This window comes from Bartonella sp. CM31XJBT, assembly GCF_028618555.1.
Lineage (GTDB): Bacteria > Pseudomonadota > Alphaproteobacteria > Rhizobiales > Rhizobiaceae > Bartonella.
Genome location: NZ_JAQITD010000013.1, coordinates 1 through 57,671 on the forward strand (window position 1 = coordinate 1; position 57,671 = coordinate 57,671).

Sequence of the window (57,671 nt, forward strand, 5' to 3'; positions counted from 1 at the left end):
ATGGACCACGTATTAGAATACGCGGCACCTATGGAACGCAAGAGTTTGTTGATAACTACAAAAGCGCACTTGCCGAGTTACAAGGACTCATACTTCCTAAATCAAAAACCGGTAAACTTGTTGAAGGTTCATTTGCATGGCTGCTTAAACAATACTTTAACAGCTCTAATTGGCATAGCTACTCTAATACTACAAAGAAACAAAAAGAATACATTCTTATGAAGATATGCGACTCCATAGGAAATATTCCATACCAAGCAATTGAAAAGAAACATATTATAGCCGGTGTTGAACGGCGTAAAGAAACACCAGCAATGGCTAGAAACTTTCTGAAAGCCCTTAATGGACTTTTTAATTGGGCAATTGATCAAGGTCTTTTGGAAAATAATCCAACTTTAGGCGTCAAAAAACCTCCTCTTAAAAATAAAAGCGGCTTTCCTGTTTGGACAGAAGAAGATGTTGAGAAATATTATCACAAATGGCATCATGGTACCCATGAACGTGTCTGGATTGATGTTCTTTTATATACGGGCTTGCGTCGTGGTGATGCGGTACGAATTGGCTGGAAAGATGTCAAAGACAATATTATTCATCTCAAGACAGAGAAAAGTAAATTCCAAACAGATGTCTTTCTACCTATTTTACCGGAATTAGCCAAAACGCTTGAAGCTGGTCCTATTGGAGTAGAAACATTCATCTGTAGTAAAACTAATCAAAAACTCTCCAAAGAAAGCTTTGGCGATACATTTAGAGACGCTTGTAATGCTGCTGGAATTAAAAAATCGGCGCATGGATTAAGAAAATTAGCAGCAACACGCGCAGCTAACTCTGGTGCAACAGTATCACAATTGAAAGCACTCTTTGGCTGGACAAATGATGCTATGGCATCTCTTTACACAAAGAGCGCAGACCGTAAAAGGTTAGCTATAGAGGCGATAAAAAAGCTTCAAAAAGATGAGGGATAGAGGCAAAAAAACTCAATAGAATCAAGATTCACCTATTCCCCCATATTAGACATAACTATTTTACTTGCTTTTTATATACCATTCACGAGCGCCAGCATGAAGTGAGCTTTAAGAGATATCTCTTAAAACAAAGCCTGTAAAATGGCATTCTCCTCACACTGTATTCCTATTGAAATAATGATCACCTTGAACCGTGTGAGTTTAGATCTTCAGATCTCATCTGCATAACATTTTAATGTGATTGTTATCCAATATTAAAATACTTCTAACATGATGTACAAACTATAAAGAAATAAGAAAAAACATTTGAAAATGTAAATATGAAATCTAAAAATTTAACTCTAAGATACAATCTATCTTCATTCATATAAATACACAGTATACATTCTTAAACCTATAAGACTAAGAAAACCTAAACATTGATGCAACCTATAACCCTACCTGAGAAAAAGTGACAATCATGTTAAATCAAATTGTCCGCAAGTGTCTCTCATTGAAAAAAACAATATCTTATCTGGACGGCACATATAACATCTTTTTATACGAAAAAACTATAAAGAAGTAATTCGTTATGAATCACAGCTTCCAAGACAAGAAGATATTCCCTACCTCTTGTGCCGTCTGTAAATTCTCATCATAAACAGTTCTAAATCGAATCCATCATGCCTTGTATCTAATCAAAATCGATCTTACCAAAGATCATGTTGAAAAACGTAATAATATTATTCATAAAAAATAAAAAAAATCACAATAGATGTTTTTTGGCAATTTCACCAGCATTAGCCGCAATGCTTAAATCTAATCTAAGAAATAAAATATTCATTTTCAAGAAGATGAAAATAAGCTCGTAAAAAAGAGTTTTTGCAATCTGTTTCCTAAAGCATGTGATATAGTAGCAACACGCGGCAAGAATATGCAATGCTAAAGTTTCAGCAATCAAAAGCAATTTTTACTGAAAAAAGAGAAAACAGCATCATTTTATACTAAAACAGTCAACAGAAAACGTTTAGCAACAAAATCAACCAAAAAACATCAAAAAGGTTCGGGAGTTTACAGAAAAATAAGCTAATAGAATAAAAGGAAAACTCTCTAACTTTTTATAGCCTATTAATATCATTTAAACATGGTGATCCCGACAGGATTCGAACCTGTGACCCACGGCTTAGAAGGCCGTTGCTCTATCCAGCTGAGCTACGGGACCCAACTGATTATTTTCTCAATTCAAAATAGCATCTTTAATTCAATGTGTCCAAGAATGCTGCCGATCACTGCGAAAATTATCAGAATAAGAAATAGCACGTCGAATCGACGTATGTTTCTTTTCTACACGGTAAGAGATAGCATTCTTACGCGCAAAAGCAATCGCTTCTTCCTTCCTATTAAATCGGATTCTTACCTGATTATTCATATCAGACGTTGCCGTGTACCCCATAAGAGGTTCAAGCATTTTCGCTTTCACCGGCTCATACTCTAGAATCCAAAAACCTGTATTCCCCTTACCTGACTGCATAGCTGTCTTAGCAGGACTATAAATACGTGCGATCATGCCTTTTTCCTTCAGATTACACAACGCTTGAATGATAGTTTCTCACCACACGTACCCAATTGGGTCATTCTCACACACTCAATCAAATATGGTCGGAGCGATAGGATTCGAACCTACGACCCCCTGATCCCAAATCAGGTGCGCTACCAGGCTGCGCTACGCTCCGCCATTTACATTTACTTGATGCACATTTCCTAAAATTTTCACAACAGAAGTGCAAGAGAAAAACACACTTTTTTTTAATTTTGTTGCATTTCTTTACAAAAAAGCACATTTTTAAATCTTTTTCCCTATTCAATAACAGATTTATTAACAAGTAGTAGAAAATAACCTCCGTAGAAAATCCAATCTATATTAAAAAAGAATGAATTTCTCTATAAGGACTTCATAATTCTTGTCCTGTTTTAAGCAAGCTCTCACTGTATCAAAACGCATTCCACAGATACAATTTTAGAAAAAAACGACTTAAATATCATAGAAAAACTTTCCCAAAGAGCACATAAGCCAAAAAATTAAGCTGTATTAAGCTTTTTCCTCTCTTTTTCTATCTTCCCAAAGACGCTTTTATTAAAAATTCTAGAATCTTCTACAATCCAAATCCATAAACAATAAACATTTTTTCAAAGCACAAAGATTTTATTATAAATAAAATAAAGCGCTCTTTTTAGAAAAATTTTCAAATGCGAAGATGGAAAGAATTCAACATCATACAATAAAATCTCAAAGCTATTTAAAATAAACACATGATAAAAGTAAAAAATATTATTTTTTACTTTTATATAGATATCCAAAAAGGAGAAAATTTAAATGACTTGTCTTTCCACGTATTGAAACGATAGTAGAAGGACAGAATAAGTAAGCCATGATAAGGAGTATTTACGGATTTCTTCTATTCAAAACTTCAGCAATAACAGAACGTGTTATTTTTCTTTTTCTTTGTAATGCCAACTGATCAACAGAATCAATAACACGCTTCAATGAAAATAAAGAACGTTCACAACGACTTACAAGATAATAAACCGTATCTGGATGTACAATAAGTTGCCTATCTGAAAAAAGCTTAAATGCAACAGCTGTTAACAATGCATCATCAGGCTGATTAATTTCAACGAACATTACCGAATTAAGACGACTTTTTAGATCATTTAACATTAAATTCCAAGCGGAAGGAAGTGTTCGTGCCGTCATCAATAAAGTAGCTTGTCGTGCATCAAGATTTGCTTGCTTAATACTGTTAATTAAATGAAAAAGTTCTGTCTCATTGATTTCACCTGCATCAATATCCTCTATTAAAAATGATCTGCCTAAAGAAGCCATAGTAATAGCCTGATCAATTTCATTGTGCTGAATCCTGAAAGCATCTGCTTTTTGGAGCCATATATTAGAAAAGTGCGTTTTTCCAGAGCCTTCTTTACCAACCAAAACTGCAATAGGTAAGCTCCAATTGGGCCAGTGATCAATAAGCTGAAAAGCCATACGATTGCTTTCCGTTACCACTAAATCCTCAAATTGAAAAATCGGATCATAGGGAAAATTTAAAGATAATTGCGTTTCACGCCCATTCATTTTAGCGGCTCCGAATTTCCGCTTCTCGAATACATCTGAGAACTCAGATAAGTATGAAGAGCAAAACGAACTAAAACGCCAACAGCCGCTGCCGCAGGAATAGCAACAAGCATACCAGTAAAACCAAAGAGTGAAGAAAAAGCAAAAAGTGAAAACATCAACCATACGGGATGTAATCCCACTGATGAACCTACAAGCTTGGGTTGAAGGATATAACCTTCAATAAACTGACCAATTAAAAAAAGTGCCATCACAACGATGATTCCCCCCCAATTATTGGGATAAAACTGAACCCATGCAATACCAACAGAAAGGACCAAGCCACTCATTGTGCCGATATAAGGAACAAAGCTAATAAGACCAATAAACATACCAATCAAAAGACTAAAATTGAGTCCTGCAATCGTTAAACCAATAGCATAATAGCCTCCCAATATGAGACAAACTGTTCCTTGTCCACGAACAAAGCCTGCAATAGCTCTATCCATTTCATGAAAAATACTACGAACAGTTTCAAGATGATCACGCGGTATTAACGAATCGATTGCTGTTACCATACGTGGCCAATCTAATAACATATAAAATGCCACCACAGGTGCCACAACAAATAGGCTAACGATATTAACGATTGATTTTCCTGACTTTAAAAGTGAATTCAAAAGAGACGTAATAAAATCCGAACCTTCTCCCAAAAATCCTTTAATATTATTCCGTAATTCATTTGGATCACTTCCAAAATAGCGCCTTAACCAATCAAAATCATGCTCAACAAAAAAGGTTTGAATACGATTAATGTAAACAGGTAAACCATCACTCATAAATTGCTGTATTTGCCAACTAATAACAGGAATCAAAATAATTAAAGCAGCAACAAAGGTAATAACAATAAATAGGGTGATAAGGACAGTCCCAAACACACGACGAATACCAAATTTTTCAAGTAATTGAACAATGGGATTGAGAAAATAAGCCAACACAATCCCTGCCACAAAAGGAAGCAAAATTGATCCAAAAACAAACATAAAAAAAATGAAAAAAATCAGCGTACCAAGCCAAAAAAAGATTTGCCTTTTCATATTATTCGGCAAAGGTAATTGAGTATACGCTGGCACATAAGTCTTATAACGATCACGAGATGTATTCTCACTCACTTTCTTTCTCATAAGCTGCCAAGAGGACTGTCCGTGATTATCTGATATCTTGCTCATAAAATATCCTAAAAAATTCTTCACAAAAAATTATAAACAACTTCAAAATAAGGTACAAGAAAAGTTGCTTATTTTCTTATCAATATCTCTTGCAGAGAGAACTCTATCATGGCATTGCATAATATCAAAACCTGATTTTCCATTAAAGGAAGGCTCCAATGAGCAATCAAGATCTTACAAATAATAAATCCAAGGCTGGGGATAAATCCAAAGCTGGTCTTACCTACGCAAAAGCCGGTGTAAACATCGATATGGGTAATGCCATGGTAGAAAAAATTAAACCCTTTATACGCGCAACAAAACGAGCCGGAACAGATGCAGAAATTGGCGGTTTTGGTGGACTTTTTGATTTAAAAGCAGCAGGCTTTACGGATCCTATCCTAGTAGCAGCCAATGATGGTGTGGGAACAAAATTAAAAATTGCCATTGAAGTAGGTCACCATAACACTGTAGGTATTGATCTTGTAGCTATGTGTGTCAATGATTTACTCGTACAAGGGGCTGAACCTCTCTTTTTTCTGGATTATTTTGCAACTGGAAAGCTTGACCCTGAACAAGGAGCTGCGATTGTTTCCGGTATTGCAGAAGGATGTAAACAAGCCGGTGCTGCTCTTATTGGAGGAGAAACTGCAGAAATGCCAGGAATGTATGCAGAGGGAGATTATGATCTAGCTGGTTTTGCTGTTGGAGCATGCGAACGTAGCAAGTTACTCCCTTCAAAAGATTTGACAGAAGGTGATATTATATTAGGTCTAAGCGCCTCTGGAATTCATTCCAATGGCTTTTCGCTTGTTCGACGAATCATCCAGCAAAATTATCTCAAATGGAATGACCCTGCCCCTTTTTCCCCCGAAAGCAGCCTTGGTATAGCACTTCTTACACCAACACGCATTTATGTAAAATCGCTTCTTCCCATCATGAGAAAATATGAAGGGATTAAAGCTCTTGCTCATATTACGGGTGGAGGTTTTCCTGAAAATATTCCACGTGTCCTTCCATCCTCTCTCTGCGCTGAAGTTAATCTTTCTAACATCAATGTTCCAGCAGTATTTTCATGGATTGCCAAACAAGGTAAAATAGAAGAAACAGAAATGTTAAGAACATTTAATTGTGGTATTGGCATGATCATTATCGTAGCACAGCATGCAGCTGAAACAATTACACAAGCTCTTGAAAGAAAAGGAGAGACTGTAACTCCCCTTGGCATTTTAACAAAATGCCAAGATCAAAATAAAGGAATACTTTATAAAGGGGTACTGCATTTATGAAAAAACAAATCGTCGTTTTCATTTCTGGTAATGGATCCAATATGGTCGCCCTTGCTCAAGCTAGTCAACAAACGGCATATCCTGCTGAAATCGTTGCGGTTATTTGCGATAATCCGCGTGCCAACGGTATTGAAAAAGCGCAAAACCATAACTTACCTATTCATATTGTTGATCGTAAAATTTACAAAACAAAAGAAGAGCATGAAGAAAATATTTTTACAATTTTAAATCAATATAAACCGGATTTTCTCTGCTTTGCAGGGTATATGCGCCTTATCTCACCACGTTTTGTAAAACTTTATGAAGGACGAATTTTAAACATTCATCCTTCTCTTTTGCCTTCATTTAAAGGCTTAAACACACATGAAAAAGCTTTACAAGCAGGTGTAAAAATCACGGGTTGCACTGTTCACCTTGTTACAGAAGACATGGATGCAGGAAAAATCCTTGCCCAAGCAGCCGTTCCAGTCTATCCCCATGATACTGCTGAGTGCTTAGCACAAAGAGTTCTTAAAGCAGAGCATAAACTCTATCCCGAAGCCTTAAAAGCATTTATTGAAGGGAAGAGCAAAATAGTCGATACGCAACAACAGCTTTTATCTTTTTGAGTGTATCAACAATCTATTAATCAGCATATTTCAATGCTTTACACATAGTTTTTGCTCAGTATCTACAATTGAAAATCTCTATGAAATATTGACATAATAGAGTCCATCTCTTCATAAATTTTTGTTTATGACGAAAGTGTTTCTTTAACTGTTACAGCTAACTGTTTGAGTGTAAAAGGCTTAGATAAAAAACCAAAAACAGCATCTTGTGGAAGATTTTTAGCAAAGGCATCTTTTGCATATCCAGAAACGAAAAGAAATTTGATATCAGGATAGTTTTTACGGACTTCCTTCAATAAAGTGGGCCCATCCATTTCTGGCATCACCACATCGGAAACAATAATATCAACTTCTCCTTTTTGTTCCTCAAGAATAGAGAGTGCTTCCACCCCACTTGCTGCCTCTAAAACCGTATATCCTCTCATTTGAAGAGCTCTTACCCCCCCCATTCTGACCGCATCTTCATCTTCAACCAATAAAACAGTCGCAGATCCTGTTAAGTCTATATTTTTATCTTTCTCTTCATCTTTTTCAATCTTTTGAGAAATTTCTCCTTTTATATTGGGGATATAACGGGGAAGAAAAATATGAAATGTTGCTCCTTCACCTTCTTTACTTTCACAATAAATGTACCCACCGCTCTGCTTGATAATTCCATAAACCATTGATAAACCAAGTCCTGTTCCTTTTCCAACTTCTTTTGTTGTAAAAAATGGCTCAAACATTTTTTCTTGTATAGCAGCAGATATACCAGCCCCTGTATCTGAAATAGTCAATTGCACATACTCGCCAATTGCTAAACCAAGATGATTAAATTCAGCACTTTGTTGCTTTGTAATATTGTTTGTCGCAATCGTAACAATACCTCCATCTAACATGGCATCACGCGCATTAATAACCAAATTCATAATAACACGCTGGAAAGATGCTTGATCAACTTCAACGCTCCACAAATCTCTTCCATGGATAATTTTTAACTGAATATTATTCCCCAAAAGTGGTAAAATAAGATTGCGGATATCTGATAAAAATTCAGTAAAATCAACTTCTTCAGGTCGAAGTGTTTGCTTTCTAGAAAAAGCTAATAATTGCTGTACAAGAGCAGCTGCTCGATTAGCATTATTTTTAATATTGATCAGATCAGCATGAGCAGGATCAGAACTACGATGCGTATTTAAAAGAAGATCACACGACATTAAAATTGCTGTTAAAACATTATTAAAATCATGAGCAATGCCGCCAGCCAATTGTCCTACAGCTTGCATCTTCTGACTTTGCATCATTTTGTCTTCAAGTGTTTTTTGTTCGGTTGTTTCAATGACAGAGATAATAAGCAAATCTTGCAATGCATCACCATGATAAGGCGGTACAGACATAATATGGAGTCGTAAATGGCATTCTTCATTTTTTTCTAAAACAGTTTCTAGAGAAACAAAATAATTTTTATTTGTCGCAATTCTCTGAAAAGAACGCTCTAACTGCACACAATCACGACGAGAAATAACATCATAAAAATTGACAGCTTTGTCCATACATCCCGTGAGTGATGAAAAAGCTTTATTCATATGAATCAATTGCCCTGCATGATCCACCACGGCTATTGCAAAAGGACTCGCATCAAAATATTCTCCTAATATACTGGGTAATTTTAATTGATCGTCCTCTTCTTTTTGTATTTGTTGTGGAATGATCACAATACGATAAATGGCCTCCTCTTCTAAGAGAGAAGAAACAGATATAAGACAATGGAATATTTTCTCACAAGTCGTGTGTGAATTTAAACATAACGAAAACCTATAAGGTAAAGAGTAACCTGAACTTTGATATCTGTTGGTTTGCAAACAGATATCACTCCATGAGCTCTTAGCGCCAACGCTATCAAATAACGAATCAAAATTATATTGACCAATTGAGAAATTCGCTAAATCAATTGAAAACCATTCGGCAAAAATCGCATTGGCATAAAGAATAGTTCCTTGTCTATTAACGGATACAAAACCAATAGGGGCTTGATCCAAGTGATTGATAGCCTCTTGAAGGTTCGAGAAAAAAACTTCTCGCGTTTGTTGTAAATGCGAAATATCAGTAATACGCCAAAATAAAAGCTTTTTTTTCTGTTTTGTGATAGGCTGCACGGAAATATTATACCAAACAGATTTTTTTGGTGTAGAATCGGTAAAAATTGGTTGTTCTACTCTCAATTCCTCTTGCGCTGCAAGATTATTACAGGCAGCAACCTTTAAGCGATACGAGAGTGCATCTGCTCCTGGAAGATCAGCAATAACCATATAACAAGACACTTCAGGCTTATAGGTCAGAATTTTTTGATAGTTTTGATTAGAATAATAAACAAAACCAGAAAGATCAGAGATTACAATTGCATCATCGCTCCTATTAAAGATGCTAAAATCAAAATCTTCATGCGACCACACATGATATCTTAAAATGCCCATTCCACACAAAACGAGTGTTGCAACACCGATAATTGCTAGAATCAAAAAAGATATTGATATCGCCTTTTGCAAATAGCTTTGTGGATAAAAAAAACCTAAAATACCCACAATGAAAAGAAAAACTAATATAAAAACAACACCAAAAATCACAACTCTTCGATGAACAGAAGACACTGATCTTTTATTATTATCAAAACCTTTATCCATCTCTCATTGCCTTAGATTTAGCTGTTTCTTATATCACAAAACTTCCTTTATATTCATTGTTATAAAGTATATACTATGATATTATCTTTCTAAGAAAGCTCACTTAATGTTAAAAAATTTATTTCTTGTATTTAAGTGAGCCTTTTAAGGGTGTATTTATAAATTTATCTCGATAAAAAACGATATTTTCACACAAAAATGGGAGAAAATCTATGTATATCTGGTTATCAGAGCAAATAGGTGTATCTGCTGCGAAAATAACGATAAGCTCTTTGTTTTTTATAATAACAATCACAGCTATTACCATAATTATCTTGTTTTTACGTCGTTTAAGTACGAGAAGATTCAGCATTAATAGAAAAAAAAGTCTATCACGATTAGCATTATGTGAAGTAATTTCTATAGATCGAGCACGCCGCCTTGTTTTAGTCCGTTGCGATAATAAAGAACATTTGCTCCTTATTGGCGGATTAACAGATGTGGTTGTAGAATCCGATATTACAGGTACATCTAAAATACAAAAGAGAGAAACACACACACATCTAAATTCCGCCCCTACAGAAAGAAACAACATATCGGATAAAAATCCCTCTCCTTTTACGAATCAAGCGGTAAAAGATTCAGCAATCACCGCCGAAATTGAGGGGCGGCAAGAACCATCTTTATTCATTCCTACTCCTCAAAAATAAAAATACACAATTTTATCACCACGAATTTCGTTTTTTATCATTTCAATGACCTTAATCATCGCGATAAACTCTTTCACGTCGTTCGTGACGTTCTTGCGCTTCCAATGACAAAACGGCTATCGGCCGAGCCTCAAGACGCTTTATACTAATGGGCTCGCCGGTTTCTTCACAAAAACCGTATGTCCCATTATCAATGCGCTCTAAAGCAGCATCTATTTTTGAAATAAGTTTCCTCTGACGATCACGAGCACGTAATTCGATTGTACGATCAGTTTCACAAGAAGCCCGATCAGTCAAATCGGGTTGACCAACATTCTCTTCCTGCAAATTTTCCAAAGTCTCACGAGCTTCTTTTAATATATCATTCTTCCAAGAAACCAGTTTAGCACGAAAATACGCCTTTTGCCGCTCATTCATAAAAGGCTCATCTTCACTAGGGCGATATTGACCATCAATCTCTTCGCTCATACAATAAAAAACCTCCACATATGCTATGTGCGGTCTATATATTGTGCAATACCCATCAACACAAGAGTAAAATGTCTTTTCATAACAATTGACGAATATGTCTAAATGCACTGTTTAGGTTTAATCGCTTTTTATGTAGATTGGATTCTTGATCAAATCTCATCCAGAATCATTTTTCTCGCTTATTGAAAAACTTTAAAAAGAAGGAAATCTAATATCAGATATCAGAGCCATCCCTCCCCTACTCTCTCATTCATTGTTTAAAGTCTAAATGAAGCAACAATAAATCATTTCATCAATGCAAAAAAATAAAATCTTTATAAAGGCAAAGTGTGATATTCACGTTTCAAATACATCAAAGCATCTTTTTCTTGATTACAGTTAATTGCAACAACCTCACCAATCAAAACACAATGGGTTGCGTGCTCATGCCAACAAATCAAACGACAATCAAACGATGCTAGAGCGTCTGAAAGACTAGGCGCCCCCGTTTGCAAAGCTCCCCATTGAGCAACATCAAAACGCTCATTTTGTGTAGAATTGCAACGCCTCGAAAAAACATCCGCTAATGAACGATGCTTTCCTGCCAAGCTATTAACACAAAAATTTCCATTCTCCATAAACACCTGATTCTTTAAATTATGGCGCATGAGACAAACAAGAAGGGTTGGAGGATCATCAGATAAAGAACAACACGCCGAAACAGTCACCCCGCGTCTTCCCTTAATACCATTTGTTGTCACAATATGCACAGCTCCTGCAAAAAGACTCATGGCATCTCGATATTCTTGGGAAGAAACCGCGATAGTATGTTTATGTTGAAGTTCAGGCATCAAATATGTTTTATGATTCGACATATCTTTCACTTATAAAGCTTTAAAATTTCAAGCGATCTTTCCATAAAAAGATCTATAATACATATTCTTTCTTTTCCGTCATAACACAAAAGATATTTGTGTATACACAGCGATATGATAAAAACTGCCAATCAAGGAGATTTTAATGCCCCATTCTCATCTCATTTCGCCTTCTCTCTTGGCTTCTGATTTTTCTAAACTTGGACAAGAAATGTTAGATGTTGTTGATGCTGGTGCAGATTGGCTTCATCTTGATATTATGGATGGGCACTTTGTTCCTAACATCACCTTTGGTCCTGAAATAGTCAAGGCTCTACGCCCATTAACAAAAGCAATATTTGATGTCCACCTGATGATCGCACCAGTAGACCCTTATTTGGAAGCTTTTGCAAAAGCGGGTTCAGATATTATAACCATTCATGCTGAAGCAAGTCCACATCTTCATCGTTCATTACAAACAATCAAAAAAATGGGAAAAAAAGCAGGAATCGCACTCAATCCAAGCACCCCTGAACATGTACTTGAATATTTGCTTGATCAATTAGATCTCATTCTCATCATGACAGTCAATCCCGGTTTTGGTGGACAAAGTTTTATTCCAGAAATAAAAGATAAAATTAAGCGCGTTAAAAGCATGATTGCAAACCGCCCTATTGATCTTGAAGTTGATGGTGGTATCACCGTTGATACAATTGGGATAGCAGCAAAAGCTGGTGCAAATGTATTTGTCGCAGGCTCTGCAATTTATAAAGATGGAAATAAAGAGCTTTACAGAACACGTATTAATGCATTGCGCCAAGCCGCAATCCTCTCACAACAAGGAAAAAAATGATGATCGCACGTTATTCCCGCCCTGCAATGGTAACAATTTGGTCTCCCGAAACAAAATATCGTATTTGGTTTGAAATTGAAGCCCATGCCTGTGATGCCCTTGCTCACTTAGGGATTATTCCGAAAGAAGCCGCCAAAGTCATTTGGGAAAAAGGGGCAGCAGCTAAATTTGATGTCAATCGCATTGATGAAATTGAAGCAATTACCAAACATGATGTTATCGCATTTCTAACCCACCTAGCTGAATTCATTGGACCAGAGGCACGTTTTATCCACCAAGGCATGACATCATCTGATGTTCTCGATACAACGCTGAACATTCAATTGATGCGTGCGAGTGATATTTTGCTAGAGGATATAGATCAACTTCTTGAAGCATTAAAAAGACGTGCTTTTGAGCATAAAGAGACAATCACCATTGGGCGGAGTCATGGCATTCATGCTGAACCGACAACATTTGGAATCAAGTTTGCTCTTGCATACGCTGAATTTTCCCGTTGTCGCAAACGTCTTCTTGCAGCACGAGAAGAAATTTCTACTTGCGCGATTTCAGGAGCCGTAGGAACTTTTGCAAATATCGATCCACGCGTTGAAGAACATGTAGCAAAAGCCTTGAGGATGCGTGCTGAACCAGTTTCCACCCAAGTAATACCAAGAGATCGTCATGCTATGTTTTTTGCAACACTTGGTGTTATTGCTTCCTCTATTGAAAGGCTAGCGATAGAAATACGCCATTTACAACGAACAGAAGTTCTTGAAGCAGAGGAACATTTCTCACCTGGGCAAAAAGGTTCATCGGCAATGCCTCATAAACGTAATCCAGTTTTAACAGAAAATTTAACTGGATTAGCCCGTATGGTACGTGCATTTGCACTCCCAGCCATGGAAAATGTAGCACTTTGGCATGAACGTGATATTTCCCATTCATCTGTTGAGCGTTATATTGCTCCAGATGCGACTATTACACTTGATTTTGCTCTTTCTCGCCTCACATCTGTCATTAAAAATCTCATTGTCTATCCAGAAAATATGCAAAAAAATCTCAATAAATTCCGCGGTCTTGTTCACTCACAACGGGTTCTTTTAGCCCTCACACAAGCAGGGATTAGTCGTGAAGATTCTTATCGAATTGTACAACGAAATGCGATGAAAGTTTGGGAACAAGGAAAAGATTTTTTAGAAGAACTCCTCAACGACAAAGATGTTACTAAAGCTTTAAGTGAAGAAGAACTTCGCGAAAAATTTGATCTTTCTTACCACACCAAACATATCAATACGATTTTTAAACGTGTTTTTGAAGAACAATAAAGCGACATAGAAAACCAAAATCCATTCCACCTATGATCAAAAATCTGTTGTAACAAAGAAAACAATTCATGAAAGCAAATCAACTCGATATTCTTATTGTTCCTGGCTACAAAGGATCTGGTCCAGATCATTGGCAAACACGCTGGGAAAAAAAATTGTCGACAGCCCGCCGCATTGAACAACTCCATTGGTCAAAGCCTGTTTGTGAAGAGTGGGTTAACAAAGTTAAAACCGCCATCGCAAAAGCTCAAAGGCCTGTTATGCTTATTGCTCATTCATTAGGAGTTCCCAGTGTTATTCATGCAACTGTACAAAATACAGAAAAAATTTGTGGCGCATTCTTTGTTGCACCTCCAGATGTCGCCAATGAAAAAATACGTCCCAAACATTTAATGACATTTGGCCCCTATCATCGCCAAAAGCTTCCTTTTCCTTCTATTGTCATAGCCAGTCGCAACGATGAGTTTTGTCAATTTTCAGTAGCAGAAAAAATTGCCAATGATTGGGGATCACTCTTTGTTGATGCTGGGTATTCTGGCCATATTAACGCAGAATCCGGACACGGACCTTGGCCTGAAGGGCTTATGGTCCTCTCTCACTTTCTTGCAAAAATTTGATCCAAAAGAGGTGATCTTCTTTCTCATCGCTTATGTATCTTCACCTTTGGGTAAACGTGTAATGATAAAAATTATAAAAGTATCATAGCAATATCATTGAGAAATTCTATCAATTAGGATAGTATCATTTATCAATGTTATTAAAAACCTCTCAAGATAAATAGAGAATCATGATGAATCGTCGCCACCGTATTTATGAAGGCAAGGCTAAAATTTTATATGAAGGACCTGAACCAGGGACTTATATTCAATTTTTTAAAGATGATGCAACTGCCTTTAATGCAAAAAAACATGAAATTATCGACGGAAAGGGGGTTTTGAACAACCGAATTTCGGAACATATTTTTAGCCATCTTGGACGTTTGGGCATCCCAACACATTTTATCAAACGTATAAACATGCGCGAACAGCTTATTAAAGCGGTGGAAATCATTCCGTTGGAAGTTGTTGTTCGCAATGTTGCTGCTGGCTCTCTTGCTAAGCGTTTAGGACTGGAAGAAGGAACCCCGCTTCCGCAATCCATCATTGAATTCTACTATAAAAATGATTCTCTCGATGATCCTATGGTAACGGAAGAACATATCACAGCTTTTGGGTGGGCTGTCCCACAAGAGATAGAAGATATCATGCAACTTTCAATTCGTATTAATGATTTTCTTTCTGGGCTTTTTGCCGGTGTTAACATCCAATTAATTGATTTTAAAATGGAATTTGGTCGCCTGTGGGAAGATGAAACGATGCGCATTGTTCTTGCTGATGAAATCTCTCCTGATTCTGCACGACTATGGGATATGCACACACAAGAAAAAATGGATAAAGACCGTTTTCGTCGTGATATGGGTGGGCTTATTAATGCCTATCAAGAAGTTGCCAAACGTCTTGGTATTATGAATGAAAATGAACCAACACGACCAAGTGGTCCCGTTCTCGTAAAGTAAAAACAAGGTAAAAAAACATCACCTTATATAAATACCCCTCTTTCAAAGGAGAGGTTCTTTAAAAAAGCAGGAAGCAAAAAATGAAAGCACGCATTACAGTTACTTTAAGAGAAAGCGTTCTTGATCCACAAGGAGAAGCAATTGTCGGTGCTTTAAAAAGTTTAGCTTTCGAAGGCATTCAATCCATTCGTCAAGGAAAGGTTTTTGATATTGTTCTTGATGAACTACCTTCTGAAACCGCAAAGAAAAAACTTGAACAAATGTGTGAAGAGTTACTCGCAAATACTGTCATTGAAAATTATACAATCGAACTTTTTTAAGTGAAACGCTCATGAAAACTGCCATCATTCAACTTCCTGGATTAAATCGTGATCGAGATATGGTTGCAGCATTACATCATATAACGGGAGTTGAGCCACTAAAAATTTGGCAAACAGAAACAACAATTCCAGATGTAGATGTTATTATTATTCCTGGTGGCTTTTCCTATGGCGACTACTTAAGGTGTGGTGCGATTGGAGCGCGAACTCCCGTCTTAAAAGCCATTCGTGAAAAAGCACAAGAAGGTACGACAATTATAGGTATCTGTAATGGATTTCAAATTTTGTTGGAAGCAGGATTATTACCCGGTACTTTAATGCGTAACGCTTCTTTAAAGTTTGTTTGTCGTGAAATCAAACTTGAAGTCGTCAACGCCAAGACAAAATTTTCTCGATATTATTCTAAAGGACAAATTATTCGTTGTCCTGTTGCCCATCATGACGGAAATTATTTTATTGATAGTGAAACATTGAAACAAATGGAAGACAATGAACAAATTGTTTTTCGCTATGCAGAAAATACAAACCCGAACGGCTCAATGAAAGATATTGCTGGTATTGTTAATAAAGCTGGTAATATTCTTGGTATGATGCCCCATCCTGAAAACTTTATTGAACCCGCCCATGGAGGTACTGACGGTCGTTTACTTTTTCAAAGTGCTTTAGAGTTAGTAAATGGATAATGCTGCAAAAATACTCGCGCTCCATAATTTAAAAAAACAAGGATTTATACCATTTCTCGCATCGTAAATCTATAAACAAAGCTCTTCACAAACAACAATGGATATTATTTTCTAAACACATAATTATTTAAGACCATTTTTAGTCTTAAATCCCACCAAATAAACGGACAAAATCTTCAGCTTACTGTCTATAAATATTTTTATTATTAAACAACATTATTGTTTATAATATAAGCTGCTAGGTTAAAAAAATAAAAATGCTAAATTTCGATTAATTTGACGGATAAATACTCATGAAGCCTTGCAATAACATCACTATTACACCAGAACTCATTGCACAACACGGGCTAAAAGAAGATGAATATCAACGTATCCTAACGTTAATTGGTAGAGAACCAACATTTACTGAACTAGGAATTTTTTCTGCAATGTGGAACGAACATTGTTCCTATAAATCATCTAAAAAATGGCTAAAAACTCTTCCAACAGAAGGAAAATGTGTCATCCAAGGACCTGGTGAAAATGCTGGTGTTGTCGATATTGGCGAAGGACAATGTGTTGTTTTCAAAATGGAAAGCCATAACCACCCTTCTTATATTGAACCTTATCAAGGTGCAGCGACAGGTGTTGGTGGTATTTTACGTGATGTATTTACAATGGGAGCCCGTCCTGTTGCTGCTATGAATGCATTGCGATTTGGTGCTCCTGATCACCCACGAACACGCCATCTTGTTTCTGGTGTTGTTTCTGGAATAGGTGGTTACAGCAATTCTTTTGGCGTTCCAACGGTTGGTGGAGAAGTAAATTTTGATGAGCGTTATAATGGCAATATCCTTGTTAACGCTTTTGTCGCCGGTATTGCAAAGACAAACGCCCTTTTTTATTCTAAAGCGCAAGGTATTGGACTCCCTGTTGTTTATCTTGGTGCAAAAACAGGACGTGATGGTGTCGGTGGAGCAACAATGGCCTCTGCTGAATTTGATGATTCAATCAGTGAAAAACGCCCAACTGTTCAAGTAGGTGATCCTTTTACAGAAAAATGTCTCCTTGAAGCATGTTTAGAGCTCATGGAACTTAGAGCCGTGGTTGCTATTCAAGATATGGGAGCCGCAGGACTCACCTCTTCTGCCGTTGAAATGGGAGCAAAAGGAAATTTAGGGATACAGCTTAATCTCGATACAGTTCCTGTTCGAGAAGAAAACATGACAGCCTATGAAATGATGCTTTCTGAAAGTCAAGAGCGTATGCTCATGGTCCTTAAACCAGAACTAGAAAAGCAAGCAGAAGCAATTTTTCATAAGTGGGGGCTACATTTTTCTATCATTGGGAAAACAACCGATGATTTACGTTTTCGTGTATTTCATCAAGGGGAAGAAGTTGTCAATCTTCCCATCAAAGAGCTTGGTGATGAAGCGCCTGTTTATGATCGTCCTTGGAGTGAGCCGGCAAAAAAAACACCCTTGAAAGCAGAAGACGTCAAAAAAGTTGAAAATCTTGGTGATGCGCTTCTGACCTTATTGAATTCTGCTAATCAAAGTTCACGGCGATGGGTTTATGAACAATATGATACCCTTATCCAAGGAAATAGCCTTGTTTGTCCAGGAGGTGATGCAGGCGTTATCCGTGTAGGAAACAACAGCAAACGTGCTCTTGCTTTTTCTTCTGATGTAACACCTCGCTATTGTGAAGCAGACCCTTATGAAGGGGGGAAACAAGCTGTCGCAGAATGCTGGCGAAACATTAGTACGACAGGTGCAACACCACTGGCTGCTACAGATAATCTCAATTTTGGTAACCCTGAAAAACCTGAAATTATGGGACAGCTGGTTTTTGCTATTAAAGGTATAGGAGAAGCTTGTAGAATCCTCGATTTTCCTATCGTTTCAGGCAATGTTTCTCTTTACAATGAAACAAATGGGGAAGCCATTCTTCCAACCCCCACAATTGCTGGGGTAGGTCTTCTTAATGATTGGTCTAAAATGGTAACAATAAGTGGTATGCAAAATGGAGATATTCTTGTTTTAGTAGGAAATTGCGGCTCCCATTTAGGACAATCAATCTATGCACGTAACATTTTAAATATTGATGCAGGCGCCCCCCCCCCTGTAGATTTACAACTTGAAAAAAAGCATGGTCAATTTGTTCGAGATGTCATACATCGTGGTTTTATTCACGCCGCCCATGACCTTTCTGACGGAGGATTAGCGATAGCACTTGCTGAAATGGTGATTAAAGCAGGTAAAGGAATCAAAGTAAAATTAAGCAATAAATCACCCCATCATGCAGAACTTTTTGGAGAAGACCAAGGACGTTATCTTTTAGCCGTCAAACCTCACTCTCTTAATAGTCTTAAAGAGCGTGCACAAATCAATACAGTTTCTTTAACAGAGCTAGGTCAAGTCGAGGGTACTTCTCTTAATATAGATGGGATATTAACACTTTCAGTAGACAAACTCACAAAAGCCTATGAAAACTGGTTTCCACAATTTATGGGTGAAGAATAAAAATTGTTTTTTCTCTTAAACAGCCTTTATAAAAAAATGAACAACATAGGAGAATAATGATGGCAATGAGTGCCCATGCAATTGAAACGCTTATTCGTGAAGGCATTCCTGATGCTACTGTAACAATTCGTGATCTTGCTGGAGATGGGGAACATTATGCTGCAGAAGTTATTTCTGAAAGTTTTCGTGGTAAAACCCGTGTTCAACAACATAAAATGGTCTATGATGCCCTTAAAGGCAATATGGGAAATGACCTTCACGCCTTAATGTTGCAAACAAATGTCCCAAAATAATCTAAAATTTCTTCTTGCATTCACACATTTAATACGATTAAAAGCAGTATGAATATAAATTACACACTGATAAAAATCTGAAATATCGAGGGATAAAAATGACCACTGTTCATGATTTTATTGACAACGAAATTAAAACAAACGACGTCATTTTATTCATGAAAGGAACACCTGACGCTCCGCAATGCGGGTTTTCAGGACAAGTTGTTCAAATCCTTGATTATTTAGGATTGAATTATAAAGGGATTAATATCTTAACTTCTAACGAATTGCGTCAAGGGATTAAAGATTACTCAAATTGGCCAACAATTCCACAGCTTTATATCAAAGGTGAATTTATCGGAGGCTGTGATATTGTTAAAGAGATGTTTCAAAACAATGAGTTACAGGAACTTTTGAACGAAAAAAATATTCCCTGTAATCAATCATAGGTATCTTTCATTTTATTCAGACTCTTAAAAAGAGCTGTTTTCAGACGAAATTTTTATTTCAAGGATGCCATATGTCATATTCAGTCGATGAACAAACGCATAGAGATGCGATTAGAAACAAAATTGGCTATAAAGAATTTGTTATTCTTATTGCTTCGCTTATGGCTATTAACGCTATAGCTGTTGATATTATGCTGCCAGCTATGCCCAATATTTTAGACGGCTTAAATGTTCTCAATGAAAATGATCAACATTATATCATTTCGAGTTATCTTATTAGCTATGGCATTGCTCAAATATTTTTCGGTCCAATAAGCGATAGGTATGGACGACGTAAACTTATTCTTCTCGGGCTTGCTTTTTATTCATTTACGGCGATTGGCTGTGCCTTTGTAACTGATTTTTCTCTCTTGCTTATTTTACGTATCTTGCAAGGTATTGGAGGGGCTGCTATGCGGGTTCTTACAGTTTCCGTCGTACGTGATCTTTACAGTGGTCGAAAAATGGCAGAAGTTATGTCTATTGTTATGATGGTTTTTCTTGTTGCACCAATGGTTGGTCCCGCAACAGGACAGATTATTTTACTGCTCGGACATTGGCAATATATTTTTATTTTCATGGCAATGATTGGTTTAGGACTGATGATTTGGATTCAACTGCGCTTGCCTGAAACTCTTTATACGCAACGCTCTCTTTCCTTTTTTTCAGTTAAACACAACTTATGGATTGTAATAACCAATCGCACAACACTTTGCTATACACTTGCAACTTCCATTATTTTAGGCTGTATCTTTACCGCCGTTAATACATCACAACAAACATATGAAGGGATCTATAATCTAGGACTTTGGTTCCCTATTGCTTTTGCAGTTGGTGCTGCATTTCAAGCTCTATCATCATTCTTTAACTCTCAACTCGTTGGACGCCTTGGAATGCGGCGTATTGCTCATACTATGCTTTTGCTCTTTTGTGCCGCTTCATGCATTTGGTTTATTGGGTCCATCTTAGCAGGTGGTGTTATCCCTTTTCCTTTTTATATGACGTTATATTGTATATTAATGTTTACCTGCGGTGGTATTATGGCCAATTTCAATACACTCGCTCTTGAACCTGTAGGAGAAATAGCTGGAACAGCTTCTTCTGTATCCGGCTTTCTTCAAACATCTATCGGTGCAGGACTTAGCTTTTTTATTGCCCAACAATTTGATGAAACAACCATCCCAAACTCAGCAGGATTTTTCTTTCTGAGTCTCACTGCCATACTTCTCGTCTTATGGGCTGAACGTGGTCATCTTTTTAGACAATATCATAGTAATCCTAACGAATAAATATTACTATGAAAGATTAATAACATCTCTCTTGAACAATAAGAAACAATAAGAAGATAAACCTATCAGACAAAATAAAACATCTCCAAATAGAACACTCTTGTGTTAACATTCACATTGTTTGTTTAAAGGTACAGCTCTCGAAATATCAAATCATTTCACGACAGCACCCATAAATGGTATAATGTGAAAAAACAAACATACCTATTGTTGCAACAACTCTTGTATGTGAAACGGTTTATTAAAAAATATTTTTATTCTTTTCTTCAATAGTTTTTATGAAGACGGGCTGGTCTCTCATCTCATGATAGGCAAACAAACAGTTTTGATTGATTTAACCTGAACAAGATCGAAATAAGAGAAAAACTTACGCTTTAGGTCTTTCTTTCAATATAAAAAATAATAAATTATCCTTATAAATTAATATCTTAAACAATCATAAAACTATAGGGAATTTTCCCCATTTATAAAATACATTTAATTAATAAATTTTCCTGATTTTGGAAATCCTTTTGGAACCAAACGCCCAACTCCCGCACGCGTTCCCATCCATTCAAAGAGATCGTCCGCCTGACGGTTAAAGATTCGTTCAGCTGTATCTTGCCAACTTAAGCCTTCTGATAAATTAAAAGTCTTGGCATCAACAACACCACCTTCTTTATAACGCTGTAAACGAACACCTTTACCGCGATTCATTTCTGGTATTTGTTCAATAGAAAAAATAAGCATTTTACGGTTTTCACCGACTACAGCCACATGATCACCATTTACCGGAACACAAAGCTTTACCTTATCAGGAGCTTTCACATTCATCACTTGCTTTCCTTTTCGTGTATTGGCGATCACTTCTGCAGAAGAAACAATAAAACCATTACCGTGAGATGAAACCAAGAGCAATTTTTCCTCGGCGCGATGCACAAAAGCTGTGAGAACATCGTGCTCATCATCCATATCAACTAAAAGACGAATAGGTTCACCATGTCCCCGCCCTCCAGGTAAACTATTTGCACCAATAGCAAAAAACTTTCCACCCGTACTGATCAGCACAATCTTGTCGGTTGTAAATGCCGGAAATGCTAACTTTAAACTGTCTCCTTCTTTAAAAGAAAGCGCTTTATAATCGGTCAAATGTCCCTTCAAAGCGCGCATCCACCCCTTTTCAGAAATAACAATAGTAATCGGTTCTTTTTCGATCATTGCTTGTTGAATATCATCAAGATCATGTCTTGGTGCCTCTTCAAACGTCGTACGTCTTTTCCCCAAGAGTGTTTCAGGACCAAAAGTGTTTCGAACTTTTTTGATTTCTTCTGAAATTATTTTCCACTGTTTTATAGGAGAAGCTAACAAATTCTGTAGTTTTTCTTTTTCAGCTTTCAAACTTTCAAATTCTTTACGAATTTCAAATTCCTCAAGTTTACGCAAAGAACGCAAGCGCATATTAAGAATAGCTTCAGCTTGATTTTCTGTTAATTCAAACCGATTAATCAGCTTCTTTTTCGGTTCATCCTCTTCACGAATAATCTGAATGACCTCATCGAGATTTAAATAGGCAATAAGATATCCATGAAGAATTTCCAATCGGCTATCAATTTGATCAAGCCGATAATGAGAGCGACGAATAAGCACTTCTTGACGATGTTCAAGCCATTGCTGCAAACTTTCTCGCAAAGAAAGAACATTGGGTATTTTTCCCAAAGACAAAACATTCAGATTGAGGGGAAATCTTACTTCAAAGTCAGTCAATTTAAAAAGAGACTCCATAAGGAGCTCCGGATCAACCGACCGATTTTTAGGAACCAGCACGATTCTGATATCTTCTGCTGATTCATCTTGGATATCCTCAAGCATTGGCAATCGGCGTGCAAGCAATAACTCTGCTGTTTTTTCAATAAGACGTGACTTTTGAATCTGATAGGGAATTTCAGTCACAACAATCACATAAGAACCACGGCTACCAGGTTCCTGATGCCAACGTGAACGCAAGCGAAAGAATCCACGCCCAACACGATAGGATTCCTCAATACTTTTTTTAGGTTCAACTAAAATTCCCCCCGTCGGAAAATCAGGACCAAGAACGAATTGATTTAATGCCTCATCATTTACATCGGGATGCGCAATCAAATGGAGTGCTGCATCACAAAGCTCAGCAACATTATGGGGTGGAATAGATGTTGCCATACCAACAGCAATACCAGAAGAACCATTTGCTAAAAGATTAGGGAAAGCTCCTGGTAAAACAACCGGCTCTTCATCTTCCTCATTATAGGTTAAACGAAAATCAATAGCATTCTCATTAATTCCTTCAAGTAACAATGCAGCCACTTCAGTCATACGTGCTTCCGTATAACGCATGGCAGCAGCATTATCACCATCAATATTACCAAAATTGCCTTGCCCATCAACCAACGGATAACGAACAGCAAAACTTTGAGCCAAGCGCACCAAGGCATCATAAATAGACGCATCCCCATGAGGATGAAATTTTCCCATGACATCACCAACAATCCGCGCACATTTCGCATAAGACTGTCCAGGATTTAGTTTGAGAAGACGCATCGCATGAACAATCCGCCGGTGGACCGGCTTCAATCCATCACGTACATCAGGCAATGCACGGTGTGTAATCGTAGAAAGTGCATAAGCCAAATAACGTTCCTGTAAAGCAGAGCGTAATTCTATTGGTTCAATATGTTCTTTATCAAAAGGTAAATTCATTTTATCAGACATAGTATTAAAACAACAATTCCCACAATAATAAGAAATTATCTTATAGGATTTATTTAGTGAAATCTTCTATGAGTCGACTTTTTTATTAAAAGTCAATTACATAAAAACAAACGCTGCAATTAGAACATGAACAGAAAATTATATCAATTTGAAAAATTTATACATGTCCGTCCCCCTTGTCCTAAGTAATTTATTGAAAGCTTTGTCAAATCCGACGATAATTAACTGCCTACAAAGAGTTATTTCATCCTTTCTGGAATGACAAAAGCACCTTTCAAACATCATCTTTTATTATAAAGATAAATTGTATAACAATCCCCTTCAGTTTTTCTATGAAAAACTAAAAAATATTCAAAACTTATGAAATTTAAACTTTTTAGAGTAAGTCCATAGAATGGAAAATCACATTATTTTCATAAAAACGAAGAGACACAATTCTCTGCTACAACGTTGTAAAAACTTCAATAAAAAATAAATAATATATTGACACATAAAGATAATTCATTTTTTTCAACTAAAATGAGACTCCCGAATATTATAGAGTTCTTTCATTTCTAATTTATTCATGATCAAGCAATCATAATCATTTCCTCACCTATCACAAGTGGAAGAGCCACTATAGAAACAAGGAATAAAAATGCCTCGTAAAGAATCAACACACTAGCGTTTTTACCTATCTAAATTTCACAAACAACCACACACACCGATAGCTCTTGAAAGGCATCAAAACTTCACTCTACGTAGAAAAGATGAAAACAATCCATTATCAACTTTATGAGCTATTTTTGTGAGTAGGAGCCATGCGGATTCCTAAATCACGTAATTGTGTAGGAGAAACATCAGACGGAGCACTCATCAAAAGATCAAGCGCCTGTTGATTCATAGGAAATAAAGCAACTTCACGCAAATTTTTAACACCTTGCAACAGCATAATGATGCGGTCAATTCCTGCAGCCATACCACCATGTGGTGGAGCCCCATAATGGAATGCACGATAAAGACCACCGAAACGATCTTTCACAACTTCCTTAGAAAGTCCTACAAGTTCAAAAACTTTAAGCATCATTTCTGGTAAGTGATTACGAATTCCACCTGATGCAATTTCATAACCATTGCAAACAAGATCATATTGAAAAGCTTTAATAGTAAGAGGATCTTGACAGGCAAGGGCATTTTCTCCCCCTTGAGGCATAGAAAAAGGATTATGTCCAAAATCAATCTTTTTTTCATCTTCATTCCATTCAAAAAATGGAAAATCAACAATCCACGCCAAAGAGAAACTATCTCTATCAAGAAGATCTAATTCTTCTCCTACCCTTGTGCGTGCGGCTCCGGCAAAAGATGAAAACTTTTTTGGATCGCCAGCTACAAAAAAACAGGCATCCCCACTTTCAAGCCCAAGCTGTATACGGATTGCTTCAGTCCTCTGTTCACCAATATTTTTGGCGATAGGCCCTGCTCCTTCAAATTTTCCTTCTTCTTCACGCCAAAAAATATAACCGAGCCCTGGTTGCCCCTCACCTTGTGCCCATACATTCATACGATCACAAAAAGCACGACTTCCACCCGTTTTAGCTGGAATAGCCCACACTTGAGCATTCTCATCATTCGCTAAAATTTGAGCAAAGACTTTGAAACCAGAATTATAAAAATGCTGAGAAACATCTTCCATAATGATCGGATTACGTAGATCAGGCTTATCAGAACCATATTTTTGCATTGCTTCATCATAGGAAATGCGAGGAAAGCTTTGTGTCACAGTCTTTCCATCTGCAAATTCTTCAAAAATAGAACGCATAATAGGTTCCATAGTTGCTAAAACATCTTCTTGCTCAACAAAACTCATTTCAACATCTAATTGATAAAATTCACCAGGAAGACGGTCGGCCCTTGGATCTTCATCTCTAAAACATGGAGCAATCTGAAAATAACGATCAAAACCTGACATCATCAACAATTGTTTATATTGCTGTGGCGCTTGCGGTAACGCATAAAATTTTCCCTGATGAACACGACTTGGAACCAAAAAATCACGCGCTCCTTCCGGCGATGAAGCTGTCAAAAGTGGCGTCGTAAATTCCGTAAAACCATTATTTTGCATAGCCCGTCTCATAGCCGCAATAATTTCAGTCCGACGCATGATATTTTTGTGCATAGTCTCCCGACGCAAATCAAGAAAACGATATTTTAATCGAATATCTTCTGGATAATCAGGCTCACCAAAAATCGGTAAAGGAAGCTCATCAGATTTCGAAAGAATTTCTACCTCTTGTGCAAAAATTTCAATCTCACCTGTTGGAAGCGTTGCATTAATAACCTCATCAGAACGTGCACACACCTCCCCATCCACACGAATAACCCATTCAGAACGCACTTTTTCAATAACTTTAAAAGCTGGTGAAGCAGGATCAGCAACAATTTGTGTGATTCCAAAATGATCACGTAAATCCACAAAAAGAATCCCTCCATGATCACGAACACGATGAACCCACCCCGAAAGACGAACTTGTGTTCCTACATCACATCTACGAAGAGCCGCACAATGATGACTGCGATAACGGTGCATGTTTTTTGCCTTTGATTATAATATTCACATGCGCTACAAACGCTTTTTAATAACCATTTGTCAAGATATGAGAATAAAAACTCAAAAATAAAGTCAATAAAGCACAAATTTAATTTATCGAATTATAATAAAATGATGAATCTTATTACACAAACAACAGATCTTGAAATTGCACTTAACGCTCTACGTACCTCTGATTTTGTAACAGTCGATACTGAGTTTATCCGCGAAACAACTTTTTGGCCTCAACTGTGTTTAATCCAGCTCGCATCACCAGATGTCACAGTTTTGATTGATCCCATAGCACCAGATATTGATTTACAACCTTTTTTTGACCTTATGATCGATAAAAAAGTTGTAAAAGTTTTTCATGCTGCGCGCCAAGATATTGAAACAATTTATCATCTTGGAGGTGTTATTCCTTCCCCTCTCTTTGATACGCAAATAGCAGGATCAATTTGTGGATTTGGTGATTCTATCTCCTATGATCAAATTGTACAACGCTGCACGGGGCATCATCTTGATAAATCCTCCCGCTTTACAGACTGGAGTTACCGCCCTTTGTCTGAAAAACAACTGCTCTATGCACTTGCCGATGTAACTTACTTAAGAGATGTTTACCTGTTATTGAAAAAAAGGTTAGAAAAAAATCAACGTGCTCACTGGATGGACGATGAAATAACAATCCTTTTAAATCCTAAAACCTATGATATGCCAGAAGATGAAGCATGGAAAAAAGTGAAAGGAAAAATTAAAAAGCCACGTGAACTTGCTGTATTACAAAAGATAGCAGCTTGGCGGGAACGTGAAGCACGAAAATACAATATGCCACGTCGTCATATCATAAAAGATGAATGTCTTATAGAAATAGCAACCCAACAACCAAAAGATGAATCTGCATTAAAGCGGTTGCGCAGTCTTAATAAGAACTGGGATAAACTCTCAATTTCTCAATCATTAATCAAAGCTGTCCACGAAGGATTAGAGGTGGATCTTTCTACTTTACCCCCCATTCCTAAACATAATCCACTCAATGATACGACGGCCGCTGTTATCGATCTACTCAAAGTGTTATTAAAAATTGTTGCAAATGAAAACAGCATTGCCCCTAAAATTATTGCAACATCTAATGATTTAGAAAAAATTGCCAATGGAGGAATAAAGAAAAATATTCCCGCTATGAATGGCTGGCGCTATGAAATATTTGGTCAAAAAGCCGAACAACTGCTAAAGGGCCAGATAGGATTTTACTTTAACGATGGAAAAATAAGCACAAAACAGCTTTAATTTACATTTTTATTTTAAAAATCCATTAATCTACATCAATTGGTATGCCCTATAGGCCAACGCAAATAGGATAAATAAAACCTACTTCTGACAAAGTTAAAAACTTGAATAGTAAACTCTTATTAAAATGACAGATAAATCTTTATTAGATCAATCAAATAGCAATCTTATTAAGAAAATCTAAAAAAACAGACAGCTCCTCATTTAAAAGTTTTAAAAAGAAAAAGCTCTGATAATAAAAGCGTATTCATTACAAAAATAATAGCCTAGCAATCGGAACAAACAAAGATATAATGCCTCACGTCACCATATCGTATTAAAAAAACTACCGAGATTGCAATCTAACAATCAAAAACGATCCAGCATAACAACTAACATACCTAACAAAGGCAATATATTTATTTATAAAGATAATCTAGCGTTATTTATATTAAATTAGCCCCCGAATATCGTAAGTTTCTCTCATTCCATCTCAATAAGACTCATAAAGTTTTACATAAGAAATTATATTATAAAGCTCTGTTTTTTATAGATTAAACACCTTTCAAAGGATTCAAAAATCATGGTTAATAAATAGTTATGATTTATTTTTATTTTTTATAGTGGAAGGATTTTATAATAACTGAAATGATATTCTTTTGACAGACCGTGAAAGTGCAAAACTGTTTCATATGAGTATTTCAACATTCCAGCGTCATGTAACCAATGGATCTCTTCCAAAACCTTTAAAGTTTTGTTTTTTATCGCGTTGGTTACAATCGAATCTTATCAAGATAATCGAGCAAGCTAAACAGAAACGTTATAACGACGCAGCATAAAAGAAAACCTTTTCACGTAAAAATGGACAAGGCTTTTCATTTTCACATGAAGCTTATGAAGTGAAAAATCCATCCTGTGACGCAAATAACAGAATAAAAAATTATGTTTTCTTTTATGAATGCTCAGGGCATTACAAATGCCTTGCATGGAGTCTGGCTTGGGCGTTATGGAACAAGTCCTATTGTCCAGCTCGTGATGATAGATTGCCTAGTTTATCCCTTGTCAATGGCCCTATTATAAGACATAAAACACGAATAAATTAGAAAAAAATCAAAAAATTTCAAAAGCGAGAGGTTGTTTTATTATTTTTGATAACTTCTGTAATCGTCCAAGAGGACGTTCTCCTAATAACCCAGCGTAATTCTTTGGGATCTGCAGGATAATATGATCTGCTTTTTTATGCCACAATAAATGAGGTAAAATTCCTGCAACAGAAGCACTAAAAAGATGAGCAATACGCATAGTTTCGCCAAGAATACGTGCTTTTTCAATTATATTTTGAGTTGCTAATTGAAAAATGGGAAGAGATTCTTTATCAACCAATAAACTCGTATTGCGAAAAAAAACAGCAAGCGCTGCATAAAGGCGCCCTTCATGAGAAATTCCTGGATAAGATCCTAAAGCTATTTGATTTGCTGCTTCATTGCCTCGATAATCTGGATGTATACGCCAACCAATATCTGCAAGAAGACAAGCGGCTTGACGATAACGGCATTCATTTTCGGTTTCTGAAATTCCAAAAACTTCAAAAGCATTCGTCGTAAAATCAATGAGTTCTTCTGCTTGTTTTGGTGAACGTGCCCGTAAAATAGCCATTTCTGTGCATGCTGCAATGAGAGGATCTGAAAGCCGAATCGCCTGCGGCAAACGTGAATAAAGAAAACCTTCACGAACGCCAGCACCAGAAAAGATTATCTTTTCAAACTCCATACACTGAATGAGTTCAATAAGAACTATTGCCCCATAAGATAAAAGTTTTCGACGATTCTGAGAAACCGCTGCAATCCCTCTCATATTATCAATATTGCCACGTGCTACAAGACGTAAAAAGTTCTCCATTTCAACGGCATCAACTTCATAGCCATGCATAACAGGGAGCCGATAGTGTTTCATTGCCATATGGAGTTTTGCCAAATTACGCCATGTCCCCCCTACTGCATAAAAATAACGTGCTATACCTTTACGAGTACGAACAACAGACGATTTATAAAATTGCTCATGTACAATTTTTGTAGCTACAGCACTATCATTATTTGACATATACTGTAGCCTTAAACCACCCAATGGAAGAGTTATCCCTTCACCAACATCAGAATGATCAATATCAATCAGCTCAAGACTTCCACCACCAAGATCCCCAGAAATACCTTTTGGTTGATAAAAAGTAGACACAACTCCATATGCTGAATACATAGCTTCTTCACTTCCTGAAAGAAGATATATTTTATTTTGCAAAATATCTTCAGCATGCTGAATAAATGCTACGCCATTCTGTGCATCTCGTGCTGCTGCTGTTGCTAAAGTATAGACCTCATCTGCCCCAATCTGTCGACAAAGCGTACGAAACCGTTTCAGTGTTTGCAACGCCATTTTCATCGATTTTTCTTCTAAAAATCCCGTTTTTGCCACACCATGACCGAGACCACAAAGAATCTTTTCATTAAACAAAACTGTTGGTGATCGAACAAGCCCCTCATAAATAACCAACCGAACAGAATTTGAGCCAATGTCAATAACAGCAACAGGCTTACACCCTTTTAACCGACCTTGAGCATCTCTATATGTCATTGGATTTCAGTCTTTATGTATTTCGGCTTGTTGCCGATGCAACGCAACCAAGCGCGAAACAGAAGACTCAAAAGACTCATTTTCCCCCGCAAAACTTGTATTGGCCATAAAATACTCCTGCGCATTAAATAGACTTTCACCTATCTGCGGTGTAATACGTTTTGATGTTCCATCCTTAAGTATATCAAAGCTTTGTTGATTATCAATGATATTAGCTAACATAATCTGTAAAAGAATTTTTTGACGGACTATTTTATTAAAAACTGGAACCAATATTTCAATACGATAGTCCAGATTACGAGGCATCATATCAGCAGAGCCTAAGTAAACGATTGCATTTTCATTAGGCAAATCTTGACCATTCCCAAAACAAAAAATGCGACTATGTTCAAGAAAACGCCCGACAATTGATTTTACACGAATATTATCCGAAATTCCTAGAATACCAGGACGTAAACAACATATCCCCCGCACAACCAAATCAATTTGCACCCCTGCTTGACTAGCACGATATAAAGCATCAATAATTTCAGGATCTACCAATGCATTAACTTTCATCCAAATAGCAGCAAACCTTCCCTGTTGTGCGTAAACAATTTCTTCCTCAATATGCTCTAAGATACGACCACGCAATGTTAAGGGTGAAAAAGCAATCTTCATTGTTTCATTTGGACGCTCATATTGCGCAATATAATTGAACAATAACGCAACATCATGAGCGATATCATCATCTGTGGAAAAAAAAGAAAGATCGGTATAAGTTTTAGCGTTAATGGGATGATAATTTCCTGTCCCAAGATGAACATAAGAGCAAAGACGTTTTCCCTCACGTCTCACAACCAATGACATCTTAGCATGCGTTTTTAATGCAATAAAACCAAAAATAACTTGAACCCCAGCACATTCAAGATCTCGGGCCCAACGAATATTTGCTTCCTCATCAAAACGTGCTTTAAGTTCTACCAAAGCAGTCACAGACTTTCCCTGTTCAGCTGCTTCAATCAAAGCGCCAACAATTGGACTATCATTTGATGTACGATAAAGTGTTTGTTTGATTTCCACAACATCAGGATCGCAAGCAGCTTGACGTAAAAATTGGACAACAACATCAAATGTCTCATAGGGGTGATGAATCACAATATCATTTTCACGAATAGCCGCAAAACAATCCCCTTTATGTTTACGAATACATTCTGGAACACGAGAAATATAAGGAATAAATTTGAGATCATCACGAGGAATAGAAACAATTTCTGATACCGTATTAAGCGCTAAAAATCCATCAAGAACATTAATACAATTATCAGGAACAGCGAGACTATTCGCTATAAATTGACGTAAACTCTCTGGCATTTTTGCGTCAAACTCAACTCGAATAACCTGCCCACGGCGCCGCCTTTTAAGAGCAATTTCAAAAAAGTGAACAAGATCCTCAGCTTCTTCTTCTACTTCAATATCGCTATCTCGGATTACTCTAAATGTACCAATTCCTTTAACCTCATAGTTAGGAAATACATGTTTAATAAAAAGGCAAATAACATCTTCAGATGCAATAAAACGAAAATGATTGCCTTCTTGAGGAAGAAGAATAAAACGCCTTAAAAGCATTGAAATAGACAACAACACTGTGTGTGAGTTCTGATCAGTTTCTCCAGACAATTGAAGCGCAATAGAAAGCCCTAAATTAGGAATAAATGGAAAAGGATGAGTAGAATCAACAGGCAAAGGTTTTAAAACAGGAAAAATTGTCTCAAGAAAATATTTTTCAAGCCATAATTTTTCAATTTCTGAAAGATCATCAGAACAAATAATTTCAATATCATTCTTTTTTAATTCATCACGTAAAACATTCAATTCTCGTAGTTGGTGAGCCTGCAGCTTTAAAATCTCAGCTAATACAATATCAAGTTGTTCCTGTGGAGTGTGCCCATCTGCACTGCACGCTGTAACGCGAGCACGAATTTGAGCTGCTAGTCCTGCAACACGAACCATAAAAAACTCATCAAGATTTGCAGCTGAAATAGAAAGAAATTGTAGACGTTCTAATAAAGGATGTTTCGAATTAGCCGCTTCCATCAAAACACGATTATTAAATTGTAGCCATGAAAACTCTCGATTAATAAACCGTACCGGATTTTTCATTGTTATATTCGATATAGAAATTTTATTTACCACCCTCTGTTCCATATATCCTAAATAATTTTCTTTTATATTTTCTAAAATCCTTGACGAAATATCTCACATAACATTTGATAATATGTTATCATCATAATAATATATCAATGCTTAACTTCCCTCATCATTTTTCCATTTAATATTTAAAAATACTTGGAATTATTGCTATGCGCAAAGCACTAAAAGCTAAGACAACTATTCTAATATAGCATAAAAGAAGAGAAATTTGTCTTAAAAAGCATCTTGCATTATTATACGCTTTATTACAAACTCACGCCTATAAAATAGAAGAGCCCAATCATAGCTGATGAGAAAATTTATTCTGGAGTTTGTATGCCATGGCTGATCACAATATTCCTCATTTCCAAAATGACCTTGGATATAAAACAATCGAAATTGGTGTGAAAGAATTTATGTGTGTAGGAGCTACACAACCATTCGATCATCCTCATATCTTTATCGACATGGGAACAGCAGATGAGAAAATTTGCCCTTACTGCTCAACCCTTTATCGTTATGTTCCCTCGCTATCATACGATCAAACAAACCCAACAGGATGCTTATATAATCCAGAAAAGCTATTATAATTGCGTTTTTTGGCTTTCTTAATAACCCCTCTTTTAATTCTGCTTGTTTAATATGAAATCATTTGTGGAACAGTCACCCATCATCGTTGGAGGAGGAATTGCTGGTTTAAGCACTGCTTTAGCACTCGCTCATAAAGGAATTGCAAGCACCATTATCGAAAAGTGTAAGCAACTTGAAACGATAGGCGCTGGTATTCAACTGACACCAAATGCAACATCTATTCTTGCTCGCTGGAAACTTCTTAACAAACTCACTGAAGTCGCGACAATCCCATATTTTCTTGAGTTAAAAGATGGATTATCTTTAAAAATACATCTACGGGCTCATCTTATTAATCTAACAGAAAAATATTGGAAAGCCCCTTATATGACGATTCACCGCGCGGCTTTACAAAAAATTTTATATAATGCAGTGATTGAAAATCCTTTGATCAAATACAAAGCAGGCGAAACGATTGTATCTTCTACCCAATCTGCAACCAACATTAAAATCACGACAATAAAAACAGATACGGCAACAGAACAGCTTCATTCAACGCCCCTCCTGATCGGATGTGATGGCGTTTGGTCAACATTACGGCAACAATCTCCTTTTCATGAAAAAGCAAATTTTAGTGGCTTTATTGCTTGGCGTGCAACAACAACATTTGATAACCTTCCTCAAAACTTTCGTTCTTCATTGCAAAATATGAAGACAATTACGGCTTGGATGGGACCAAAAAATCATCTTGTTGTCTACCCCATTCAATCATCAGAAAAAATTTTTAATTTTGTCGCCATTACGCATGGAGAAAATTCAAAAGAAGGATGGGCCCATAAAGGAAATAAAGAAAAACTCAAATCTCTTTTTAAAGATTGGAATTCAAAAATCTTACAAATTTTTGATCATATTGATGAATGGAGTTATTGGCCACTCTTTCAAATGAAACAAAATCGTTTTATCGGTTTAGAGAGACAAGTATTTGTTGGCGATTGCGCACATGCTACCTTACCTTTTGCAGCACAGGGTGCCGCTATGGCAATCGAAGATGCTGCCACATTAGCAAAAGCACTTTCATTGAAAGATTTTTCATTAACGAAAGCACTTTCGCTTTACGAAACAACACGCACACCCCGTATTGCAGCAGTAAAAAAACGCGGAGATTTCAATAGATTAGCCTATCATGCAACCGGTCCCATAGCAATTGCACGCAATCTCATGATGAAAATTCGTACACCAGAGAGCATTATGTCAGATCTCAATTGGCTTTACATGTATGATGCGATGAATTCTATAAAAAATAATGATAAAAACTTATAAAATCCTTCCGACACTTTGAATATTACGAAAGAACGAGATTTTTTTTAATTTTATGACACTAAAAAAATATCATAATTTACTCAAATAAAAGCAATATTTTTCGAAACCTACAATCCGATTTTAAAAGCTCCATTTTTAGCTCTCCTAAAAGCAAAAACACCACTCAAAATCAGCTCCCATCTTTAATCTTTCTTTAACTCAATTCTACATCAACAACACCCTGAATTAATTTCATAGCATTTGCGACATGTGAATTTACCTTATATCGCTTAGGAAGCGCAATTTCGACTTCTCGCAATCCATCCTCTTGAATTAAAATAAGCCCCACCTCTCCATTCCCCCCAAGATTTAAGTTTTGTTCAATTTGTGGAAGCATATCAACTGTTTTTATAAAGAGACGCATCATTTTATGCTGTTGTAATGATTCATTTTCCAAAGACTGAATTGTTTCAATTCGCAAACTAACTCCTTCAGAACGATTTTCTGCGCTCACCGTAATAATAAAAGATTTTCCGGGTTCTAGCATCTCTTCATAATCCGAGAGTGCCTCAGAAAAGAGAACTGCTTCATATTGTCCACTTGTATCAGAAAAATGAATAATTCCCATTTTTTTACCAGATTTTGTTTTGCGCACGTTTTTTGCCACAACAGTTCCAGCAAGCCGTGCAGCCGTTGCTCCCCCTTTAACGGCATTGGCAAAATTACCCCAAGTCTGAATGCGTTTTTTGTTTAGAATAGCTTGATACTCCTCCAAAGGATGCGCAGAAAAGTAAAAACCTATAGCTTGAAATTCTCGATAAAGTTTCTCAGCCGGCAACCAAGGGGTTGTTTGCGATAAAATCAATGGTTCTTTTAATCCGCCTGCCATTCCAAATATATCAACCTGCCCGCTAGAATTGTCATCGAGAATACGAAGTGCACGCGCATGAAGGGTTCCAAGATTGGCTAATAAAACCTCACGTGCAATGTTAAAACAATCAAAAGCACCAGCACAAACTAAACTTTCCATCGCACGCTTATTAACAATACGAGGATCAACACGCGCACAAAAATCTTCCAAATCCTTAAAAATCTTATTCCCACGACAAGAAACAATATGATCTACAACAGTTTCTCCCACACCTTTAATGGCAGCAAGAGAATAATAAATACAGTTATCACCAACCTCAAAAACACGATGAGATGTTTGTATAGAAGGTGCAATAACTTCAATACCCAACCTTAATGCTTCACGCCGAAAATCATTGAGCTTATCTGTATTCGTCATATCATATGTCATTGAAGCAGCTAAAAACTCAACGGGATAGTTTGCTTTCATATAAGCCGTTTGGTAAGAAACAATTGCATAAGCAGCAGCATGCGATTTATTAAAACCATAATCGGCAAATTTTGCTAAAAGATCAAAGATAATATCAGCTTGATCTTTATCCACGCCACCTGCAACAGCTCCATTGACAAAACGCGTACGCTGTTTTTGCATTTCAGCATGAATTTTTTTCCCCATAGCACGACGTAATAAATCAGCTTCTCCAAGCGAATAACCAGCAAGAACCTGAGCAATCTGCATCACCTGTTCTTGATAAACAATCACACCTTGTGTTTCTTTGATCAGATGATCTATTTTAGGATGAATAGAAGCAATTTCCTCTTCCCCATGTTTGCGTGCATTATAGGTTGGAATATTCTCCATTGGACCTGGACGATAAAGTGCGACCAGCGCAATAATATCTTCAATACGGTCTGGCTTCATTCCAATCAACGCCTTGCGCATACCAGAACTTTCCACCTGAAACACACCAACCGTTTCACCACGTGCCATCATAGCGTAGGTTGCTTCATCATTCAGAGGAATATTTGATAAATCTATTTTAATCCCCTTTCTGGCAACAAAATCGACTGCCATTTTCAAAACAGTAAGCGTTTTTAATCCAAGAAAATCAAATTTTACCAGCCCCGCCTGTTCCACATATTTCATGTTAAATTGTGTAACAGGCATATCAGAACGAGGATCACGATACATCGGGACAAGCTCCCAAAGTGGACGATCTCCGATAACAATCCCAGCAGCATGAGTTGAAGCATGACGATAAAGTCCCTCCAACTGAAGTGCTATATCTAATGCGCGGCCAACAACGGGATCTTTTTTCTTTTCCTCTTCAAATTTAGGTTCATCCTTAATAGCATCAGCCAATTCTACCTGACTTCCTGGCGTGGCAGGAATTAATTTTGTAAGATAATCCACCTGACGATAAGGAACTTCTAAAACACGCCCCACATCACGCAAAACTGCACGCGCCTGTAACTTACCAAAGGTAATAATTTGAGCAACTTGATCACGTCCATATTTTTTTTGAACATATTGAATAACTTCTTCGCGCCGCTCTTGACAAAAGTCGATATCAAAATCTGGCATCGAAACACGATCTGGGTTGAGAAAACGTTCAAAGAGAAGAGAAAACCGTAAAGGATCAACATCAGTAATCGTCAATGCATAAGCAACAAGTGAACCAGCACCAGAACCCCGTCCTGGTCCAACGGGAATATCATGAACCTTTGCCCATTTTATGAAATCTGAAACGATAAGAAAATATCCAGAAAATTGCATACGCGTAATAACTGAAATTTCATAATCAAGCCGCTGTTCATAATCTGCAATCGTATACCCTTCAGCCAACCCTATTGTTTCAAGCCGCATCTTAAAACCAGCTTTAGCCTGATTTAACAACTCACTATCTTCTATTTCTAAAGTAGTTTCTGAATTAGCAGATTGTTCTATAAAACGAGGCAATATCGGTTTTCGAAGAGGCGTGGCAATATGACAACGCAATGCAATTTCAACACTATTTTCCAAAGCTTCTGGAAGATCAGAAAACAGTGTAACCATTTCATCTTGTGACTTCAAATAATGATCTGGCGTCACACGTTTGCGATCTGGATTAGAGACGATTTGTCCTTCTGAAACAGCCATCAGCGCATCATGGGCTTCATATCCTTCTCTTTTCAGAAAAAAAGCTTCATTTGTTGCAACAAGAGGAATTTCATGCGCATAAGCCAATTCAATAAGATCAGCTTCTACTCTCTGATCATAAGAGCCATGCCGTTGTAACTCCACATAAAGACGATCAGCAAAAGATTTTTTCAAATAAATTAAGCGCTCAACAGCATGTTCTTTTTTCTCTTCTGCCAAAGAAAGATTAATAGGTCCTCCCTTTCCTCCCGTTAAAGCGATTATTCCTTCACTGTGTTCTGACAACCAATCAGCTTTAATATGAGGAGGATCAGTATCACATTTATCAAGATAAGCACGGCTAACAAGACGAACCAAATGAGCATAACCAGTTTTGCTAGCAGCCAAAAGAACAATAGAGCAGAAATCAGAAGAATTACGCCATTTAGCCAAACGTGAATGATCATTTTCATCACGAAAGTCAACAGCAAGCTGACAACCAATAATAGGTTGGACCCCATGAGAAAGACAATGCTGTGAAAATTCCAAAGCACCAAATAAATTATTGGTATCGGTAATAGCAACCGCTGGTGCATGATCTGAAATCGCCTGTTGAATAATTTGGGGGATTTTTAAAGCCCCCTCGAGCAAGGAATAAGCTGAATGCACTCTCAAATGAATAAAGCGAGGAAGAGAATTTTTGTTCTCTTGCATTTTATTTTTTACCACTCTCACAATTTCCCACTACAAAATCAATGCTAAACAGCACCCCTTATAAAAGAAAAAACTTCTGTTTATCATAACTTTAAAGCTATAAATTCATCATCATACATAGGAGAAATATCCCAATTTTATTAATATTTATAAGAGAGTTCTATCAAGAAAATGCTTCTATTCACAGCAAATAAACACCTAAAATAAAAAGAAAAACAATATACCTCATCTAAGCACTTTAATTTTTGACCCTTTAATTGTATTTTTCTTCCTAAAGTTCAATGTGTAAATAAAGCAACCTCCTCTTTATGACGTTATCCCCAAAAAGCTCTTCTAAAGGTCTAGAAAAAACAAAAAGGGCAGGTTAAATTTGCTCATGCCTCCAAGTCTTCTTACCCCTCTTTTTAATTCTATTCGAACTCTTTCTGGTATTACACCTAAAGTCTATGGTTTATTGACCAAACTCTTAGATGTTAATCCTACACAACGCGAAGCAACCCTTATTGACCTTCTTCAATTAATGCCCCATTCCGTTATAGACCGCAGAATGCGTCCCAGCATTGCTTGTGCAAAAGAAGGAGATACTGTTACGCTCGAAATTATCATCGATCAACATCAATCACCACCCCGTGGTCACAACCGAATTCCCTATCGAGTTATTGCCCATGATCACACAGGAAAAATAAATTTAGTCTTTTTTCATGCTCAACCTCTTTGGCTAAAAAAACAACTCCCCGAAGGAAAAAAAGTCATTATATCAGGAAAAGTTGAATGGTTTAATGGACAGCTTTCAATGGCGCATCCAGACTATATTGCCCCAAGCGAACAATCAAATCAGATACCTCTCATCGAACCTGTCTATCCCTCTACTGCAGGACTAGCTGCAAAGACACTAAGACGCGCCATACAAAACGCTCTTGATTTTGTTCCTCTCCTCCCAGAATGGATAGATGAAAATGTAAAAAAGCAGCAAAATTTTTCTTCTTTTTCTGTTGCTTTACGCCGTATCCATGCGCCCATTAACCCCGACGATCTATCCTTAGAAAGTACAGCACGCAAACGTCTTGCCTATGATGAATTGCTCGCTTGTCAATTGGCACTAGGACTCGTGCGTTTGAAAACTAAATCTCTTGTTGGCACTTCTCGACCATCAACAGGAATTTATACTAAAAAATTGCTCAATATCCTCCCCTTTCAACTCACAACCGGACAAAAAAAAGCAGTAGAAGATATCGCAAATGATCTTGCTTCACCAGAACCGATGCTAAGACTACTTCAAGGTGATGTAGGCGCAGGAAAAACTGTTGTTGCATTGATGGCAATGGCACAAATTGCTGAAAATTCAGGACAATCAGCTTTAATGGCACCAACCGAAGTGCTTGCCAGGCAACATTTTGCCACCATCGCTCCTCTTGCCGAAAAGGTCGGATTACAAACAACCCTTTTAACAGGACGAGAAAAAGGGAAGTTGAGGACAAATATCGTGAATGATATTCTGTCAGGTCAAGTTTCTATTGTCATCGGAACCCATGCTCTCATACAAAACAGCGTTACTTATAATAATCTCGCTTTAACCATTATCGATGAACAACACCGTTTTGGTGTCCATCAACGTATCGCTCTTACAGAAAAAGGCAATAAAGCTGATATGCTGGTTATGACCGCCACGCCCATTCCGCGCACACTCGTCTTAACAGCTTTTGGTGATATGGATGTCTCTAAAATTACCGAAAAACCAATGGGACGACAACCCATTACAACAGCAACGCTTTCTTTGAAACGTCTTCATGAGCTTATAGAGAGAATCGCAATTGCATTAGAAAAAGGAGAAAAGCTCTATTGGATTTGTCCTTTAGTAGAGGAATCGACAGCTCTTGATCTCACTTCAATTGAAAACCGCTTTGCATTTCTCCATGAGCGCTTTGGAGCACACGTTGGTATGATCCATGGAAAAATGTCTACAGCAGAAAAAGAAGCCGCTATGGCATCTTTTAAATGTGGAAATACACGTATTTTAGTTGCAACCACCGTCATTGAAGTGGGAGTAGATATTCCAGATGCTTCGATCATTATCATCGAACACGCGGAACATTTTGGCCTTTCACAATTGCACCAATTACGTGGACGTGTAGGACGAGGCGATAAAAAATCTTCCTGCATTTTGCTCTATAAAGATCCACTGACTAAAACAGCAGCAACACGCCTTAATATTATCCGCAATACAGAAGATGGTTTTGAAATTGCTGAAAAAGATTGGCGCCTACGAGGCGAAGGAGAACTTTTAGGTACAAAACAATCCGGAGTCCCTGAATTTCATATAGCAAACCTTGCAGTTCATAGCGATCTTTTGTCAATGGCAAGAAAAGATGCTCGTTTATTTTTACAACGCGATCCTCATCTTTCTTCTGAGCAAGGACAAGCTTTACGGTTGCTCCTTTATCTTTTCGGACACAACGATGCTGCACGCCTCTTACGAGCAGGATAACAAAGACCCTCTAATAAAAAACTTAAATACCTCTCTGTTCAAATATGGTTTTCTCTCTTAGAATTACCCATAAATGATCTACGCAGTCTCTTAGCATCTTTATGCTTCATGAACGAATAACAAATCAACAGCACTATCTTCTCTCTCAATCTGAATTATTCTTGCATTAAAACAGTAGAAGCAATATTGCGTCTTTTTCTACCATTATATTCACATAACTGATCTATTTTTTGATAGGTAAGAAAATATTTTTCGTTTTATCGTAAAGGATTTAGAAAGAAAAAACTTTTCTTCAGTATTCTCGTTCAACAGAGAAAAATGAAAAAATAAGTTTCATTATAAATCAATTTCTTACACTTGATTATTCTCCAAAAGATTCAGAAATATACTTTTATTCAACTGTGACTGATTTTGCTAAATTACGGGGTTGATCAACATCTGTTCCTAATAAAACAGCCGTATGATAAGCGATTAACTGAACAGGGAGTGCATAAATAATAGGAGAAATAAATTCTGGAACATCTGGCAAAGTGATCGTTGATAAAGTCTTAAGACAAGCTACTTCTGCTCCTTTTTTATCGGTTATTAAAATAATACGACCATTACGCGCTACCACTTCTTGCATATTAGAAAAAGTTTTTTCAAACCACCGATCATACGGTGCAACAACAATAACGGGTATTGTCTCATCCACCAGAGCAATTGGTCCATGCTTTAATTCACCTGCCGCATAACCTTCAGCATGAATATAAGAAAGCTCTTTCAGTTTAAGGGCTCCCTCCAAAGCAATCGGATAAGAAGTTCCACGTCCTAGATAAAGAACACTTTTTGCATTTACCAAATCACGACAAATACATTCAATTTTTCTCTCTAGTTTTAAGACCTCATTTAAAATACGTGGAACTTCTGCCAACTGTTGAACCAGTTTCTTTTCCATTTGAGCCGAAAGATAGCCACGTTGTTTAGCAGCACTAAGTGCTAGTGAAGCAAGCGTTGCCAATTGACAGGTAAAAGCTTTTGTTGAAGCAACACCTATTTCCGGTCCGGCAAGTGTTGGGAAAATAAAATCAGCCTCCCTTGCCATTGTTGATTGCTCTACATTCACAATTGTTGCTGTTTTTACACCCCGCTCACGACAATAACGCAAAGAAGCCAATGTATCAGCTGTCTCACCAGATTGAGAAACAAACAGCGATAACACATCAGACGTTATAGGAGGTTCACGATAACGAAACTCCGAAGCAACATCATTATCAACACTTAAAGCGGCAAATTTCTCAAACCAATAGCGCGCAACTAAGGTTGAATAATACGCCGTTCCACAACTCGCAAAAAGGAGACGATGAATATTTTTCCAATCAATCAAATTCTCAAGGGGTCGAACGACATAATTTCCAAGATCAAGATAATGCGCCAAATTATGAGAAATCACTTCAGGTTGTTCAAACATTTCCTTGTGCATAAAATGACGATGATTACCCTTAGAAATCAATAAAGCCCCTTCAAGTAATGTCGTCACAGGACGTTTTACCGGTTGGTTATTAGCATCATAAATTGTAACACCCTCCCGTGTGAGAACAGCCCAATCCCCATCTTCCATATAGCTAATATAATCAACGAATGGTGCCAAAGCAATCGCATCTGACCCCACAAAAAATTCATCTTTTCCATAACCAATTGCCAGAGGTGGACCAGAACAAGCCGCAATCATAAGGTTATCTTCACCTTCGAAAATAAGAGCAATAGCAAAAGCCCCCTGCAGCCTTTTCCAACTGGTGCGTATGGCTTCTTGCGGAGAAAGACCATCTTTTAATGCACGCGTTATTAAATGTGCAATAACTTCCGTATCCGTCTCTGTTTCAAAGATACAACCATCCTCTATGAGTTCCTTTTGCAGTTCTACAAAATTTTCAATAATACCATTATGAACAATCGCAAGCTTTTCAGTCACATGGGGATGCGCATTGCGTTCAACAGCAATTCCATGCGTAGCCCAACGGGTATGACCAATCCCTAAATTTCCCTCCAGAGGTGTTTTTTTTAATTTTTCTTCTAAATGAACAAGCTTCCCCTCAGCACGTACACGATAAAGATGCCCATTATGGATCGTTGCCACCCCAGATGAATCATACCCTCTATATTCAAGACGTTTTAACCCCTCAACCAAAGAGGACGAAACACACCTCTTTCCAAGAATTCCAATAATTCCACACATTAAAAAGCTCCAACCCACATCTTAAGATTTAAATCTTATAAAACAATCCAACAGCCTTTATTTAAAACTATAAATAATAAAAATAATTCAAACATGGAGTACGGCAATCTTTAAGAATAAACCTCCCATCCATCGTTAGATTAACACGAAACAAAAGAATAAGCTGAAAATAATCATTTTTTCTGTTTGTTTTCTAACAAGCGCTCTCGAAATTTTGTCGCATAGCCCTCTTTTATAACCTGTCGTGCACGCCCAAAAGCCATACTGTTCATAGGAATATTTTCAGTAATAACACTTCCTGAAGCAACATAAGAGCCATCCCCTATTATCAATGGGGAAACAAGTGCCGTATTAGACCCAACAAAAGCATGATCACCAATCACGGTTTTATATTTGTTAAATCCATCATAATTGCAAGTAATTGTACCGGCTCCAATATTGGTATGTGCACCAATTTCAGCATCACCAATATAACTTAAATGATTGATTTTAGAAGATTCTCCTACCTTAGCTTGTTTGACTTCACAAAAATTTCCAATCTTTACGGACTTCGCCAACTCTGTTCCAGGACGCAAACGTGCATAGGGACCAATCTGTGCATCTCTACCAACCACAGCACCTTCGAGATAACTAAATGCATGAATAACCGCACCAGATTGTACTTTTACGCTTAACCCAAAATAAACATTTGGTTCTATCACCACTCCTGGTTCAATTTCTGTATCATAAGAAAAATAGAGTGTTTCTGGCTTTAAGAGTGTAACACCCGATAACATTAAATCGCGCGCTTTACGTTTTTGCCACAAAGAATCAGCCTCAGAAAGCTCAAGACCATTGTTAATTCCTACAATATCTTCAAAAGGAACTTCAACAACACGCACATCTAATCCTTTGCGTGTTGCAAGAGAAGCAATATCTGTTAAGTAATATTCTTTTTTCACATTGTTATTACCAACTTTCTCTAAAAGAGAAAGTGCATGTTTTCCACGCATAGCGAGTATTCCACCATTACAAAAAGAAATCTTTTTTTCTTCATCGCTAGCGTCTTTTTCTTCTAAAATTGCAATTAATTGACCATTTTTCTCGAGAAGACGCCCATAACCTGTTGGATTTTTGGTATGAAAACCTGCAAAAACAACATCTGCTCCATCAGCAAGCTGTGCACGCATTTGGTGCAATGAATCTTGCTGAATGAGAGGAGTATCCCCAAAAACAATGAGAACATCATCCACTTCCTTTTGCAAAGCTGAACGAGCAGACAAAACAGCATGAGCTGTTCCTAAACGCTCTTTTTGTTCAAAAATCATTACATCTTTTACAAATGACTGAACAACGTGCGTAACCTCCTTAGCACCAAATCCCACAACAACTGCTAATTGTGAAGAGCCTGCCAATTCTATTTGTTTTAGAACATGGCATATAAGAGGCAATCCAGCAATTTTATGAAGTACCTTAGGCAGAGACGATTTCATGCGCGTCCCCTCACCTGCGGCAAGAACAATAGAAAGACAACTTCTAACCATAAAAACACATAAGACTAACGAGAAAATTCAAAAAAATTCATAATATTGTGCCAACGAATATCTTCAATATAACTCAACGAAGGATAATGTTCTAAAAGCCAAAATGAAAGATCCTGCATAGAACCTGTTAAAAACAAAATCCCTGTAAGAATAAGAAAAACACCAATAATTTTTTCAACTTTTCCTAAATGAATACGAAAAGCTCCTAAAAATCGCATAAAACTGCTCGAAAATAAAGCTGCTAACATAAAAGGAATAGCAAGACCTAATGCATAAACCGCTAAGAGAACAGCTCCCTCTCCCACAGTTTCTTTTGTTCCAGCAAGCGTTATAATAGGACCTAAAATAGGGCCAATACACGGTGTCCAACCAAAAGCAAAAGCTAAACCGATAATATACGCGCCTAAAGGACCAGCAGGTGTTTTTTTGGTCTGAAAACGCGCTTCACGAAATAAAAAAGCGATTTTGAAAATCCCCAAAAAATTTAAACCAAAAATAATAATGACAATTCCAGCAGCAAGAGCAAACCAATCACGATAATAACCGATGAATTTCCCAATTGTGCTAGCACTGGCACCTAAAGCAACAAAAACAGTCGTAAACCCAAGAACAAAAGCAATAGCAGAAGACAGTAAAGCCCACCGTATAAAGACTTTCTCATCAGGCTTTTCTGAACGAAAATCATCAATACCAACCCCTGCCATATAGCACAAATAAGGAGGAACTAATGGCAAAACGCATGGTGACAAAAAAGAGAGTGCCCCAGCAAAAAACACACCAACTGTTGAAATTTCAATCAAAATTCATACCCCGTCTTTCATCATAGTTTACCCCATGAACAACGATCAATCCACATCTTCATCAATTCGTTGCATATTTTGTTCATTCGCCACCACACTTATATCTTCATCATGACCAGAAACGACTGAAAAAACTTTTTGATAGATTTTATCTTTATTTTTAGCAATTGCAATATACTCTCCCTCCGCTAACACGAGTGAAACATACGCACCAACTGTTTCATAAACGATATCACCAGAATCATTGGCAAGAGACCAACTTGTATCTGCAAGCGCTTCCCCTCCTTCTTGTCGTACCAGTTTTAAGACAATCTGAGCGGCCTGATGTTCAAGAGTAACTTCTGTTATTTTACCAGCATCCACTTGAATATCCGAACGAGCCGTCGCATTAATGGAACCATAATGGGAAGCAACATGGTAGCGGCCAGCTTTTAAACGCACAACTGATTGGGGTTTAACATTTGATATAATCACTCCCGTATCATCATTTTCTTTTTCATCCTCATAAATGGTAAAACGGAGTTCCTTTTCATTCATTACGCCATTGAGCAGTGTTGCATTTAAAATGACACCACCAGCCTCAAGATTAAAGTTTTTTACAAGACTCTGCCCATTTTCTAAACGAATATGGCGCACAGCACTCATATGACCAAATGAGACATGAACAAGATAACTTCCTGGTTCGAGATCAAAACGTGCACTTCCCCCCTTATAGGTTGCCACTAATGGTAATTTATTATCAATCCCTAGAATAGGGGCATAAACCCGCCAGACAAGCCCTTTTTCAATATCCGGATGACTATTTGTTAATCGAGCATTCAAAATGAGTTGTGTTTGAGATGCTAAATTTTCGTTTTCCTGCTCTTGAGTCTTTACAATAAAACTCCTTGATTGTCCCTGCTGCTGATCTTGCCCTTCTCCTGCTTCAGAAAAAGCACAGTGGCTCCAAGTCAATAAAGCAAGCACCACGCACAACCATATACATCGGTGCACTATTTTTATAAGAATACCCATTTTTGCATTGTTGACCAACATGATCTTTTTTTCAAGAAACAATATCACACAGCCATCATTTTAAATTGAGAAACTTACACCACAACCACATGATGAAACAGCATTGGGATTGTGGATTTGAAAAGACTGCCCCATAAGATCATCAACAAAATCAATCTCAGCTCCTTCCATGAAAGGAAGTGATAGTAAATCAATAAACACAACTGCCCCGTCTTTTTTGAGGACGAGGTCATCTTCACACATTTCAGAAACCAAGTCATATTTATAAGAAAAACCAGAACACCCACCACCTTCAACAGAAATACGTAATGCTATTTTATCGGGTTCACGCAAAAGTATCTGTGCAATTTTTTTAGCAGCAACATCTGAAATTTTCACATTCATTTTATATATCCTTGCATTAAACCATCAAGAAAGAGTATCCCACACTCAAAGATCAGTTTATTTGTCATAAACCACTCTCAATTTTAAGATGATAATGGGCAGCTTGCAATGGATATAGGCAATATCAACTTCAATTACCAATCTCGAGCAGTGTACAGTGCTCATCCACAAACAAGCCGTGGTCGGTTATACCATGAAACGATGAGCACCACACGCTCACCTTTTCAACGAGATAGAGATCGTATTATCCATTCTAATGCATTTCGACGTCTTAAACATAAAACGCAAGTGTTTATTGCTGATGAAAGCGATCATTACCGTACTCGCCTAACCCATTCCATAGAGGTTTCTCAAATTGCAAGAACATTAGCCCGTGCCCTGTGTCTTGATGAAGACCTTGCCGAAGCCATTGCCCTTGTTCACGACTTTGGACACACACCCTTTGGCCATGCTGGAGAAGATGCTCTTAATGAAGCCATGGTACATTATGGCGGCTTTGATCATAATGCACAAGCATTACGCATTGTAACAAAACTAGAACAGCGCTATGCAAATTTTGATGGACTTAACCTTACATGGGAAACCCTCGAAGGACTTGTAAAGCACAATGGCCCCCTTTTAGGTCCCCACGCGAAGAATAAGGAGGTTCCTATCGATATTTTACAATACAATGCAAAGCAAGACCTTGCACTCGATTGTTTTGCAGGACTAGAAGCGCAATGTGCTGCTATTGCAGATGATATCGCATACAATGCGCATGATATTGATGATGGTCTACGTTCGCAATTTTTAACACTCGATCAATTTGAACATGTTTCACTAACAGCAGCAATATTAAAAGATATAACAGATGAGCATCCCCATCTCGACCAAACGCGTCGCGGTTACACACTTGTACGAAGACAAATAACAACCATGGTTGAAGATGTTATCAAACAGTCACAAAAAAATTTAGCACGCATCAAACCAACAAGCATAAACGATATTCACCAAGCAAAACAAACTATTGTCACCTTTTCACCAACAATGACCGTTTATGAAAAAGAACTAAAAAACTTTTTATTTAAAAATCTTTACTATCATGAACAAGTTCTTAGTCGTCGCAATGCAGCAAAATGCATTGTACAAAAATTATTCAATTGTTATTATGAAAATCCAAATACAATGCCTGAAAGTTGGCAGAGCAAAACAGTGCACTTAAAAAATCAAGAGTTAGCACGTTTGATTGCTGACTTTCTTTCAGGCATGACAGATCACTACGCTCTACGTGAATATCACCGTTTATTTGACCATACAGATAATTTCGTTTAATGGCTTTGGCATCATCATGGAAGCTAAATATGAATATCTTTAAAAACTTCGAAAAAAAAATTAAGAGATCAATTGAATTATCTGATCTAAAAGGAAAAAATGGAGAAGATCTAGATTTATCAAAAATCACTGTTGATCCTCCACGTGATTCCTCCCATGGTCATTTATCAACCAATGCTGCTATGGTGCTTGCAAAATCTATTGGAATCAATCCACGTGCACTTGCAGATAAAATCATAGAACTTCTTAAAAATGATCCCTCTATCGAAAATATAGATGTTGCCGGTCCTGGTTTTATAAACATAAAGCTTACAAAATTATTTTGGCAAGATGCTATAAAATCCATGCTTGAATTAGGCACTTCTTATGGTCGTATTCCAATGGGACAAGGAAAACGCATCAATGTTGAATATGTCTCAGCAAATCCGACAGGACCAATGCATGTAGGACACTGCCGCGGAGCGGTTGTTGGGGATGTTCTCTCCAATTTGCTGCAATTTACGGGCTATAACATTACAAAAGAATATTATATCAATGATGCTGGTCAACAAATCGAAGTCCTCGCCCATTCTGTACTATTGCGCTATCGTGAGGCTCTTGGGCAAAAAATTAATGAAATTCCAGAAGGACTCTATCCTGGAGAATACTTGATACCATTGGGTCAATCGCTTGCTCAAGAGTTTGGTGACCAACTCCTCACGATGGATAAAGATGAAGCCTTATCTCTTGTGAAAGAACGTGCAATTCATGCAATGATGTCCATGATTCGCGAAGATTTGGCTGCTCTTAATATTTATCATGATATCTTTTTCTCTGAGCGAATGCTTTATGCTGATAATGCACGCGCCATTCGTAACACCATCAACGACCTCACTTTAAATGGTTATATCTACAAAGGAAAACTCCCCCCTCCCAAGGGACAAAATACAGAAGACTGGGAACCAAGCGAACAAACTTTGTTCCGTTCAACAAATGTCGGTGATGACCAAGACCGTGTTTTAGTCAAATCTGACGGTTCTTACACTTATTTTGCTGCTGATGTTGCTTATTTTCGGGATAAATTTAATCGTCATTTTGATGAAATGATTTATATTCTAGGCGCAGACCATGCTGGCTATGTAAAGCGGCTGGAGGCAATGGCAAAAGCAATTTCTGGGGATAAGGCTAAATTAAGTGTCTTCTTGTGTCAATTGGTAAAACTTTTTCGCAACGGTCATCCTGTACGCATGTCAAAAAGAGCAGGATCTTTTGTCACTCTACGGGATGTTGTCGAAGAGGTTGGGCGTGATCCTGTGCGTTTTATGATGCTATACCGTAAGTGTGAAGCACCTCTTGATTTTGATTTTGCAAAAGTAACAGAACAATCAAAAGATAACCCCATCTTTTACGTACAATATGCAAGTGCACGTTGTCACTCAGTCTTTCGTCAAGCACAAGAAGCGCTTCATATTAAAAGCTTTTCAAATGATACATTGATTGCCCATCTTCATCGATTAACAGATGACCATGAAATATTGTTAATACGCAAACTTTCTGAATATCCACGTATCATTGAACAGGCCGTAGTTCATAAGGAACCGCATCGATTAGCGTTTTATCTTTATGACCTTGCCTCCAGCTTTCACACCCATTGGAATAAAGGGAGTGAAAATCTCAATTTACGCTTTATTCAACCTGATGATAAAGAGTTATCCTTTGCAAGATTAGGATTGATACAAGCTGTTATCAATATTTTATCATCAGGGCTTACCATCATAGGAGTCGAAGCACCCATAGAAATGCGTTGAAAAAGTTCTATAAATACATACAATAGGTACTCTATTGATAAACTTTTTCATGTATCATTGCATGAGAGGGGGAAAATTTATAATTTTAATATAACAAATCAAAATCAACCATTGATTGCACGTAAGTGCAAACCACCATGTGAGAAAAGCTATGAGCGATAACGATCGCAAAAATCTACACGAAACAAAACACGATCATGAACACCATGATCCTTTAGAAAGGCTTACGCGCATTTTTAATCCGCACAAACAAAGCGGAAACCAAAATGAGCAATCTTCTTTAAAAACAGATCGATCAACATCTCACCCCGAAATATCATCTCATGATGATGATTTTGATTTGTCCTTTCTAGAAGAGGAACTTGAAAATAATTTAGCACATGACTCACCGTTTGATGATCAAAAAAAACAATGGGACTTGTATGCAACCAGCAACGCAACAGCCTCAAATATTGCACAAGCTGCTTCTTTCAACCATTCAAAACAAAATAATTTATCTGAAGAGAAATATTCTTCACCTAGCAGTCATGATGAAGAACAAATTTTAGATGAGCTTTCTCCATTACCAATCCCAAAGAATCAATCACATCAACAGAAAACAACAGCAACCAGTGCTGATCCTTTTCTTGAAAAAAGTAATCTTATGTCACAATCAGAATCAGAAAATTTCTTTTTTGATAAATCTGAAAGGCGTGAAAATAAGAGAGAGATGCCAGAAGATGTTGAACAAACCAATCGTTTTTCACAAATAAATTCACAACAACCTGAGACTACGAATATACAAAAAACTTATGATGACAATCCAAACCTCTATGACACTCCTATAAACCATCCCTATAAAATTTCAGCTGATCAAGAAAATTGGATTAAAAAAGATTATCCTGATGCCTCCTCTTCTACAGAGGAAAATGAGTTTTTCTCATCTTCTAATCTTGTGTCAGAAAGACAAAACACTGCAAGAAATCAAACAACAAGTACCTTCTCCTCACCTTTAGATTCTCCACCAGTTGATAGACAATCTTATTTAAAGGGGGCTTCACAAGAAGATCATACAACCAATTATCCCCATTTTTTTGAAGCCCCCCCCTCACAACAAGAAACTTATAGCGAAAAAGTTCCGATATATGATGAGGCTCGAGCCCAATACATCAATAATGCCGAAGGTGCCTCTAACCCAAATAGAGAAATTTCATATAATGAAAATAATTTAGATGAGTTTCTTTCCTCATCACCCTCTTTAAATACAAAACAAACGGAGGGCTTTTTTGCCCATAACTATACGCACAGAGATACTCCCCCTCCCAATGTTGATACTTATAAATTTTCAGAGGAAATCGTAGAAAAAACTGGTCCTATTATGGTTCCAGAAGTCCCGTATGAAGCGCCAGAATATGATGTGCCAACTAATGGTGGTTTAGAAGAAGAATTTGCTGATGTACTCAATGTAGGAAATGTTCCAACAGATAATTTTTCTCAAAAACAACAGAAGAATGAAGTTTTTAGTGAAGTTTTTCATCAGTCTATGCAAAATTCAAAAGAAGGTGTTTATATAAACTCTAAAGAACAAAATTCCGACTATTCTTCTTCTGCCAATATGGAATATAATTTCCCCTCTTTTAGCGAGAATTCATCATACACAAGCTCAGATGAGGTTCCCACGCATCCATCAGCTCCTCCTCCCTTAAAAAGTTTTATTTTTGGTAAAACTTTCATTAAAGGTTTTTTTATACTTATTTTAATAGGAATTGGATTTGCAGGTTATTCTCACTTTTTTATGCCATCACAAAAAAATGAAGAAACGGTCATTATCCACGCTGATAATACGCCTTTTAAATTCAAACCAGAAACAACTGAAACGAAAAATGATGTTGCACATAATTTAGATATCTATAAACAAACAACTGAACAAAATGAGAAACAAGAAAATACACAACAATTTCTTATTGATAACTCTGAACAACCTGAAAATTTAAAAGAATTAAACCCTGAAGAATCTTCAAACGTTTCCTCCTCGTCTTTAAATGAATCTGATGTTGAAGTTGCAGTCACAGAAGCCATAAACCATACTATTCCAATGCGAGAAGTACAAACTGTTATTGTCAATCAAGATGGTACAGTTACACTAGCCCCCGCGCATCAAACAAACAGCAAAACTGCTGCTCAATCTGAAGAAAGCATTGATCAAGCTTCTAATGAACTTCAAGATTCGTCCCTTGTTTCGTCGCATGATTCTGATATAAACGACCAAGAAAGAGATCATGATCTCAAAAATAATATTGATAAAATAATTGCAGAAAATAATTCTAGCTCAAATATTGAAGAAAAATTTATCCCTATTCCTTCTCATGCAGAAAGAAATACACAAGTTGAAACACCAGCCGCGTCTCGCTCCACATCACCAAACAGAGTCGCAGCACAAAATTCAGAAAGTTATTACGTACAACTTGCATCTCAACCAACGCATGAGCTCGCTAGAAATTCTTTAAAAAATATGAAATCTAAATTTGGATTCCTTATCGGCGCCCGTTCTTTAAATATTCAATCCGCTTTTATACCAGGAAAAGGTACTTATTACCGTGTTCGGATTCAAGCGCAAGACCGTAATGAAGCCATAATCCTTTGTGAATCCATTAAAAGTTCTGGTGGAAGCTGCTTCATCACACGCTAAACCAAACATGCAACGGTTGTTAAAACCGTTGCATGATTTATTTTCATACCATTTAATTACTTATCAAAAACTTCAGAAATTAAAATCGTTCCAATCTTTTTATGTCTTTGTGCTGACTTTATTCCTTAATCTACGTCGATTTTCGCCCTATCTAAAAGATTATATTTATGAAAAAATCACTCCGTACCCTTATAGGTATAAGGTACAGGAGGAAGTGAATTTAAATCTTTTTTTGGCGTTGTTACACTTTGGCTTGTTTCTGGAGTATTATAACGCGAACTATGTTCAGGAGATTTTGCAAAAAAAGATCCTAAAAAACCAAAAATAAACCAGATAATAACCATCGCAAGAAGAATAGCAAAAATACCCTTAGCGATTGAAACACGTTGTTCACGACCTTTTCTTTCTGCGGCCATACGTTCTTCATATGTGTGATAATTTTTATCAATCATAGTGGATTCCTTTTCTCAATTCCCTTACCTTTAAATTTCTAGAAAATATGCATATATGAAATTATTCAGATACTTATTATGAGAAAACGATAATTATAGACAAAAGTTCCAGCTTACTTCATAAAGTTGAGAAAAAGAGGCGAGGATAGAATTAAAATATCTACCCTACCCTAGCCTTTGAATTCTATAATAAACCCCTTTGTATTCTATAATAAAACATTGACACAAAGGTTTTGTTAATAATAGAGTTATAATCAAAATATTTCATTATTTTTATTAATAAAAATGAAACATACTCAAAAGGTTTTTTATGAAATCTCCCATATCATCGCTTCCCTTTAAAATAGAAAAGCACCCATCTCCTCTGTCAGAAGAAAAATATGAAGAAATTTTAAAAAGTCCCGGTTTTGGTCAATTTTTTACAGACCACATGTGTACTATTCAATGGACTGAAGACAAAGGCTGGCACAATGCTATCATCTCTCAATACAAAGCTTTAGAAATTAACCCTGCAAGTACCGTTTTACATTACGGACAGGAAATTTTTGAGGGTTTAAAAGCATATCGTGCAAAAGATGGGCGCATCTTGCTCTTCCGTCCTGATGCCAATGCACAACGCTTTATAGAATCAGCGAGGCGTTTAGCTATGCCAGAATTGCCAAAAGATATTTTTCTGGATGCCGTTCATCAATTAGTAAAGATTGATCAAAAATGGGTTTCTGATCAGCCCAACGCTAGCCTCTATATCCGTCCATTTATGTTTGGCAATGAAAACTTTTTGGGAGTCCGCCCTTCTCAAAAATATCTTTTTTGTATCATAGCCTCTCCAGTTGAATCCTATTTTAAAGGAGAAGAAAAATCTGTCAGCGTCTGGATTGAAACAGATTATAGTCGTGCCGGTCCAAGAGGAACAGGGGCTGCCAAATGTGGTGGAAACTATGCAGCAAGCTTACTTGCACAAAAAAGTGCAACTGAAAACAATTGTAGCCAAGTACTCTTTCTTGATATGATTGAACATAAATGGATTGAAGAACTTGGTGGTATGAATGTCTGCTTTATTATGGACAATAATACACTTGTAACCCCCCCACTTAATGGAACTATCCTTCCAGGAATAACACGTCATTCACTCTTAGAGTTGGCAAAACAAATGGGATTAAAAATAGAAGAGCGTCCTTATTCTTTTGCCGCGCTTCAAGAAGATGCAAAGAGTGGACACCTTAAAGAAGCCTTTGCTTGTGGTACAGCTGCCGTTGTCACATCAATTGGTCGTTTTAGATATAAAGGAGGAGAATTTATTATTGGAAATGAAACAGTTGGAGAAGTCACAAAGCAGCTTCGTACACAATTGGTTGGCATTCAAAAAGGGAACATAGAAGATAAAAATGGCTGGGTGCATTCTGTGCAACTCTCATAATATTAAGGGTATTCCCATATCTATAAACGCTTCCATGAAAGTAGCTTCATGGGAGCGTATTTCCTAAAAAAACTCCTTTTATTTTTAGTGACAAAAAAAGAAAACATTAATCAAATTTTGAATGATCTCTATGCTGTGCTTTAATATTACGAACTGTACCCGTATGGGCGCGCATTACGAGAGTTTCCGTTTGAATGTAGTGAGGTGTAAATTTAACACCAGAAAGCATATTACCATCTGTCACCCCTGTTGCTGAAAACAAAACATCACCCTTTGCCATTTCTTCCATTGTATAAACCTTATTGGGATCACTAATCCCCATTTTAGCTGCACGAGCAATTTTCTCTTCTGTATCAAGCAGCAAACGACCTTGCATCTGTCCTCCAATGCAGCGCAAAGCAGCAGAAGCTAAAACACCTTCAGGTGCTCCACCAATCCCCATATAGATATCAATACCTGTTTCTTCTGGATCAGTTGTATCAATAACAGCAGCCACATCTCCATCCCCAATCAAGCGAATCGACGCCCCTGTCGCTCGTACTTCATCAACCAATTTTTCATGACGAGGTCTATCCATAATACAAACAACAATCTGATTAACAGCCACTCCTTTAGCCTTCGCAAGAGCATGTATATTATCGGTAGGAGAAGCATCTATATCGACTATTCCCTTTGGATAACCAGGACCAATAGCAATTTTGTTCATATAAACATCAGGAGCGTAAAGGAGATTACCCTTTTCAGCAATTGCAACTACTGCCAAAGAATTAGCAATATTTTTAGCACAAAGTGTTGTACCCTCTAGTGGATCAAGTGCAATATCGATCGCCAATCCACTTTGAAGACCCACTTTTTCTCCAATATAAAGCATAGGCGCTTCATCCCGCTCACCTTCACCAATCACCACTGTACCATCAATAGGCAATCGATTAAGTTCTTGCCGCATTGCATCTACAGCAGCCTGATCCGCTGCCTTTTCATCGCCACGTCCGCGCCAGCGTGCAGCAGCAACAGCAGCACGTTCAGTAACACGTACCAATTCAAGCGTCAAAATACGATCAAGTCCATTTAAAATCTTCTGAGTTGTGGGCATATGAAAAAATCCTACCGAATGAATACCAGAAAAATATGAGTCCTTATTAAATACTAAGAATAAAGTTTTTTGGCAAAGATGAAAATTTTTCACAAGAGATAAAAGAACTCAAGCGTGCGTTTTTATTATCAAGAAAGTTATCAATTCTTTGCCATAGGTTCAATACGAATAAATTGAGATTTTGCAACAAGATGTCCATCTTTTTCAATTTCTGCAAGTGCCTGTCGTACATTCACCTCTGTTGTTTCATGCGTAATTAAAATAATTGTTTTTTCAATTTGATCTTCTACAAAAGATCTTTGAACAATCGACTCCAATGAGATGTGATTATCAGCCATATGCCTTGCGACCGCGGCAAAAACACCAGTACGATCATGAACATTTAAACGAATAAAATAACCACCTGCATGATGCGAAATACGTGCTTTTTTATGAGGAGCAAGTTCTAATGCTGGACGTCTTAAAACAGGTGCATACTGAAAACCAGAACGCGCTTTTGCTATATCAGCCAAATCACCAATAACGGCTGATGCTGTTGCCTTTCCTCCAGCGCCAGGACCAGAAAACAGCAATTCACCTAATAAATCACTTTGAATAGAAAGAGCATTGGTTACACCATTTATCTGTGCAATCATTGAGGATGCTGGTACCATTGTTGGATGAACGCGTTGCTCTATTCCAGAATCCGTTTTTAATGCAACCCCTAAAAGCTTAATCCGATACCCCAATTCATCAGCTGCTCGAATATCAATTTGCGAAATATTATGAATTCCTTCAACATAAACATCATCTAACGAAATAGCTGTTCCAAATGCCAAGCTTGTCAACAAAGCTAATTTATGAGCAGTATCATTTCCCTCAATATCAAAAGTTGGATCTGCTTCAGCATACCCAAGTCTCTGTGCATCTGCTAAACAATCTTTAAATGAAAGACCTTCCGTAAACATGCGTGTTAATATATAATTACAGGTTCCATTGAGAATACCATAAATTCGCGATATGCGATTACTAACAAGTGATTCTCTCATCGCTTTGATGACAGGAATCCCCCCTGCAACAGCTGCTTCAAAATGAAGAAAAACACCTTTTTTTTCTGCAATTATAGCCAGCTCTACTCCATGTCGAGCAAGAAGAGCTTTATTGGCTGTTACAACATGATGTCCCGCCTCAAGCGCTCTCTTAACAGCGGTATACACCACATCCAATTCACCACCAATTAACTCTACAAAAACATCAATCTCATCAGAAGCAGCCAACTCCACAGGTGAATCAAACCATTTTATATCACTGAGATCAAGTCCACGATTGCGGCCTTTATCGCGCGCACTAACAGCAACAACTTTGATGAATCGCCCACATTGACAAGCTAAACTATTCGCTTTTTCACATAGAGCTCGAACAACTGAAGTACCAACCGTACCAAGTCCCGCAACACCAACTTTTAAAGCTTCTGCCATTATTAACCACTGATCCCTATCTTCATTGAAAAATCGTTTAAATGATGTGCCAATCAACACAAAGAATATTTACATCCATACGAACAAAAGAAATACCCCGCTCTATTCACTTCATTTTTTCCAATAGAATTATCCCCGCTTGTTCAATCAACATTCCTAAAAATATAATATTTATTGTCTTCAAAGATTTCAGAATCTTTATAAAATATTTAATTCAGAATGAAAATCTGTAAAACTGATAAATGCAAGTTTCCATAAAGAAAAGTTCTAAAAAATAATCAATAACAAGTTAAAGAATATTGAAGACTTAGTAAGAAAAAATAAAACATCTCTTCTAAATCAACAAGTATGGAACAAAAAACATTCTTTTATATGATAAATTAAGAGAATGGATAAAATAAAGTAGATCAGTACATAATAACACATTTCTTCCTACCATTCCATAGCTTTAAATATAAATCTTTAATGCAAAATCTTAACGCACTCATATATCAAAATAGAACCTTACATTAAAGTAAAAAACAAAACTTAATATGCGCACACCATAATTCTGAAATATTATAAATATAGAGAATAAAGTTTCAAAATTTGAATATTTTATCTCAACTTATTGCCACCTCTTTAAAAAACTAGCGAATTGAAATGAGAAAAAACTCAATCTACCCTTTATCCACGCTAATTCATTTTCAAATCAAGAACCTTCTCAATATATAAAAGAGCAAATGAAGGTTTTTTAATCTTAAATTTCTTACAGACATGTAAAAGTAAATATAAAAAATATTTTTAATATATTCTATAAAAATTAATTTAATATTTTCATTTTTATTATACAGGTATCTATTTATATTTTGTTAAATTGTAAGTAATCTATGGATTATTCATAAAAAATTTGGTATTATTTGTTAATTTGGTAATAAATATTGTATTTCTACTTTATAAATTATACAGTTTTTGCTTTATGATAAGCTCAAATGAGAAATCTTCCGTATAAAGGCTCTTTCAAGCAAGTTAAATAATATTCTCATGTGACAACAAAGATAACAAACGATAAAATATGTAAAAAATAA

Annotated in this window: 42 protein-coding genes and 2 tRNA genes; 23 read left to right on the forward strand and 21 right to left on the reverse strand. The window is 36.9% G+C overall.

All coding sequences use genetic code 11. From position 1 onward, the window contains the following. Positions 1–965, forward strand: a 965-nt coding sequence (locus PVV63_RS06565) for a tyrosine-type recombinase/integrase (protein ID WP_273791167.1), incomplete at its 5' end; no start/stop codon positions are given. 1,124 nt (positions 966–2,089) lie between these two features. Here PVV63_RS06565 and PVV63_RS06570 read toward each other — a convergent pair. The 5 genes from PVV63_RS06570 to PVV63_RS06590 all read right to left on the reverse strand — a co-directional run bounded on the left by PVV63_RS06570 (position 2,090) and on the right by PVV63_RS06590 (position 5,285). Next, positions 2,090–2,166: transfer RNA gene (locus tag PVV63_RS06570), tRNA-Arg, on the reverse strand. A 39-nt stretch (positions 2,167–2,205) separates the two neighbouring features. After that, a complete protein-coding gene (locus PVV63_RS06575) occupies positions 2,206–2,511 on the reverse strand; it encodes an ETC complex I subunit (protein ID WP_273791168.1) in 306 nt (101 codons plus the stop codon). An 89-nt stretch (positions 2,512–2,600) separates the two neighbouring features. Beyond that, positions 2,601–2,677, reverse strand: a tRNA-Pro gene (locus PVV63_RS06580). 710 nt (positions 2,678–3,387) lie between these two features. Further along, positions 3,388–4,077 carry a DnaA regulatory inactivator HdaA gene (gene hdaA / locus PVV63_RS06585; protein ID WP_273791169.1) on the reverse strand — a complete coding sequence of 230 codons (690 nt, stop codon included), beginning with the start codon at positions 4,075–4,077 and terminating at the stop codon, positions 3,388–3,390. After that, positions 4,074–5,285 (reverse strand): AI-2E family transporter, encoded by a 1,212-nt coding sequence (locus PVV63_RS06590; protein ID WP_273791170.1) that lies wholly within the window; start codon positions 5,283–5,285, stop codon positions 4,074–4,076. The genes hdaA and PVV63_RS06590 overlap by 4 nt, the downstream gene beginning before the upstream one ends. Positions 5,286–5,443: 158 nt before the next feature. On the opposite strand from PVV63_RS06590, the gene purM reads away from it, so the two are divergent. Together purM and purN are read left to right on the forward strand one after the other, a co-directional pair. Next, a complete protein-coding gene (gene purM / locus PVV63_RS06595; RefSeq protein WP_273791171.1) occupies positions 5,444–6,553 on the forward strand; it encodes a phosphoribosylformylglycinamidine cyclo-ligase in 1,110 nt (369 codons plus the stop codon). Then, positions 6,550–7,161 carry a phosphoribosylglycinamide formyltransferase gene (gene purN, locus PVV63_RS06600; RefSeq protein WP_273791172.1) on the forward strand — a complete coding sequence of 204 codons (612 nt, stop codon included), beginning with the start codon at positions 6,550–6,552 and terminating at the stop codon, positions 7,159–7,161. Before purM ends, purN begins: the two co-directional genes overlap by 4 nt. Before the next feature lie 125 nt (positions 7,162–7,286). Here the strand turns inward: purN and PVV63_RS06605 are convergent, their stop codons facing one another. Next, a complete protein-coding gene (locus PVV63_RS06605) occupies positions 7,287–9,821 on the reverse strand; it encodes a response regulator (protein WP_273791173.1) in 2,535 nt (844 codons plus the stop codon). A gap of 212 nt (positions 9,822–10,033) precedes the next feature. Between PVV63_RS06605 and PVV63_RS06610 the strand changes: the two genes are divergently transcribed. Next, positions 10,034–10,510 (forward strand): flagellar biosynthetic protein FliO, encoded by a 477-nt coding sequence (locus PVV63_RS06610; protein WP_273791174.1) that lies wholly within the window; start codon positions 10,034–10,036, stop codon positions 10,508–10,510. A gap of 51 nt (positions 10,511–10,561) precedes the next feature. Here PVV63_RS06610 and dksA read toward each other — a convergent pair whose 3' ends face one another. Next, positions 10,562–10,978, reverse strand: a complete 417-nt coding sequence (dksA, locus tag PVV63_RS06615) for an RNA polymerase-binding protein DksA (protein WP_015856486.1) — start codon at positions 10,976–10,978, stop codon at positions 10,562–10,564. Positions 10,979–11,295: 317 nt separating this feature from the next. Then, positions 11,296–11,835 carry a flavin reductase gene (locus tag PVV63_RS06620; RefSeq protein WP_273791175.1) on the reverse strand — a complete coding sequence of 180 codons (540 nt, stop codon included), beginning with the start codon at positions 11,833–11,835 and terminating at the stop codon, positions 11,296–11,298. 145 nt (positions 11,836–11,980) lie between these two features. Between PVV63_RS06620 and rpe the strand changes: the two genes are divergently transcribed. From rpe to PVV63_RS06670, 10 genes are all read left to right on the forward strand, one after another. After that, positions 11,981–12,667 carry a ribulose-phosphate 3-epimerase gene (rpe, locus tag PVV63_RS06625; RefSeq protein ID WP_273791176.1) on the forward strand — a complete coding sequence of 229 codons (687 nt, stop codon included), beginning with the start codon at positions 11,981–11,983 and terminating at the stop codon, positions 12,665–12,667. Then, positions 12,667–13,974, forward strand: a complete 1,308-nt coding sequence (gene purB, locus PVV63_RS06630; protein ID WP_273791177.1) for an adenylosuccinate lyase — start codon at positions 12,667–12,669, stop codon at positions 13,972–13,974. The genes rpe and purB overlap by 1 nt, the downstream gene beginning before the upstream one ends. Positions 13,975–14,042: 68 nt before the next feature. Then, positions 14,043–14,591, forward strand: coding sequence for an alpha/beta hydrolase (locus PVV63_RS06635; RefSeq protein ID WP_273791178.1), 549 nt, complete (start codon positions 14,043–14,045; stop codon positions 14,589–14,591). 173 nt (positions 14,592–14,764) lie between these two features. After that, complete coding sequence (gene purC, locus PVV63_RS06640) at positions 14,765–15,529, forward strand: phosphoribosylaminoimidazolesuccinocarboxamide synthase (RefSeq protein ID WP_273791179.1); 765 nt, start codon at positions 14,765–14,767, stop codon at positions 15,527–15,529. Between the two features lie 80 nt (positions 15,530–15,609). Next, on the forward strand, positions 15,610–15,849 hold the full coding sequence (purS, locus tag PVV63_RS06645; RefSeq protein ID WP_273791180.1) for a phosphoribosylformylglycinamidine synthase subunit PurS: 240 nt from the start codon (positions 15,610–15,612) through the stop codon (positions 15,847–15,849). Positions 15,850–15,860: 11 nt separating this feature from the next. Then, entirely contained in the window at positions 15,861–16,532 is a 672-nt protein-coding gene (purQ, locus tag PVV63_RS06650) for a phosphoribosylformylglycinamidine synthase subunit PurQ (protein WP_273791181.1), read from the forward strand. Between the two features lie 293 nt (positions 16,533–16,825). Continuing rightward, on the forward strand, positions 16,826–19,036 hold the full coding sequence (gene purL / locus PVV63_RS06655) for a phosphoribosylformylglycinamidine synthase subunit PurL (RefSeq protein WP_273791182.1): 2,211 nt from the start codon (positions 16,826–16,828) through the stop codon (positions 19,034–19,036). Positions 19,037–19,095: 59 nt separating this feature from the next. After that, the gene (locus PVV63_RS06660) at positions 19,096–19,329 is read left to right on the forward strand and encodes a BolA family transcriptional regulator (RefSeq protein WP_273791183.1); all 234 of its coding nucleotides are present in this window, start codon (positions 19,096–19,098) and stop codon (positions 19,327–19,329) included. A 98-nt stretch (positions 19,330–19,427) separates the two neighbouring features. Next, entirely contained in the window at positions 19,428–19,760 is a 333-nt protein-coding gene (grxD, locus tag PVV63_RS06665; protein ID WP_273791184.1) for a Grx4 family monothiol glutaredoxin, read from the forward strand. Positions 19,761–19,831: 71 nt separating this feature from the next. Then, entirely contained in the window at positions 19,832–21,088 is a 1,257-nt protein-coding gene (locus tag PVV63_RS06670) for a multidrug effflux MFS transporter (RefSeq protein ID WP_273791185.1), read from the forward strand. 477 nt (positions 21,089–21,565) lie between these two features. On the opposite strand, the gene parC is transcribed toward PVV63_RS06670, so the two are convergent. Both parC and aspS read right to left on the reverse strand, forming a co-directional pair. Next, a complete protein-coding gene (parC, locus tag PVV63_RS06675; RefSeq protein WP_273791186.1) occupies positions 21,566–23,815 on the reverse strand; it encodes a DNA topoisomerase IV subunit A in 2,250 nt (749 codons plus the stop codon). Positions 23,816–24,587: 772 nt separating this feature from the next. Further along, positions 24,588–26,381: an aspartate--tRNA ligase gene (gene aspS / locus PVV63_RS06680; RefSeq protein ID WP_273791187.1), complete on the reverse strand. Its 1,794-nt coding sequence runs from the start codon at positions 26,379–26,381 to the stop codon at positions 24,588–24,590. Between the two features lie 132 nt (positions 26,382–26,513). Here aspS and rnd point away from each other — a divergent pair, with 132 nt between their 5' ends. Both rnd and PVV63_RS06690 read left to right on the forward strand, forming a co-directional pair. Then, complete coding sequence (rnd, locus tag PVV63_RS06685; protein ID WP_273791188.1) at positions 26,514–27,668, forward strand: ribonuclease D; 1,155 nt, start codon at positions 26,514–26,516, stop codon at positions 27,666–27,668. A 632-nt stretch (positions 27,669–28,300) separates the two neighbouring features. Continuing rightward, positions 28,301–28,486, forward strand: a complete 186-nt coding sequence (locus tag PVV63_RS06690; protein WP_273791207.1) for a DNA-binding protein — start codon at positions 28,301–28,303, stop codon at positions 28,484–28,486. Between the two features lie 271 nt (positions 28,487–28,757). On the opposite strand, the gene ppx is transcribed toward PVV63_RS06690, so the two are convergent. Both ppx and PVV63_RS06700 read right to left on the reverse strand, forming a co-directional pair. Then, positions 28,758–30,275 (reverse strand): exopolyphosphatase, encoded by a 1,518-nt coding sequence (ppx, locus tag PVV63_RS06695; RefSeq protein ID WP_273791189.1) that lies wholly within the window; start codon positions 30,273–30,275, stop codon positions 28,758–28,760. A gap of 6 nt (positions 30,276–30,281) precedes the next feature. Then, positions 30,282–32,462, reverse strand: a complete 2,181-nt coding sequence (locus PVV63_RS06700) for an RNA degradosome polyphosphate kinase (RefSeq protein WP_273791190.1) — start codon at positions 32,460–32,462, stop codon at positions 30,282–30,284. A gap of 326 nt (positions 32,463–32,788) precedes the next feature. Between PVV63_RS06700 and PVV63_RS06705 the strand changes: the two genes are divergently transcribed. Further along, positions 32,789–33,037 carry a zinc-finger domain-containing protein gene (locus PVV63_RS06705; RefSeq protein WP_273791191.1) on the forward strand — a complete coding sequence of 83 codons (249 nt, stop codon included), beginning with the start codon at positions 32,789–32,791 and terminating at the stop codon, positions 33,035–33,037. A gap of 52 nt (positions 33,038–33,089) precedes the next feature. Next, entirely contained in the window at positions 33,090–34,337 is a 1,248-nt protein-coding gene (locus PVV63_RS06710; RefSeq protein WP_273791192.1) for an FAD-binding protein, read from the forward strand. Between the two features lie 193 nt (positions 34,338–34,530). Here the strand turns inward: PVV63_RS06710 and dnaE are convergent, their stop codons facing one another. Continuing rightward, positions 34,531–37,998: a DNA polymerase III subunit alpha gene (gene dnaE, locus PVV63_RS06715; RefSeq protein ID WP_275065237.1), complete on the reverse strand. Its 3,468-nt coding sequence runs from the start codon at positions 37,996–37,998 to the stop codon at positions 34,531–34,533. A gap of 376 nt (positions 37,999–38,374) precedes the next feature. On the opposite strand from dnaE, the gene recG reads away from it, so the two are divergent. Continuing rightward, complete coding sequence (recG, locus tag PVV63_RS06720) at positions 38,375–40,483, forward strand: ATP-dependent DNA helicase RecG (protein ID WP_273791194.1); 2,109 nt, start codon at positions 38,375–38,377, stop codon at positions 40,481–40,483. Between the two features lie 391 nt (positions 40,484–40,874). Here the strand turns inward: recG and glmS are convergent, their stop codons facing one another. From glmS to PVV63_RS06745, 5 genes are all read right to left on the reverse strand, one after another. Further along, entirely contained in the window at positions 40,875–42,698 is a 1,824-nt protein-coding gene (glmS, locus tag PVV63_RS06725; protein WP_273791195.1) for a glutamine--fructose-6-phosphate transaminase (isomerizing), read from the reverse strand. Positions 42,699–42,871: 173 nt separating this feature from the next. Then, a complete protein-coding gene (gene glmU, locus PVV63_RS06730) occupies positions 42,872–44,221 on the reverse strand; it encodes a bifunctional UDP-N-acetylglucosamine diphosphorylase/glucosamine-1-phosphate N-acetyltransferase GlmU (RefSeq protein WP_273791196.1) in 1,350 nt (449 codons plus the stop codon). A 14-nt stretch (positions 44,222–44,235) separates the two neighbouring features. Continuing rightward, positions 44,236–45,024, reverse strand: a complete 789-nt coding sequence (locus PVV63_RS06735; RefSeq protein WP_273791208.1) for a cytochrome c biogenesis CcdA family protein — start codon at positions 45,022–45,024, stop codon at positions 44,236–44,238. Positions 45,025–45,066: 42 nt separating this feature from the next. After that, on the reverse strand, positions 45,067–46,056 hold the full coding sequence (locus PVV63_RS06740; protein ID WP_273791209.1) for a carboxypeptidase regulatory-like domain-containing protein: 990 nt from the start codon (positions 46,054–46,056) through the stop codon (positions 45,067–45,069). 39 nt (positions 46,057–46,095) lie between these two features. Next, positions 46,096–46,419, reverse strand: a complete 324-nt coding sequence (locus PVV63_RS06745) for an iron-sulfur cluster assembly accessory protein (RefSeq protein ID WP_273791197.1) — start codon at positions 46,417–46,419, stop codon at positions 46,096–46,098. A 108-nt stretch (positions 46,420–46,527) separates the two neighbouring features. On the opposite strand from PVV63_RS06745, the gene PVV63_RS06750 reads away from it, so the two are divergent. From PVV63_RS06750 to PVV63_RS06760, 3 genes are all read left to right on the forward strand, one after another. Continuing rightward, on the forward strand, positions 46,528–47,730 hold the full coding sequence (locus tag PVV63_RS06750; RefSeq protein WP_273791198.1) for a deoxyguanosinetriphosphate triphosphohydrolase: 1,203 nt from the start codon (positions 46,528–46,530) through the stop codon (positions 47,728–47,730). 29 nt (positions 47,731–47,759) lie between these two features. Beyond that, positions 47,760–49,517 carry an arginine--tRNA ligase gene (argS, locus tag PVV63_RS06755; protein ID WP_273791199.1) on the forward strand — a complete coding sequence of 586 codons (1,758 nt, stop codon included), beginning with the start codon at positions 47,760–47,762 and terminating at the stop codon, positions 49,515–49,517. A 151-nt stretch (positions 49,518–49,668) separates the two neighbouring features. Next, on the forward strand, positions 49,669–52,185 hold the full coding sequence (locus tag PVV63_RS06760; RefSeq protein ID WP_273791200.1) for an SPOR domain-containing protein: 2,517 nt from the start codon (positions 49,669–49,671) through the stop codon (positions 52,183–52,185). A 176-nt stretch (positions 52,186–52,361) separates the two neighbouring features. Here PVV63_RS06760 and PVV63_RS06765 read toward each other — a convergent pair whose 3' ends face one another. Beyond that, on the reverse strand, positions 52,362–52,637 hold the full coding sequence (locus PVV63_RS06765) for a hypothetical protein (protein ID WP_273791201.1): 276 nt from the start codon (positions 52,635–52,637) through the stop codon (positions 52,362–52,364). 310 nt (positions 52,638–52,947) lie between these two features. Between PVV63_RS06765 and PVV63_RS06770 the strand changes: the two genes are divergently transcribed. Continuing rightward, the gene (locus tag PVV63_RS06770; protein ID WP_273791202.1) at positions 52,948–54,054 is read left to right on the forward strand and encodes a branched-chain amino acid aminotransferase; all 1,107 of its coding nucleotides are present in this window, start codon (positions 52,948–52,950) and stop codon (positions 54,052–54,054) included. Positions 54,055–54,160: 106 nt separating this feature from the next. On the opposite strand, the gene glpX is transcribed toward PVV63_RS06770, so the two are convergent. Next, entirely contained in the window at positions 54,161–55,147 is a 987-nt protein-coding gene (gene glpX, locus PVV63_RS06775) for a class II fructose-bisphosphatase (RefSeq protein WP_273791203.1), read from the reverse strand. Positions 55,148–55,287: 140 nt separating this feature from the next. After that, complete coding sequence (locus tag PVV63_RS06780; RefSeq protein WP_273791204.1) at positions 55,288–56,604, reverse strand: homoserine dehydrogenase; 1,317 nt, start codon at positions 56,602–56,604, stop codon at positions 55,288–55,290. Positions 56,605–57,671 lie beyond the last annotated feature (1,067 nt).

Coding starts and splice junctions, on each gene's coding strand:
- PVV63_RS06770 (WP_273791202.1), top strand. CDS start 52,948: ATGAAATCTCCCATATCATCGCTTCCCTTTAAAATAGAAAAGCACCCA.
- hdaA (WP_273791169.1), bottom strand. CDS start 4,077: ATGAATGGGCGTGAAACGCAATTATCTTTAAATTTTCCCTATGATCCG.
- PVV63_RS06590 (WP_273791170.1), bottom strand. CDS start 5,285: ATGAGCAAGATATCAGATAATCACGGACAGTCCTCTTGGCAGCTTATG.
- PVV63_RS06605 (WP_273791173.1), bottom strand. CDS start 9,821: ATGGATAAAGGTTTTGATAATAATAAAAGATCAGTGTCTTCTGTTCAT.
- PVV63_RS06765 (WP_273791201.1), bottom strand. CDS start 52,637: ATGATTGATAAAAATTATCACACATATGAAGAACGTATGGCCGCAGAA.
- PVV63_RS06750 (WP_273791198.1), top strand. CDS start 46,528: ATGGATATAGGCAATATCAACTTCAATTACCAATCTCGAGCAGTGTAC.
- purB (WP_273791177.1), top strand. CDS start 12,667: ATGATCGCACGTTATTCCCGCCCTGCAATGGTAACAATTTGGTCTCCC.
- PVV63_RS06780 (WP_273791204.1), bottom strand. CDS start 56,604: ATGGCAGAAGCTTTAAAAGTTGGTGTTGCGGGACTTGGTACGGTTGGT.
- glmS (WP_273791195.1), bottom strand. CDS start 42,698: ATGTGTGGAATTATTGGAATTCTTGGAAAGAGGTGTGTTTCGTCCTCT.
- rnd (WP_273791188.1), top strand. CDS start 26,514: ATGATGAATCTTATTACACAAACAACAGATCTTGAAATTGCACTTAAC.
- PVV63_RS06660 (WP_273791183.1), top strand. CDS start 19,096: ATGGCAATGAGTGCCCATGCAATTGAAACGCTTATTCGTGAAGGCATT.
- PVV63_RS06635 (WP_273791178.1), top strand. CDS start 14,043: ATGAAAGCAAATCAACTCGATATTCTTATTGTTCCTGGCTACAAAGGA.
- PVV63_RS06700 (WP_273791190.1), bottom strand. CDS start 32,462: ATGGAACAGAGGGTGGTAAATAAAATTTCTATATCGAATATAACAATG.
- recG (WP_273791194.1), top strand. CDS start 38,375: ATGCCTCCAAGTCTTCTTACCCCTCTTTTTAATTCTATTCGAACTCTT.
- glmU (WP_273791196.1), bottom strand. CDS start 44,221: ATGGTTAGAAGTTGTCTTTCTATTGTTCTTGCCGCAGGTGAGGGGACG.
- PVV63_RS06620 (WP_273791175.1), bottom strand. CDS start 11,835: ATGTCGAATCATAAAACATATTTGATGCCTGAACTTCAACATAAACAT.
- PVV63_RS06610 (WP_273791174.1), top strand. CDS start 10,034: ATGTATATCTGGTTATCAGAGCAAATAGGTGTATCTGCTGCGAAAATA.
- argS (WP_273791199.1), top strand. CDS start 47,760: ATGAATATCTTTAAAAACTTCGAAAAAAAAATTAAGAGATCAATTGAA.
- PVV63_RS06740 (WP_273791209.1), bottom strand. CDS start 46,056: ATGTTGGTCAACAATGCAAAAATGGGTATTCTTATAAAAATAGTGCAC.
- dnaE (WP_275065237.1), bottom strand. CDS start 37,998: ATGCAAGAGAACAAAAATTCTCTTCCTCGCTTTATTCATTTGAGAGTG.
- PVV63_RS06705 (WP_273791191.1), top strand. CDS start 32,789: ATGGCTGATCACAATATTCCTCATTTCCAAAATGACCTTGGATATAAA.
- PVV63_RS06710 (WP_273791192.1), top strand. CDS start 33,090: ATGAAATCATTTGTGGAACAGTCACCCATCATCGTTGGAGGAGGAATT.
- PVV63_RS06670 (WP_273791185.1), top strand. CDS start 19,832: ATGTCATATTCAGTCGATGAACAAACGCATAGAGATGCGATTAGAAAC.
- glpX (WP_273791203.1), bottom strand. CDS start 55,147: ATGCCCACAACTCAGAAGATTTTAAATGGACTTGATCGTATTTTGACG.
- purQ (WP_273791181.1), top strand. CDS start 15,861: ATGAAAACTGCCATCATTCAACTTCCTGGATTAAATCGTGATCGAGAT.
- aspS (WP_273791187.1), bottom strand. CDS start 26,381: ATGCACCGTTATCGCAGTCATCATTGTGCGGCTCTTCGTAGATGTGAT.
- PVV63_RS06575 (WP_273791168.1), bottom strand. CDS start 2,511: ATGATCGCACGTATTTATAGTCCTGCTAAGACAGCTATGCAGTCAGGT.
- ppx (WP_273791189.1), bottom strand. CDS start 30,275: ATGACATATAGAGATGCTCAAGGTCGGTTAAAAGGGTGTAAGCCTGTT.
- PVV63_RS06745 (WP_273791197.1), bottom strand. CDS start 46,419: ATGAATGTGAAAATTTCAGATGTTGCTGCTAAAAAAATTGCACAGATA.
- PVV63_RS06760 (WP_273791200.1), top strand. CDS start 49,669: ATGAGCGATAACGATCGCAAAAATCTACACGAAACAAAACACGATCAT.
- purC (WP_273791179.1), top strand. CDS start 14,765: ATGAATCGTCGCCACCGTATTTATGAAGGCAAGGCTAAAATTTTATAT.
- purN (WP_273791172.1), top strand. CDS start 6,550: ATGAAAAAACAAATCGTCGTTTTCATTTCTGGTAATGGATCCAATATG.
- purL (WP_273791182.1), top strand. CDS start 16,826: ATGAAGCCTTGCAATAACATCACTATTACACCAGAACTCATTGCACAA.
- parC (WP_273791186.1), bottom strand. CDS start 23,815: ATGTCTGATAAAATGAATTTACCTTTTGATAAAGAACATATTGAACCA.
- purS (WP_273791180.1), top strand. CDS start 15,610: ATGAAAGCACGCATTACAGTTACTTTAAGAGAAAGCGTTCTTGATCCA.
- rpe (WP_273791176.1), top strand. CDS start 11,981: ATGCCCCATTCTCATCTCATTTCGCCTTCTCTCTTGGCTTCTGATTTT.
- dksA (WP_015856486.1), bottom strand. CDS start 10,978: ATGAGCGAAGAGATTGATGGTCAATATCGCCCTAGTGAAGATGAGCCT.
- grxD (WP_273791184.1), top strand. CDS start 19,428: ATGACCACTGTTCATGATTTTATTGACAACGAAATTAAAACAAACGAC.
- purM (WP_273791171.1), top strand. CDS start 5,444: ATGAGCAATCAAGATCTTACAAATAATAAATCCAAGGCTGGGGATAAA.